Origin of the sequence: Thermomonospora echinospora (assembly GCF_900108175.1) — a bacterium.
GTDB classification, from domain to species: domain Bacteria; phylum Actinomycetota; class Actinomycetes; order Streptosporangiales; family Streptosporangiaceae; genus Thermomonospora; species Thermomonospora echinospora.
The window spans coordinates 169,284-226,954 of the sequence record NZ_FNVO01000010.1 but is presented as its reverse complement, the minus strand read 5'-3'; the positions used below and the strand labels follow the sequence as shown (position 1 = coordinate 226,954).

The following is a 57,671-nucleotide window of genomic DNA, read 5'->3' as shown; positions in this document are numbered from 1 at the left end:
CGACGCGGATCACTGAGCCCCGGGGGGCGGTGGCGATGTCACGCTCGATCCGCCGCATGATGGCGTACTGCTGGGCCGTGGTCCCCTTGGGATTGTTGAACACCGGTCCCGCGACGGGGGCGAACACCGCCGCATTCGCCGTTCCCGTGCCGAAGTGGCCGACCCCCGCGGCGATCAGTCCCAGGACGGCCGCCGGAACGACGGCACGCCACCTGCCCCCATAGGCCACGCCCGTTCCCCTCCCCATGGCCGGCACCGAGGCAGAATTTTAACAGGGAAAATGCCCAATAATGCGGAAGATCACCGGTTTGGCCGCAATCGGGCGGGAAAAAGGCGTGCCGGAAGCGGTGGGCGCGGCCGTCCCGGGAGCGCGTCCGGCCTGGTGAGCGGCCTGATCAGGGCCGCCAGGCGCGCGCCGGCGGTCGGCGGGAGGCGATGCCACGGACGGGCCGAATGCCCGGTGAGTGACAACTTACCGTTATGCCCTGATGACAGGAGGCGGATCAGGCGTACCTTGCCCTCATGAGCCGGCGTCTCATCGAGCTGGAGGCCGAGGTCGCGGACTGGCTGGAACAGCTGCTCACCGCGCAGTTCGCGGCCGTCGCCTTCGCCATGCACTTGATCGCAGCCTACGGCGCCCTGCGCGCCGACCCGCGGGTCCAGTATCTGGGCAACCGCTTCCACCCCATGAACGTGATGCGGTTCTACCTCGACACCGAGCCCATGGGGCTCAGCTACTGGTGCGCGCCCGAGCGCCGGACCGTCATCCTGACCGTCTGGCGCGTCTCCCGTATCTGCGAGGCCGCCGAGGCGGCACGCGCCCGCCAGGCCCTGCACCGCTGCGCGGGCCATCTCCCCCATCCCCACGACCAGCACCACAACTGGGCCGAGCTCAGCGCCCGGCGCATGCTGGAGCCGGGGGCCGCCGACTCCTACCGGCAGGCCGCCGCCGCCCACGTCTTCGGCCAGGCCGTCCATCTGCAGCGCGCCCGCCACCACCTCAGCGTCGAGGAACTCGCCGCCGCGGCCGACACCACGGACTCGCTCATCAACCGCTGCGAGGTGGGCGGCCTCCCGCCCACCACGCCGCTGGCCGCCCGCATCGCCGCCGCCCTGTCCTGCGAACAGCTCCTGACCCGTCCCCTGGACCCGCCCGCGGTCCCGGCGTAGCGGACGGTCCGGGCCTGGTCCAGGGTAGGTCCGGGCCGGGTCCGGGCTAGCTGTCGCGGAGCTGTGCGGGGTCGACGGGGATCGCCGGGAGCCGGCCCTCGGCGCGCTGCTGGGCGGTCAGGGCCGGGACGGAGGCGATCTGGTCGTTGAAGTTCTTCAGGTAGGCCGCGTACATGGTGGCGCCGGTGAGCTTCAGGTTCGACTCGTCGTTGTAGTACAGCCCGTTCACCGTGTAGTTCGCCGAGCCGGTCATGACGATCTTGCTGCCGTTCGTGCCGCCGTACCGGCCGTCGATCAGCAGGTACTTGTTGTGCGTGTAGTGCTCGGCGTAACCCTGGGGGGTCCTGCCGAACGTGGTGTCGCGGACCACGACCTTGGACTTGGCCAGCGTCGACTGGACGGCCGGGGAGATCGAGTCCTTGGTGTAGATCACGGTCACCCGGCAGCCCTTGGCCGCCATGCTCACCAGTTGCCGGGCCAGCGGGAGCCGGCCGTCGGTCCACTGGAACATCGCGACGCGGACCTGGCTCGGATAGGTCTTCGAGCACGTGACGAGCTGGAGCATGCCCAGGATCGTGTCGTTGGAGCCCTTGGACTTCGGCCAGAAGTACGCCTTCGGATTGGCCCCGGACGTCCAGTAGTAATTGCGGTTGTAGGAGCCCAGGGCTCCCTTGGACATGTCGTTGAAGTTCTTGACGTAGGCGTTGTAGAGGCTCTTGTTGCCGACCACCGTGTAGCTGTTGTTCCAGGCGACCTCGGCCTGCGTGGCGGTCGGGTTGGCGCTGGAGATGGTCACGGTCGGCTTGCCGCCGCCGGAGAACAGGAAGAACTTCGTGTGCAGCGAGCCCACCGCCGCCCCGTCCTTGCCGTGGTACCGGCCCATGCAGCCGCCGGAGCACAGCGCCGCATAACTGCTCGCGCTGGTCTGCACGTTCACCTTCGTGCCCAGCGCGGACGCCAGCCGCTGCCAGACGCCGTTCACCGAGTGCTGGTCCATCAGGAACCGCACGTACACCCCGCGCCGGTGCGCGGCGATGAGTTTGTCGGCGAAACTGTTCAGGGTGATGCTGTAGACGGCGACGCGAATGACCGAGCCCTTGGGCGCGGTGTCGATGTTGCGCTCGATCTGCCGCATGATGGCGTACTGCTGGGCGGTGTTCCCCGTGGGATTGTTGAAGACGGGCCCCGACCGGGGGGAGAACGCCGCGCTCGCCGTTCCCGTCCCCAGATGAACGGCCCCCGCCCCCAGCACACCGACGGCGGCCACCAGAGCGGCGATGCGCTTCCCGCCCGGAAATCCCACGCGTTACTCCCCCTCCCCCGACCGGACACCGTCCGTGATCTTAACAGGAGGAATCGGCCGAAGGCGGCGGGATTCCACGTTCCGCCACGACCCGGCGAAAGCGCACCGCACGGGAGCGTACGGCGGCGAACCGGCAGGTCACCGAGCGAGTACCGGCAAGCGCGACCGGCCCTGCCGAAGGCGCGACCGGCCCTGCCGAAGCGAGGCCGGCCACACCGCTCCCGGGAAGGGCGCCGGGCCGGCGGACGGTCGTACCGCCCGCCGGCCCGGCGTGACAGGGCGGGCGGTGTTCACCGCCCTGATCGCTCCGCCACCTGGTCGAGGCGTTCGGAGGAGGAAGCGGAGGACGGGGGGTCCGGGACGGCCGCGGGCCGGTGGCGGCCGGAGCGGGCGGCCGTCAGGTCCCGGGCGGTGCCCCACAGGCCCTTGCGGAACAGCAGGACGATGACCACGAAGATCAGGCCGGTGATGATGCCGGTCTCCTCGAAGCCCGCGGTGGCCAGGTAGTCGTTCAGCGAGACGATCAGCGCGGCGCCCAGCACGGCGCCCCACAGGGTGCCGATGCCGCCGAGGACGACCATCATCACCGCCTGCCCCGAGGTGGTCCAGTACACGTCGTGCAGGGACGCGAAGCCGTGGCTGATGGCGAAGACGCCGCCGCCCAGCCCGGCCAGCGCCGCCGACAGCACGAACGCCAGCAGCCGATACCGGTCGACCGGGTAACCCAGCGCGCGGGCCCGCGACGGGTTGTCCCGGATCGACATCAGCACCTGGCCGAACGGGCTGCGCACGATCCGCCACGCCACCAGCAGCCCGACCAGCACGAACGGCAGACCCGCGTAGTAGAAGAGGAACGGGTCCGACAGGTCCAGGCCGAACAACTCCCGGGGGATGCCCTGCAGCCCGTTCTCCCCGCCGGTCACATCGCGCCACTGATTGACGATGAAGTAGATCATCTGGGCGAAGGCCAGCGTGACCATGGCGAAGTAGATGCCGCTCAGCCGGACCGACAGGTAGCCGATCGGCACCGCTAGCACCGCCGCCGCCAGCGCCCCGCCGACGATCGCCACCGGGAAGGGCAGCCCGGTGTGCAGGGCGATCAGCCCGGTCGTGTAGGCCGAGGTCCCCCAGAAGGCGGCGTGCCCGAACGACAGCAGCCCGCCGTACCCCAGCAGCAGATCGACCGCGACGGCGAACAGCGCCCAGGCGGCGATGTCCATCGCGACCGGCGGGTAGATCAGCCACGGCAGCGCGAACGCGACCACCAGGGCCAGGGCAAGCAGCACCGGCCGCCGCGCCAGCAGACGCAGGATCATACGAGGCCCTCCTCCCGGCCGAACAGGCCCGCCGGGCGCCACAGCAGCACGGCCGCCATCAGGATGAACACCAGGGTCTGTGACAGTGCGGGCACGTACAGGTTGCCGAGGGCGGAGATCAGCCCGATCAGGAAGCCGGCGGCCACCGAGCCGAACACCGAGCCGAGCCCGCCGATCACCACCACCGCGAACACCACGATGATCAGGTCGGCGCCCATCAGCGGGTTGATGGCGCGCATCGGCGCGGCCAACACCCCGGCCAGGCCCGCCAGCGCGATGCCGAAGCCGAAGACGGGGGTGACCCAGCGCGCCACGTCGATGCCCAGCGCCCGGGTCAGCTCCGGCTTCTCGGTGGACGCCCGAACGATCATGCCGACCTTGGTGCGGGTCAGCGCCAGCCACACCAGCCCGCACACCAGCGCGGACAGGGCCAGCACGAACACCTGGTAGGCGGGGTACTCGAACAGCCCCAAGTTCAGCGAGCCGTCCAGCAGCCCCGGGCGGCCGTACTGCTGGGACTGGACGCCGTACCGGCTCCGGACCACGTCCTGCAGGATCAGCGCGAGCCCGAAGGTGAGCAGGAAGTTGTAGAGCGGGTCCAGGGCCGCCAGCCGCCGGATGAACAGCCGTTCCAGCACCACCCCGGCCAGGCCGAGCAGCACCGGGACGATCAGCAGCGCCGCCCAGAAGCCGATGCCGAACGAGTCGAGCAGCACGAACGCGCCGAACGCGCCCAGCATGTAAAAGGCGCCGTGGGCGAAGTTCACCACGCCCAGCATCCCGAAGATGACCGCCAGGCCGAGGGCGAGCAGGGCGTAGAACGCCCCGCTCACCAGGCCGTTGAAGGCTTGCTCGACCATCAGAGCCGGCAGCTTCCGTCGGCGGGCTGGAACGCCTCGTTCGCCGGGACGGTCTTGAGGATCTTCTCGTAGTCCCACGGCTCCTTGACCTCGGCGGCCGGCTTGACCTGGGCCAGCTCGACGTCGTGCAGCAGCAGGTGGTCCTGGGCGCGGATCTCGGCGTTGTCGGCGAAGACGTCGTTGAACTTGTGGCCCTCCAGCGCCTTGACCACGTCGTCGGAGTTGTCGGTCCCGGCGCGCTGGACCGCCTCCAGGTACTGCGTGGCCGCCGAGTAGTTGGCCGCGTGCGCGAACGAGGGGCGCTTACCGGTCTTGGCCATGAACTTGTCGGCCCAGGCGCGGTTCTGCGGGGTGGCGTTCCAGTACCAGGGGTCGGTGAACTTGGTGCCGGCCAGGGCGTCGGGGCCGAGCGAGTGAATGTCGGTGATGAACATCAGGCCGACCGCCAGGTCGATGCCCTTGTCCTGCAGCTTGTACTCGTTGTACTGCTTCACCAGGTTGACCAGGTCGCCGCCGGCCTGCATGGTGCCGAGCACCTGCGGCTTGGGGTTCAGCCCCGGCGCCTTGAGCAGGAACGTGGAGAAGTTGTCGTTGGGGAAGGGCGCCGGGTCGCTCTTGACCACGGTGCCGCCCGCCTTCTGGATGGCGGCGGTGAAGCTCTTGTTCATGTCCTGCCCGAACGCGTAGTCCGGGTAGACGATGTACCACTGCTTGGAGCCGTCCTTGGTCACCGTGCTACCGGTGCCGTTGGCCAGCATGTAGGTGTTGTAGCCGTAGTGGAAGGTGTACTTGTTGCACTGCTTGCCCTCCAGCTCGGTGGTCGCCGCCCCGATGTCCATGAAGATCTTCTTCTTGGCCTTGGCCTGGTTGGCGACGGCCAGCGCGGCGGCCGAGGACGGCACGTCCAGGATCACGTCGGCGCGCTGCCGGTCGTAGAGCTCCTGGGCCTTGGAGTTGGCGATGTCCGGCTTGTTCTGGTGGTCGGCGGAGATCACCTTGATGTCCTTGGTGACCGCCTTGTCGCCGTACCTGGCCGTGAAGTCCGCGACGGCCATCTTGACGGCCTCGACGCTGTTCTTGCCGGACAGGTCGGCGTAGATGGCCGTCTGGTCGTTGAGCACGGCCAGCGTGACCGAGCCGTCGCTGATCTTCCCCCCGCCCCCGCCGGGACCACCGCCGCAGCCGGCGAGCAGGGCGCCGACGGTGGCGACGGCGGCCGACAGACCCAATGCCTTCATGTCACACTCCTGGGGGATTTTTAGATTCCGAGGTGTTCGAGGAGTTCGTGTTCGCGGGCGCGGACCTGCTCGTTGTCGAGCGACTCGACGACGCGGCCCTCGGCCAGCAAGTAATGGCGGTCGGCCACGGTGGTGGCGAAGTGCACGTTCTGCTCGACCAGCAGCACGGTCACCCCGCGCCCTTTGACCTGGCGCAGGATCTCCCCGATCTGCTGGACGATGAGCGGGGACAGCCCCTCGGTCGGCTCGTCGCACAGCAGCAGCCGCGAGCCCATGCGCAGCACCCGGGCCAGCGCCAGCATCTGCTGCTCGCCGCCGGACAGCCGGGTGCCGGGGAAGCGCCGCCGCTCCCGCAGCCGGGGGAAGGTCTGGTAGATCTCCTCCAGCGACCACGGCGCCGGGCCGCTGACCGGGGGCAGCAGCAGGTTCTCCTCGACCGAGAGGGTGGCGTAGATGCCGCGGTCGTCGGGCACGTAGCCGATGCCGCGGCGGGCCCGGCGGTGCGGGGGCAGCGCGGTCAGATCGTCGCCGAGCAGCGACATCGTCCCGGACGTGCGCCCGTGCAGGCCCATCACGCACCGCAGGAGGGTGGTCTTGCCCGCGCCGTTGCGGCCGACCAGCGTGACGATCTCGCCCTCGGCGACGTCGAGCGACACCTCCCGCAGCACCTGGGCCTCGCCGTACCAGGCCGACAGCTTGTCAACGGTGAGCATCGGGGTCTCCCAGGTAGGCGCTGATCACTCGGGGGTCGTGCCGGATCTCGGCGTAGGGGCCCTCGACCAGCACCCGGCCGGCCTGCAGGACGGTCACCCGGTCGGCGAGGCTGGCGACCACGTTCATGTTGTGCTCGACCATCACCACCGTCCGGCCGGTCCGCACCCGGCGGACCAGCTCCACCGTCCGGTCCACGTCCTCGGCGCCCATCCCGGCGGTGGGCTCGTCCAGCAGCAGCACCTTGGGGTCCAGGGACAGCGCGAGGGCCAGTTCCAGCGCCCGCTTGCGGCCGTAGGCCAAGGTGCCGGCCGCCTGGTCGGCGAAGCCCAGCAGGCCCACCTGGTCCAGCAGTTCGTCGGCGCGCCCGGCGAAGCGGCGCAGCGCCTTGTCCGAACGCCAGAACCGCCAGCCGAGCCCGGTCGGCCCGGCCAGCGCCAGCTCCAGATGCCGCCGCACCGTCATCTGCGGGAACAGGCTGGTGATCTGGAACGATCGGGCCAGCCCGGCGCGGGCGACCTCCTCGGGACGCCGGCCGGTCAGATCGCGGCGGCCCAGCGTGATCGTCCCGGCGGTCGGCGGGAGAAAGCCGGTCAGCAGGTTGAACAGCGTGGTCTTGCCGGCTCCGTTCGGGCCGACCAGGGCGTGCACGCTGCCCTCGGCGACGTCGAGGTCGACGCCGTCCACGGCCCGGAAGCCGCGGAACTCCTTGGCCAGGCCGCGCGCCGCCAGAATGGCACCGGTCATGCTCCCGCGTCCTCCTCGAAGGGGGTTGGCCGGGCGAGTGACCCAGCCCACATCGGTCATGTGACGCCGCACACTATGGCAATCCCGACAACGGTCACCATGTAGAACGCCCCCACAAACCCGGCGGAGGCTGTGTGCCCCGGCGACACCACATGGCCGCGGGGACCGTCCTGGGAGCGGGGCACCTGGGCTCTCCGCCGATGCCGTCACCCGCCGCGTTCACCGGCACGTCACCGGGGTGCCGGGACGAGTCGTGGCGGGGGCGCACATGGGCGTGGTGGCGATTGTGTGGCGGCGGTACGTGGTCCGAGCCACAGATCATCCTCAGGATGGCGGGATCCACCCCCTGGAGGAACCGCCCATGCCGACCATCCGCAGACTGCTGACGGGCGCCCTGCTCGGCACCGTCGTGGCCGCTCCCCTGGTGGCCGCCCCGGCCGGTCCCGCGTCCGCCGGCTCGTGTCCCGAGGTCACCGTGCCCGGGGCGGAGCATCAGGTCACGGCCTGCCTCGACGACCTCACCACGGCCGGCACCGTCGCGTCCGGTCACACCGTGCCCGCCGACTACGCCGGTCTGCACCCGGCCGGAGCCCGCAACCCCAGCGGGGTGCCGGGCGTGCAGATCGACGGCTACTTCCCCGACGACTCCACGTTCAACACCAACCACGGCTGGAACCACGACAGCCAGTTCGTCATCCGGCTGCCCCAGCGGTGGAACGGCGGGCTGGTGGTCGCCGGCACCCCGGGCAACCGCCGCCAGTACGCCAACGACTTCACCATCTCCGACGCGGTGCTCGCCCAGGGGTACGCGTACGCGGCGACGGACAAGGGCAACAGCGGCCTGCAGTTCTACCGGGACGGCAAGCGGCCCGGCGACGCGATCGCCGAGTGGAACCACCGGGTCACCCAGCTCACCAAGGCCGCCAAGAAGGCGGTGAAGCACCGGTACGGCCGGGCGCCAGGCCGCACCTATGTGGCGGGCACCTCCAACGGCGGCTATCTGGTGCGCTGGCAACTGGAGAACCACCCCGAGCTGTACACCGGCGGCGTCGACTGGGAGGGGACTCTCTGGCGGGAGGACGGGCCGAACCTGCTGACGTTCCTGCCTCCCGTGCTGGCGGGGCGTCCGGACAAGACCTATCCCGCCGGGTCGTCGTTCCTGTGGCCGTACCACGAGCAGGTGTACTGGGACCTGACCCAGCGCATCTACCGTGAGGAACTGGACCCCGGCTACGACGGCGCCACCGAGGCGGGCACCCCCTACTGTGCTCCGGGCACCCCCGCGTGCGACGCCGACTACGACTACGCCTCCCGGCCCCGCGAGGTCCGCAAGGCGGTGCGGAAGATCTCGCTGACCGGCCGGATCGGCCGTCCGATGGTCACGCTGCACGGAACGCTGGACGCGCTGCTGCCGATCGACCAGGACTCCGACGTCTACGCCGCGATGGTCAGGCGGCAGGGCCGGGGCACGCTGCACCGCTACTACCGGATCGAGGGCGGCAACCACACCGACGGGCTCTACGACGCCTTCCCCGACCGGCTGCGTCCCCTGCTGCCCTGCTACCGCAGCGCGTTCACCGCGCTGGAGGCATGGACCACCCGGGGCGTCCGCCCACCCGCCTCGGCGACCATCCCCCGGCCCGCCACCGGCGACCTCGTCAACACCTGCGCACTGTCCGGCTGACGGCTTCGTGGAGGACCACCATGAGACTCGGACTGTCCGTCCTGGCGCTGCCGGTCGCGGCGGCGCTCGCCGGGGTGACGGCGACCGTCGCCCTGGGCGCCGTGCCCGCACCCACCCCGGGCACACTGAAGACCTACAACATCAGCTCCACGTACGTCTCCGGGGTCTCTTCCGGCGGGTACATGGCCAACCAGCTCCACGTAGCCTACTCCGGCGTGTTCAAGGGTGCGGGCATCTTCTCCGCCGGGCCGTACCGCTGCGCACAGGGCAACCTGGCGACCGCGCTGAACGCCTGCATGCAGACCTACACGCCGCGCAAGACACCCGCCCAGCTCGTCTCGGAGACCAGGTCCCTCGCCGGCGCCGGGGCAGTGGACCCGGTGGCCAATCTGTCGGGTGACCGGGTGTACCTCTCGCACGGGTCGAACGACCAGACGGTGGTACGCGCCGTCAACGACGATCTGGCCACCTACTACCGGGACCTGGGCGCGAACGTCTCCTACGCCAAGACCAACGCCGGGCACGCCTGGCTGTCCCCCATCGGGCCGGTGAGCTGCACCACCACCGCCTCCCCGTTCATCAACAACTGCGGCGGCGACCCCGAGCGGGACATGCTCGGGCACCTGTTCGGCACCACGGTCAACGCCCCGGCGGCCCAGCCGGGCGGCACCCTGATCCAGTTCGACCAGAACCGGTACGCCGTGGGCGGCAGCGCGTCCGCCATCAGCATGGGGGCCGAGGGGTTCGCCTACGTCCCGAGCGGCTGCGCGGGCGGGTCCGCGTGCCGGCTGATGGTCGCGCTGCACGGCTGTAAGCAGGGCTACCGCTACCAGTCGATGGGCGACACGTTCATGCGGTACGCGTACCTGAACGAGTACGCCGACACCAACGGCATGGTCGTGCTGTACCCGCAGGCGCTCCAGACCACCGACCTCACCAACCCGAACGGCTGCTGGAACTGGTGGGGCTACCAGGGCGACACCGCGTACGCCCAACACGGCGGCAAGCAGATCGAGACCATCCTGAACATGGTCGAGGCCCTCGGCGGCACCACGGCGAACCCCGACCCCACGCCCACCCCGACGCCCACCACATCCCCCACGCCGACGCCCACCCCGACACCGACGCCCACCCCGACACCGACGCCCACCCCGACACCGACGCCCACCCCGACACCGACGCCCACCCCGACACCGACGCCCACCCCGACCTGCGTCACCGCCAGCAACTACGCGCACACCACGGCGGGCCGGGCCCACATGTCGGGCGGCTACACCTACGCCAACGGCTCCAACCAGAACCTCGGCCTGTGGAACGTCTACACCACCAGCGGCATCAAGGAGACCGGCCCCGGCTACTGGGTGCGCTGCTGACCACCGACGACCGACGCGGCCCGGCCGGCACGACCGGGCCGCGTCACCCTGTCCGCAGCCGGTATGGCCACCGACCCGCCCGCAAGGAACGCCGCCCAGGCCGCACGGCCGGGCCGCGTGTCCGGCAACCGGTGGAAGCGTCGGTGGCCGGAGCCAAGCGGCATGGGTTCACCTGGACGAACGTTTCAGCGGCCCGGCCGGACGCCCTCCGCGTCACCAGGTCCGCAGGCGGTGCAGGCGGAGGGCGAGGTGCAGTTCGAGGGCGCGTTCCGGCTCCTGCCAGCCCGGTCCGAGCAGCCGGCCGACACGTTCCAGCCGCTGGGTGACGGTGTTGGCGTGGATGTGCAGCCGGGCGGCGGTCTTGGCCAGCGCGCCGCCGCAGCCGAAGTAGGCGTCCAGGGTCTGGACCAGCTCCGTCCCGCGCTTGGCGTCGTAGTCCAGGACCGGCCCGAGCGTGCCGGTGATGAAACCGCCGACGTCGTTGCCGTCGCCGATCAGCAGGCCGACGAAGCCGAGTTCGTCCACCCCGGCGCCGCCGCCGGCCTGGCCCAGCGCCAGCAGCGCCTCGGCGCACCGCTTCGCCTCCCGGTAGACGGCGGTCAGGTCGCCGAGCTCGTCCACCGGCCCGGCGGCCCCGGCGGTCGCCGCGTGGCCCAGTGACTGGCCGAGCTCGTGCGCGACCCGGCGGGCGACCTCCCCGGGCCGGTCGCCGGGCAGCAGCAGCACGATCTCGCCGCCCTGCACCTCGGACAGGCCGTGCGCCGCCGCCGCGTGCGAGGCCGCCCAGAAGGCCGCCCGCCGCCGGCCGGTCTCGTCGTCGGCCTCGTGCCGGACGACCACCAGGACGTGCCGGGCGCCCGCCTCCACCCCGACCCGCTTGGCGCGGTCGGCCACGGTCTGCGGGTCGTTCACCCGGCCGTCCAGCAGGTCGCGCAGCAGGTCCCCGCGCACCCGGCCCTCGGCCTCGGCGACGCTGCGCTGGATCAGCCGCAGCAGCGCGATCACCAGCGCGGCCCGTTCCAGGATCCGCTGGTCCAGGGCCGACAGCTCGTCGTCACAGCGCAGCACCAGCGTGCACAGCGTCTCCGCGCCGGCGGCGGCGGTGGCCACCCGCAGCGCCCCGCGCGCCACCGTCCGGCCACTGGCCCGGGACGCGGCGGCCAGGTCGGCCACGGCGGCCAGGTCCGCCGGATCGGGGTCGGCGCCGACCGCCGCCAGCACGGCGTCATGGTCGTCCAGGACGAAGATGGCACCGCCGAGCACGTCGACGACCACCTGGCAGATGTCGGCCACGCCGCCGCCGCGCACCACCAGGTCGGCCATCCGGTCGTGGGCCTGCGCGGCCCGTTCGACCGCGTCACCGCGCGCCCGGACCACCTCGTTGGCGGCGCTGAGCTCCTCCAGCGCCGCGCGGGTCTCGGCGAGCAGCCGGGCGTTGTCGATCGCCACGGCGGCGTAGGCGGCCAGCGAGCTGAGCAGCGCCACCTCCTCCTTGGCGAACGGATGGTCGGTGCGGTGCGCGGCGAACAGCACGCCGATCGCCTGCGAGCCCAGCCGCATCGGCACCCCGAGGATCGACACCAGGCCCTCCTCGCCGACGGCCTCGTCGATGTCGGCCCGGTGCCGGAACTGGTCGTCGGACAGGTAGGAGCCGGAGGTGTAGGGCATCCCGGTCTGGGCCACCAGGCCGCCGAGCCCGGCGCCCAGCGGCAGCCGCAGCCTGCGGAAGGCCGCCGACACCGAGCCGTCGGTCATCCGCATGTAGGTGTCGCCGCGCTCGTCGTCGTTGAGGGTCATGTAGGACACGTCGGCCTGCAGCAGCCGCCGGGCGCGCCGCACGATCGCCTCCAGCACCGCGTCCAGGTCGCGCAGCCCGGCCAGGTCACCGGCGGTGTCGAACAGCGCCGACAGCTCCGCCTCCCGCCGGGCCCGCCGCTCCAGCGTCGCCCTGATCCGCAGCGCGATGCGCTTGCCGTACTCCAGCCGCTCCAGGGTCTGCGGGCTCGCCCCCGCCGCACGGGCCTCCAGGACCGGCGCCTCGAACTCCACCGCGGGCGCCTCGCGCGCCAGGAGTTCCAGGAAGAATTCGGCACTCATGCGGCGTATTGTCAACCCGCGGTCCATCCGCCGTCGATGACCAGGTGGGTGCCGGTGATCATGGTGGCGTGCGGGCCGCACAGGTAGGCGACCAGTTCGGCGACCTCCTCCGGGTCGATCAGCCGTTTGATGGCCGCACGGTCCAGCATGACCTTCTCCACCACCTGCTCGGGCGGGATGCCGTGCGTGGCGGCCTGGTCGGCGATCTGGCCCTCGACCAGGGGAGTGCGGACATAGGCGGGGTTGACACAGTTGGAGGTGACCCCGTGGGGCGCGCCCTCCAGCGCGATCACCTTGGACAGGCCCTCCAGCGCGTGCTTGGCGGTCACGTAGGCCGCCTTGTACGCCGAGGCGCGCAGCCCGTGGATGCTGGAGACGTTGACGACCCGGCCCCATCCGCGCTCGTACATGCCGGGCAGCGCGGCGGACACGATCCGGAACGGCGCCTCCACCATGACCCGCAGAAGCCGGGAGAACATCTCCGCGGGGAACTCCGGAAGCGGGGCCACATGCTGGAGGCCGGCGTTGTTGACCACCACATCGACCGTGCCGGCGACCTCCAGCAGCGGATCCAGCCCGTCCAGGTCCGCCAGGTCGGCGACCACCGCCGAGCCGCCCAGCTCGGCCGCCAGCTTCTCGGCGGCCTCCGGATGGATGTCGACGATCACCACATGGGCGCCCGCGGCGGCCAGCCGCCGGGCACAGGCACGGCCGATGCCGCTCGCACCACCGGTGACGAGGGCCCGGCGGCCGGACAGATCGGTGATCGCGTGGGGATGGGTCATGGCTACAGAAGCTACGAACCCCACTCCCCCGCCACCATGGCCGCCACCCCCATGCTTTTCCCAGGTCTTGTGGTTGCCCCCCACATGACCGGCTCCCGGGGTGCCGCGCCCACGCCGGGAACGGGTCGTCCGGCGTGGGCACGGTCGTGGGGTTACTCCGCGTCGAGGGTGACGGCCTGGGCGATGTAGTCGCGCAGGGCGTCGCGGTTCAGCCCGTCGAGGGTCTTGAGCTTGACGTGGCGGGTCTTCTTGCCCACGCCCTCCAGCAGGCCGTGGGGGTCGTCGAACTCGGCGCCGCGCTCGAAGGCGAAGGTCAGGTGGGTCTTGCTGACGCTGACGATCGCCAGTGCCTTGTTGCCCTTCCAGGCCGGCGACCCGTACAGGGTCGTCTCCGCGGCCTGCGGGGCGCCCTCGCGCATGAGTTCGCGCAGGGCGTCCATGACGGGCCGGTACTTGTCGGGGACCTTGGTCTCCACTGCCTTGTCGAATTCTTCGCTGCTCATGAGGGTCCTCCTCGTTGGATTCGGGGGTCAGTCGACGAACGCGCCGCAGGAGATGTTGACCTGGGTGGAGGTCAGGGTGCGGGCGTGGTCGGAGACGAGCCAGGCCGCGACGCGCCCGACGTCCTCCAGGGTGGCGGCGCGCCCGAGCAGCGTGGCGTCCACCATCTGCTGCTTGATGGGCTCGGTCTGCGGCATGTCGGGGACGGTCTCCGGGATACCGCCGGTGCGCATCGAGACGACCCGTACCGAGTGCGGGCCGAGCTCGCACGCCCACTGCCGGCGCATCGCCTCGACCAGGTCGGAGCCGATCTGCACGGTCCCGATGCCGGGCATGGAGTTGCCGCTGTCGGAGCCGCCGAAGTGCAGGATCACCCCGGAGCCCTGCTTGACCATGTGGCGGGCCGCCGCCTGGCCGGTCAGCAGGAACGTCCTGGCCACCTTCTCCATCGCCCGGGCGAAGTCGGCCACCGGCATGTCGACCAGCGGCTGGAAGATCGCGTCGTGGGAGATCACGTTGACGGAGATGTCGACGCTGCCGGCGGTGGCGACGACAGAGTCCACCCAGCCGTTGACGGCGGTCTCGTCGAGGGCGTCCACCACCGCGGTCTCGGCCAGGCCCCCGGCGCGCCGGATGTCGTCGGCGACGGCGTCGAGCTTGGCGGGGGTGCGCCCGGCGAGGAACACTCTGGCGCCCTCGGCCGCGAAGGCACGCGCCATCGCACCGCCGATGGAGCCGCCGCCTCCGTAGACCACCGCGGTCTTGTTCTCAAGAAGCATGTCGTTCTCCGTTCGTCCGTCTGGGTGATCCGAAGTTAGGACCGGCCCGGCAGAGCCCGCATCGGTCAGGTGACGGGCCTCGGAAAACCCCCGATGACCAGCGGCCATGCCGCTGATCGGTGCCGTGGTGAACGGATGTGCGCGGGCGACTCGCACCGGTCTAAGTCATCCGACCGATACGACGGAGCCTCCTCCTGTCGGGGAGGGGGTCACAGCTCCAGTTGGGTGAGTTCCATGCGTCTGGTGACGCCGATCTTGGGGAACGCCTTGTAGAGGTGGTGACCGACGGTGCGGGGGCTGAGATAGAGCTGCGCGCCGATCTCGCGGTTGCTGTAGCCGGCGGCGGCCAGCCGGACGACCTGGAGTTCCTGCGGGGTCAGCCGTTTGAGGAGATCGGTGTCATGGGTCTGGGCGATCGGACGGTCGCCGAGGACCTCCAGTTCGGCTTGGGCGCGTTCGGCCCAGGGGGCGGCGCCGAGCCGCAGGAAGGCGTCCCGGGCCTGGGCCAGCTGGTCGCGGGCCTCGGAGCGGCGGCGCCTGCGGCGTAGCCACTCGCCGTAGACGAGGCGGGTCCGCGCGGCGTCGTAGGCGTGGTCGCCGTCGCGATAACCGTCCAGTGCGGCGGAGTAGTACTCGCCGGCCTCGTCTCCGGGGCTCAGCAGGGCACGGCAGCGCAGCAGCAGGGACGTCGCCGCCGGGCCGCCGGTGTGCTCGGCCCACGCCCGCAGGGCGGGGAGGTGTCGTGCGGCCAGGTCCGCCCGGCCGCTGCGCACCGCCGCCTCCACATGGTCCGGAACGGCCCGGATGAGGAGGTCGTACCGGGCCGGGCCGCCGCACACCTCGTCGAGGCGTTCGAGGGCCTGGTCGGTGCGCCCGGCGGCGAGGTCGAGCAGGCCCAGCCCCCAGGACGCGAGCGCGGCGTTGGTGGGGTGCAGGGTGGCGTGCTCCAGGACGTCGTCGGCGAGCGAACGGCACCGGGTCTCGTCCCCGGCCACCGCCTCCAGCCAGACCGAGATGCAGTCCAGGACGGTCACCTGCATGTCCATGCCGATGTCGGCGGCCAGCGACGTACCCTCGGCGACGTCGGCCCGCGCGCCCCGCAGGTCGCCGCGCAGCAGCCGGCCGATCGCCAGCGGCTCCAGTACGTACGGCAGCCAGCCGAGCGCGCCCTGTCCCCTGGCGTCGGCGGCCAGGGACTCCAGTACCGCCGTCGCGTCCTCGTCGTCGCCGCTCAGCAGGCCCGCGAATCCGGCGATCACGCGTTCGACGAAGTCCTCGATCTCGCCGGCCCGCGCGGCCCGCACCAGCGCGCGCATCGGGGCGACGGCCTGCCCGGCCGCTCCGCCGACCAGATGGCCGTAGCCGATGAGCCCGGCGGCGACCGGGGCCAGGGCCGAACCCGGCGGCAGGCGCACCGCCTGGAGCAGTTCGACGCTCCGGCGGACGAGGTCGTGGGCGCAGGCGTCCCGGGCGGACCAGACGGCCTCGGTCAGCATCGACACCGCCCGTTCCGGATCGCTGCGGGCGATGAGCGTCGCGCCCTCCAGCGCCAGGGCGGCGTCCGCGGCCGGTGAGGTCCGCTCGTACTCCACCTGGGCCCGGATATAGGTGGCCTCGGCGACGACGGCGGGCTCGTCGGTGAGGGACGCCGCCTCGGTGGCCAGCCGTGTCGCCCGGTCCGGCTGCCCGGCATCGTAGGCCGCCCGTGCCGCGCTGACGATCCGGCGGGCCTTGGCGCCCGACTCGGTGCTGAGCCGTGCCGCGCGTTCGTAGGCGGCGGCCACGGCCGCGGTGCCGCCACGGTGCGCGGCGCGGCGGGCGGCCCGCTCCAGCTCGGCCGCCACATCCTCGTCGGGGCCGGTGGCGGCCGCCGCCAGATGCCAGGCCCGGCGGTCGGCGTGCTCGTCGCCGGGCAGCGCCCTGGCGAGCGCGCCGTGCACGGCGATCCGCTGGTGGTGGGGCGCATCCTGGTAGGTGACCGCCCGGATGAGCGGATGGCGGAACCTGATCTCGTCCCCGGACAGCACGACGAGCCGGGCCTCCTCGGCCGGGCCGAGGTCGGCCGCCGACGCCCCGAGCAGCTCGGCGGCGCGCAGGACGACGCCGAGGTCGGTGGTACCGGCGGCGGCCACCAGCAGCAGCAGGCGGGTGGGCGGCGGCAGCTCGCCGAGCCTGCCGCGGTAGGTCTCCTGGATCCGGCCGGTGACCCGCAGCGGGCCGATCGGGTGGGCGGCCGGGGAGCCCTCGTCCTTGAGGGCATCGGCCAGCTCGATGAGGGCCAGGGGGTTGCCGGCGGCCTCCTCCAGCAGGCGTTCGCGCACCGGGACGGCCAGGCCGGGCAGGTGCGCGTCCAGCAGTTCCACGGCGCAGGCACGTTCCAGGCCGCCCAGCCGCAGGGCCTGGACACCGGGGACCTCGAACGGCTGCGCCGTGTCGCGCACCGCGAAGACCATGCAGATCGGGTCGGCGCGCAGCCGCCGCGCGGCGAAGAACAGCGCCTCCGAGGAGGCCCGGTCCAGCCACTGCGCGTCGTCGACCAGGCACAGCAGCGGCCGGTCGGCGGCCAGCTCCGACAACAGGGTGAGGGTGGCCGCCGCGATGAGGAACCGGTCGCCCGCGGGCTCGTCGGCGAGCCCGAACGCCGACCGCAGCGCCGCCGCCTGCCGCCCCGGCAGCACGTCGAAGCGGTCGGTGAACGGATGCAGCAGCAGGTGCAGTCCGCTGAACGGCAGCTCGGCCTCGGCCTCGATCCCCACCCCGCGCAGCAGCCGCATGTCCCCGGCCTGTGCCGCGACGTGGTCGAGCAGCGCGGTCTTGCCGATGCCCGCCTCACCGCGGATCACCAGCGCCCCACTGCGGCCGGAACGGGCGTCCACGAGCAACCGCGCGACGCGCTCCCGTTCGGGCTCTCGCCCTATGAACACGCGCCAACGGTAACAAGCCACCCATATCGGCACAGGCCGATAACGACGAATCGGGCGGAAACCGCGCAGGACTCCACCCGACGCGCAGGCAGGTCCACTGGACGGGCGGTACGAGGCCGACCGGTGGCGAGAGTCCAGGCGGAGCCGTCCGGGTCAGGAGGCCGCCGGTTCGAGGGGGAGGCGGGACAGCTCCCGGCGGGAGGAGACGCCGAGTTTGGGATAGGCCTTGTAGAGGTGGTACTCGACCGTGCGGGGGCTCAGGAAGAGCTGGGCGGCGATCTCGCGGCTGCTGATGCCCTCGGCGGCCAGCCGGACGACCTGCCGTTCCTGCGGGGTGAGGCGGTCGAGCAGGTCGGGTGCGGTGGGCTGGACGGTGGTGGCGGTGTCACCGGCGGCGCGCAGTTCGGTGCGGGTCCGTTCGGCCCAGGGCGCGGCCCGCAGCGACTCGAAGGTCTCCAGGGCCGAGCGCAGCACGGAACGGGCGTCGGAGCGGCGGCGCGCCCGGCGCAGCCACTCCCCGTACACCAGTTCGGTGCGGGCCCGCTCGAACGGCCGCCCGCCGCCGGTCCGGTGCAGGTGGACAGCCTGGGCGTACGGGTCCTCGGCGTCCTCCAGCAGGCCCTGGCAGCGCAGCGCGACCGCCCTCGGCCACGGCCGGTCGCCGGCTTCGGCCCACGCCCGCAGCCGTTCCAGCGGTTCGCGTGCCCGCTCGGGCCGTCCGGCGCGAACGGCCGCCTCCACCTGGTCGGCGGCGGCCGGCAGGACACCGGCGGTGTGCCGGCGCGGCCCCCGTGCGAGCTCCTCCAGCCGGCGCAGCGCGTCCTCGTACCGGCCCAGCCCCAGATCGAGCAGGGCGAACGCGGAGTCCACGGACCCGTCACCGGGCGCGTCGGCGGCCAGTGCGCGCAGGCGCTGCGCGTCGCCCTCGATCGCCGCGATGCGGGCCGGCACGGCGCCGAGCCGCCCGGCGCGGCGCTGCATGCCGATGTCGTGGGCGAGCGCGACCGCCTCGGCGACGGTGGCCTCGGCCTCCCGGTGCAGCCCGGCGGCGACCTGGGCCTGCGCCAGGACCTGCAGCGCGTCCGGCAGCGCGCCGACCAGGCCCTCCCGGCGGCGGCGTACGGCCTCCTGCGCGGCCAGTTCCAGGGTCTCGGTGTCGGCGCCGAGGATCAGGCCCGCGTGCAGGGCCCGGATCCGGCGCTCCACGGCGGGCGTGCAGGCCCCGGACGCGGCGTGCGGCACGATGCCCACGGCCTCGGCGACCAGCTTCTCCAGCAAGGGCACGCCTGCGGTGTAATCACCGGTGGCCAGGTGGGCCATGCCCTCCACCACGGCGTCGTGGCGGCCGATGGCGCGCAGCCTGTCGGCGGCCGTGCGCACCGGCTCGGTGTCGCCGGACGTCCAGGCGTAGACGGCGCCGGTGCGTAGCATGCCCTCGGCCTCCGCCGGCGCGGCGTGCGCGGCGTACTCCAGCAGCAGCCGGGCGGCGGTGCGGGGGTCGCCGCGTTCGAACTCCACGGCTGCCCGCACCCGGGCCAGGCGGGCCAGCGCAGCCGGGTCCCCGGTGAGCTCCTCCGCCCGTTCGGCCAGCTCCCGCGCCTCCTCGACGTGCCCGGTCTGTAGCACCGCGGCCGCCGCCTCGCTCAGCCGCCGGGCGCGCGGACCGGCTTCGGGAGTGAGCTCCGCGGCCCGGCGCAACAGCGTGCCCGCGGTGCACAGGCCGCCGCGCTCCTGGGCGGCCTCGGCCACCTGCTGCAGGTCCGCCGCGACGCTCTCGTCCGGCCCCACGGCGGCCGACGCCAGGTGCCGGACCCGGCAGGTGGGCTCGTCGGACGCCTCGGCCAGCGCCTGGTGCACGGTGAGCCGCCGCGCGGTCGCCGCGTCCTGGTAGGCGGCGGCCCTGATCAGCGGGTGCCGGAAGGTGATCGAGGAGCCCGCCACCTTCACCAGCCCGGCCCGTTCGGCCTCCGCCAGGTCGCCGAGGTCCACGCCGAGCCGTTGCGCCGCGCCCAGCAGGCTCGGCAGGTAGCCGCGGCCCTCGGCGGCCGCGATCAACAGCATCAGCCGGGTGCGCTCGGGCAGCCGGCCGATCTGGGCGCGGAACGACGCGAGCACCCGATCGGGCACCGCCAGCGGGCTGTCCCCGTCCGGCATCCGCTGCCGGGCGGCCCCGAACTCGATCAGCGCCAGGGGGTTGCCCGCCGACTCGCGGACGACCCTGTCGTGCAGGGCCGGTGGCAGCCCCCGTTCGGCCAGCAGCCGCCCGGCGTCCGCGCGCGCCAGCCGGGGCGGGCGCAGCTCCGGCAGCCCGGTCCCGGTGAACGCCTCCTCGCGGGCCGCGAAGAGCATCGCCACCCGCTCGGCGGCCAGCCGGCGCGCGGCGAACAGCAGCGCCTCGGCGGTGCCGCGGTCCATCCACTGCGCGTCGTCGACCAGGCAGAGCACCGGGCCGTCCTCCGACAGGTCGGCGAGCAGGGTGAGGACGGCCAGCCCGATGGCGAAGCGGTCGGTGGACCCGTTGCCGACGTCGCCGGAGCCCAGGGCGGCGTGCAGTGCGGCCGCCTGCGGGGCGGGGAGCGCGTCGATGCGGTCGTGCACCGGCCACAGCAACTGGTGCAGCCCGGCGAAGGGGATGTCGGTCTCCGCCTCCACCCCGGTGGCGCGCAGCACGCGCATCCCGGCGTCCATCCCGGCACGGTCGCTGTCGCCGTCACCGGACGCCGCCGACGCCCGGTCCGCGGCGTACTGCAGCAGGGCGGACTTGCCGATGCCGGCCTCACCGCGCAGCACCAGGGCGCCACTGTGCCCGGCCCGCGCGTCGGCGAGCAGCCGATCGATCTCCGCCTGTTCGGTATCCCGCCCGTACAGCACGTTCCCAAGGTACGTGGCCGAGTACCGAAACTTTACGGATTCGGCCCGTACCGGCCCGCTCCTACCTTCGTGACCAGTGGGAACGATGCTGCCGGAGGTTGAGATGAAGGAACTGTTCGAGCCGGTGACCGTTGGCAAGGCGACACTGCCGAGCCGGTTGGTGATGGCCCCGATGACCCGCAGCCGGGCCGCCGAGGGCGGGCTGGTGACCGAGCTGACCGCCGAGTACTACGCGCAGCGGGCCGAGGCGGGGCTGATCGTCACCGAGGGCACCCAGCCGAACGTGGTGGGCCAGGGCTACACCGACACGCCGGGGCTGCACTCGGCCGAGCAGGTGGCGGCCTGGCGGAAGGTGACCGACGCGGTGCACGCCCGGGACGGGCGGATCTTCGCCCAGCTCATGCACAGCGGCCGGATCGGGCACCCCGTGCTGTACCCGGACGGCGCGCTGCCGGTGGCGCCGTCGCCGATCCCCTCCGGCGGGCAGCTGTTCACCCCCGAGGGGATGCTGGACCACCCCACGCCGCGTGAGATGACCGTGGACGACATCGCCGAGACGGTCCGCGACTTCGCCGCCGCCGCGCGCAACGCGATGGACGCCGGCTTCGACGGGGTGGAGCTGCACGGCGCCAACGGCTACCTGATCCACCAGTTCCTGGCCGATGGCAGCAACCGGCGCACCGACGCCTACGGCGGCTCGATCGCCGGTCGTATCCGCTTCCCCGTGGAGGTGGTGGCCGCGGTCTCCGACGCCATCGGTCCCGAGCGGGTCGGGTTCCGCATGTCCCCCGGCAACACGTTCAACGGCATCACCGAAAGCGACACCGAGGAGCTCTACACCGAGCTGACGCGCGCCCTGGCACCGTACGGGCTCGCTTATGTGCACGTGATGGAGCTGGGCAACCGGGAGATCACCCGGCGGATCCGCGCCGAGTGGCCGGGCTCGCTCATCCTCAACCCGCACCCCGCCCAGGCGGAGTCCCCGTCCACACCGGAACACGGCGTCGAGGCGCTGCGCGAAGGAGTGGCCGACGCCGTCGCGTTCGCCCAGCTCTGGCTGGCCAACCCGGACCTGCCCGCCCGCATCAAGGCCGGCGGCCCGTACAACAGCCCCGACCCCGCCACCTTCTACGGCGGCGACCACCGCGGCTACACCGACTACCCGCTCCTGGAGGGCTGACCCCGCGACCCTCGACGCCCGGCTCCCCGAACGGCCGCCAGGGGAGCCGGGCGTCGCGGGGGCGGTCAGACGAAGGCGCTCAGGCCGGTGATGGCACGGCCGACGATCAGGGTGTTGATCTCACGGGTGCCCTCGTAGGAGTACAGGGCCTCGGCGTCGGCGACGAAGCGGCCGATGTCGTAGTCGAGCACGATGCCGTTGCCGGCCAGCAGTTCGCGCGCCCAGCCGGCGACCTCGCGCATACGGGTGGTGCAGTACGCCTTGGCCAGCGCGGAGTGCTCGTCCCGGTAGGTGCCGGCGTCCTGCAACTGCGCCAGCCGCACCACCATGCCCAGCGAGGACGTCACGTTGCCGACCATTTTGACCAGCAGGTCCTGCACGAGCTGGAACTGGCCGATCGGGCGGCCGAACTGCTCGCGCTCCTTGGCGTACTCCAGGGCGATCTCGTAGGCGGCCAGCATCACGCCGACGGCCTGCCAGGCGACCCCGCTGCGGGTGCGGCCCAGGATCGCGGCCGTGTCCCGGAACGACTCGGCCTTCGGCAGCCGGTCGCGCTCTGGGACGCGGCAGCCGTCCAGCACGATGTCGGCGTTCTGCACGGACCGCAGCGCGATCTTGTTCTCGATCTTGGTGGCGGTGAAGCCGGGCGTGCCCTGCTCCACCACGAACCCCTTGACCTGGTCGTCCTCGACGTCGCGGGCCCACACGACCACCAGGTCGGCGAAGGTGGCGTTGCCGATCCAGCGTTTGGCGCCGTCCAGCACCCAGGTGTCGCCCTCGCGCCGCGCGGTGGTCTCCAACCCGGCGGCGACGTCGGAGCCGCCGTGCGGTTCGGTCAGCGCGAACGCGCCGATCAGCTCCATCCGGCTCATCGGCGGCAGCCACCGCTCGCGCTGCTCCGCCGAGCCGCAGGCGGCGATGCTGCCCATCGCCAGGCCGGTGTGCACCCCGTAGAAAGTGGCCATGGACGGGTCGGCGCGCGCCATCTCCATGGCCAGGAATCCGCTGAGCAGGCTGCTGGGCCTGGGGCCGGGCGTCTCGTCGTAGGCCAGCCCGGCGATGCCCAGGTCGGCGTAGCCCTTGACCAGTTCCAGCGGGAACTCGGCCCGTGCCCAGTACTCGTTGGCGATCGGGACGACCTCCTCGCGCAGGAACTCACGGACCCGCAGCAGCGTTTCCCGCTCCTGCTCGGAGAGCAGTTCCTCGAAACGGTAGAAATCCCCCGTCAGCACATCCGCCATATCCGCTCAGCCTCCTCAGGCGCGGCGCCGCCATTCGGCGTCCGCATCCGCCCTGCGCTCTTTCCCGGAAAAAGGGGGCCAAGTCACCGAACGCCCCCGATCGCGTGGCCCGGACCTGTCGTCTTCGGCACATCGGAGCCGTGCGGCCGTTCACGGCAAGGCGGATGCGCCCTGATGCCGGCGGCTCGCAGGGTGCCGTCCGTTCCCGCGCCGGACCGCCGCCGGCGTGTCGTCCGGCCCGGCGCACGCCTGCCATGCCGGCGGGGTATCGCCAGGTCATGACGCACACCAGCATCGGTCCGGACGGTGGCGAGCCCGACGACGCCACGGTCACGGCGGTCGGCAGGCTCAGCGAGGCGCTGGAGATGGTCGAGCGCGCCCGGGGGCACCTGTACTCGTTCCACCAGCTCATCGGCCGCGCGGACTTCGCCGTCGAGGACGCGGCGGAACTGCTCACCGAGGCCGGCCACCCCGGTATCGCCGACGAACTGCTGGCCGACATCATGGGCCGCAACGTGCTGCCGGGCCGCTGGACCTACCAGGTCGTGGAGGGTTTCGACGACACCTACTACGAACCGTTCCGCCGTTTCGAACGGCGCGTCCGGAACGAGTTGGTGGGCGGTCGGCGCCACCCGCATGAAGCCCGCCTGAAAGAACGCCGCCGCACCCACGGCCGCCCTGGTCACGAGGCCACTCCCGACGAGTGAGCACGGCCGGTTGTGAGCCGGTTGCCAAACGAGCACGGCAATGTATGACACGGCTTCATACCGCCGTGCGCCGTGCCGAGTCACAGTCTTCATCGTTCGCTTTCGCCGCTGAGGCCGTCATTCCCTTCCGGCATCCCGCCGGACGGCCGATCAGCGCCCACCCCCCGTGGAGTGACGATGGGACTGAGAAGACTGCTGACCTGCGTGGTCGCCGGGACGACCATGGCGGCGGCGGGGTTGGTCGCGGCACCGTCCGCGACCGCGGCGCCACTGCTGTGCCTGAGCACCGACGAGGGCATCTACACCTCGCCGGGCACCATCACCGGGAAACCGGGAGACCTGATCAGCTGCCGGCCGACCGCGCTGCCGCAGATCCCGGGCGGCGTCCGGATGAAGGCGTGGAAGATCAAGTACGTCTCCACCGACGTCAAAGGCGCCAAAATAGCGGTGTCCGGGTTCGTGGCCATCCCGGACGCGGCCTGGACCGGGGGCGGCTCCCGGCCGACCGTGGCCTTCACCCCCGGGACGCTCGGCTCGGGCTCACAGTGCGCGCTGTCCAAGCAGATGGCCGGGGAGCAGGTCGACTCCTACGAGGCCCGCAACCTGCAGAAGTTCCTGGAGGCCGGGTACGCGGTGGCGGCCTCCGACGGGGTCGGCTACATGAACGGCCAGGTCCACACCTACACGGTGGGCCTGAACGCCGGGCACGCCGTCCTGGACGCGGTGCGGGCGTCACGGCAGATCCCCGGCGGCTCGCTGCGGTCCGACAGCAAGGTCGGCATCACCGGGTACTCCGAGGGCGGGTTCAACTCGCTGTGGGCCGCCCAGTTGGCGTCCTCGTACGCGCCCGAGCTGAACGTGGTGGGCGCGGCGGCCGGCGGCGTGCCCGGTGACCTGAAGCTGGTCGCCGAGCGGCTGAACGGCAGCGCCTTCGCCGGATTCCTGGCCGACGCGGTGGTCGGGCTGAGCGCCGCCCACCCCGAGATGCCCTTCAACGAGCTGCTCAACGACCGGGGGCGGCAGGCGGTCGAGGACGTCAGGAGCAATTGCCTGTTCGGAACGCTCGGCGCGTTCGCCTTCCAGAAGCTGGAGAACTTCTCCACCGACCGGCTGACCCTGGCGCAGATCTACGCCCTGAGGGGCTCGAACGGGGTCAGCTGGGGCGAGGTCATCGACGCCCAGAAGGTCGGCGTGGGCATCGGCACCGGCTCGTCCGGCGCCAGGTACCGGATCGGCTTCCCGGTCTACCAGTACCGCGGCGCGCTGGAGGAGATCATCCCGCACGAGGCCGAGGACGGCACCCGTGAGCGCTACTGCCAGGCCGGCATCACCACACAGTGGCGCACCTACGCGGGCGAGCACCTGACCACCGACTGGCTGGCCGCCGGCGACGTGACCGACTGGCTCGGCGACCGCTTCACCGGCAAGCCCGCCACCGGCAACTGCTGACCCGCCCCTCCGATGGTTCGGCCCGGACGACCTCCCGCCGTCCGGGCCGAGCCGTGCGGCCCATGGGGCAAGGCTCGTTTGGGGGTCGGGGTCAGGTTTCCTGGGAACGGCCGCGGCGCCAGTAGCCGGAGAAGTAGATGTCGTCGCGGGCGATGCCACGGTCGTTGACGAGGTGGCGACGGATCTGTTTGACGGTCTGGGATTCGGCCGCGACCCAGGCGTAGGGGCGGCCCGCGGGGAACCGGGCCTCGCGTACGGCGGTGAGGAGCGAATGACCGGCGTCCCGACACAGCCAGGTCAGCCGGGCGTTGTCGGGAAGGTCGAACGGCTGGCGTTCGTCGGCGGAGGCGACCTCCACGAACACGCGCGCCACCGTGTCCGGCGGGAACGCCTCGATCAGGGCGCCGATGGCGGGCAGCGCGGTCTCGTCCCCGGCCAGCAGCACCCAGTCGGCCTCGGGCGGCGGGGCGTACTCGGCGCGCGGACCCCACAGCCCGACCTGGTCGCCGGGGCGGGCGCCCAGCGCCCACCGGGAGCCGGGGCCGCCGTCGCCGTGTAGGACGAAGTCGATGTCGACCTCGCCGAGGTCGGGCCGGTGCCGCCGGATGGTGTACGTGCGGAAGACCGCCCGCACGGGTTCGACCTGCCAGCGCTCCCACCAGTCGTCGCCGGTCGGGTAGACGGGCCGTTCCTCTCCCGGCAGCGGGAAGAACACCTTGACGCGGTGGTCCAGGCCCGCGCCGGGAAAGTCGGCCAGACCGCCCAGCGTGATGCGCGCCATGTGCGGGGTCAGCCGGTCGACCCGGGTCACCTCGGCGGAGAAGTGGCGGTAGCTCATCCGGACGCCTCGGCGAGGCTGCGCGGGCGCAGGTCGGTCCAGTGCGTCCGGACGTGCTCCAGGCAGGCGTCACGACCGGCGGGCCCGAACGCGGTGGACCATCCGGCGGGCACGGGCGCGAACACCGGCCACAGCGAGTGCTGCCCCTCGGAGTTGACGAGCACGAGGTAGTCAGCGTTGGGATCCTCGAACGGATTGGTCATGACCTGTGCCTCCTGCATCAGCGCGTACGCCACGGGCGGTTCCGGAACGGCGGGCCGGGCGCGTGGACCAGGCGCGAGCCGGGTGCGGGCCGGCCCGCCGTTTCGGGGACGGTCGGTCAGCCGGCCTTTTCGGCGGCTTGGGCGATCTTGGGGACGACCTGGTCGACCACGTAGGGGACGGCCAGCGGGGTGGGGGTGCGCAGCGGCCAGAAGGACTTGAGGTCCAGCGGCACGTAGGAGCCCCGCTTGACCACGTCCATGCCGGAGAACAGCTTGTTGTCCTCGAACTTCCGCTGCGTGGCGGGGTCGTCGTTGTAGTGGCTGAGCAGCACGTCCACGTCCAGGACGCCGACCTTCTCCATGCTCAGCTCGGCGGCGAAGCCCTCGCCCGGCAGGCTCTGCAGCTTCTCGGGCAGCACCATCCCGAACTGGCTCAGCATCTTGACGCTGACGTCGTCGGCGGACTTCATCACGCCGATGTTGCCGGAGGGGAAGACGCTGGTGAACGCGAACTCCTTGCCCGTCAGCGCGGGGTGGGCGGTCTTCACCGAGTTGATCTTGGCTTCGACGTCGGCGACCAGCCGCTCGCCCTCGGCCTCCTTGCCGACGGCCTTGGCGACCTGCCGGGCGACCGTCTGCCAGGAGTCCTCGGCCGGGCCGGTCTGGTAGGCGGTGGTCGGCGCGAGCTTGGCGAGCTTGTCGTACTCCTTGTCGATGTAGAAGTCGCCGCCGGCCAGGATCAGGTCCGGCCGGAGCGCGGCGATCTCCTCCAGGTTGAAGCCGGACTCGCCGGCCTTCAGCAGCTTGGGCTTCTCGCCCGACAGCTTGGGGGCGCTCCAGGGCGCCAGCCCGTCGTCCTGGACGCCGGTGAGCTCGGCCATCCCGACCGGCTGCACGCCCAGTGCCAGCAGGGTGTCCTGGTCGATCTCGCCGAGCGCGACGATGCGCTTGGGCTCGGCCTTGATCGTGGTGGTCCCGAGCTTGTGGGTGATGGTGACCGGGAACGCCCCCGACCCGGCCGGGCCCGCCGGCTCCTCACCGTCACCACCGCACGCCGCCACCAGGCTAAGGCCCAGCACCAGCGCGCCCGTCGCGGCCAGTCGCCGCATCAACGTACGCATGGGGGATGCGCGTCCTTCCTATGTCACCGCCACACCATCATTAGGTAAGGCTTGCCTAACTTAGCAAGACCCGCCCCGCCAGGGAAGCACTCGTTCGCATCGGTTCGGGACACCGACGATGGCGCGGCCCTCCAAGGCTGTATCACACCAAATGAGTAGGAATAGTTGACTTCCTGCCCCGATACGTGCTCTGATACCGGCATGCGCGTTCGGCTCGTCCTCACCCGCCAGCGGCACGTGGACCACGGTCACGTCACCGCCGCGGGCTGTCCCGCCTGACAGCCCGCCGTCCGGCCCCGCCTCGCCCCGGTCCGCTCGGTCGCTCGATCCGGTCCGTCCGATCCGTTTCCGTGCGGTCCGCTCGGTCGGTCCATCCGGTCCGTTTCCGTCCGGTCCCTCCGGTCCGGTCCCCGGTCCCCGGTCCGCTCGATCGACTCGATCGCTCCGCGCCCGTTCGGTCCGTCCCGGCGTCGCCCCGAGCAGGCGCCCGGACCCCTCACCCCAGGACGACGCCGTCCCCTTTGCAAGGAGCACTTCCGTCATGCCCAAGAAAACCCTCGCCGCCGGGATCGCCCTGGCCCTCACCGCCGCAGGCTGCGCGAACTCCGGCGGCGGCGCGGCCGACAGCCTCAAGATCGGCTACTTCCAGGGCGCGGTCGCCGGACCCGAGGCCGTCGTCGCCGCCAACGACGACCTGGCCTCGGCGATCCCCGGCCGGATCGAGCTGCGGCCGATCGACAGCGGTGTCGCCGGGATGGCCCAGCTCCGCGCCGGCGCGTTCCCGGTGGTGTCGGGCGTGGGCAACCCGCCGTTCGTGGGCGCCTTCACCAGCGGCACGGACGTACGGGTGGTCTTCGCCGAGAGCCTGGACCAGTCCGGGCTGGCCGTGCACGACAACATCAAGTCACCGGCCGACCTGACCAAGGTCGGCGTGCTGGTCGGCTCGACCCTGGACTTCCAGCTGCGCGGCTGGCTCAAGGAGCAGAACCTCACCGGCAAGGTCGAGATCGCCAGCTTCGCCAGCGAGGCCGCCGAGGCGGCGGCCTGGAAGGCCGGGAAGATCGACGCGGTCTTCATCAGCCAGGCGTTCCTGCTGGAGCTCAAGCGGCACGGCGCCAGGGTCCTGGTGAGCTCCACGGAGATCGCCGAGAAGGGGTACGCGGCCGTCAACCTGCTGGCCGTCACCTCCTCCTACATCCGCCAGAAACCCGAGGTCGTCCAGCAGCTCGTCTGCCAGATCTCCAAGGCGCAGACCCTGGTCAAGGGCCCCGACGGCGAGAAGTACATCAGGCCCGCCGCCCGCTTCCTCGGCGTCAAGCCGGAGGACTCGGTGGAGGCCACCAAGGGCTACCCGTACATCCCGGCCGCCGAGGAGACCTCCTGGCTCAAGGGGCCGGACGGCACGGCGGCCTCGGGCAGGCTCGTCAAGAACTTCCGGCTCACCGCCGAGTTCCTGGTGGCCCAGGGCCGCGCCGAGTCCGTTCCCAGCACCGAGCAGATCGCCGAGCACGTGGACCCCACGTTCTGGGACAAGGCCCAGGCGGGAGGCTGCAAGTGAGCCTCTTGCGGCAGCGCCGCCCGGTGGTGGGCACCGGGTCCGGCCGCCTCCTCGACCAGGAGCCGGCGGACGCCGCCGGGGTGCGGCTGCGCGAGGTCAGCAAGACCTTCAGCCGCCGGCGGCGTCCCGGCCGCACCGCGCTGGACGGGGTGAGCCTCGACGTCGAGCCGGGCGAGTTCCTGTGCCTGCTGGGGCCGTCGGGCTGCGGCAAGTCCACCCTGCTCAACATCCTGGCCGGGTTCGTACCGGCCGACTCCGGCGAAGTCCTGGTCGGCGGCCGACCGGTCACCGGGCCCGGCCCCGACCGAGGCGTGCTGTTCCAGACCCCGATGCTGTTCTCCTGGCTGACCACCTGGCAGAACGTGCTGTACGGCCCCAAGGCGCGCGGGACGCTCACCCCGCAGGTCCACGAGGAGGCCGAGCGGCTGCTGGAGACGGTCGGCCTCGCCGACGCGCGGGACGCCTACCCGCACGAGCTGTCCGGCGGGATGCGGCATCGCGCCGCGTTCGCCCGGGTGCTCATCAACCGGCCCGGCGTGCTGCTCATGGACGAGCCGTTCGGGGCGCTGGACGCCATCACCCGGGCCGCCATGCAGCGCTTCCTGCTGGAGCTGTGGCAGCAGCAGCGCATGACCATCGTCTTCGTCACCCACGACGTCGAGGAGGCGACCCTGCTGGGCGACCGGGTGTGCGTGCTGTCCGGGCCGCCCGGCGGCACCAAGGCCGTCATCGACATCGACCTGCGGCGGCCGCGCAGCTATGACGACACCGAGACGCTGGAGTTCGTCAACGCCAAGCGCCGCATCCGGGAGGTGCTGGAACGATGACGGCCACCGAGGTGCCGCAGGCCGTCTCCGCGGTCACCGGCGTACGGCCGCCCCGGCGGCGGCGTTCCTGGCGCAGGGTCTGGATGGGCGTGCTGGCCCTGGCGCTGACCGGGGTGGTCTGGCAGATCGCCGCGGTGCTCATCGGTGACTCGGTGACCCTGCCCACCGTGCCGGAGACCGCGCGCACCTTCGTCAAGTACCTGTCCACGCCATACCCGGAGGTCCAGGGCAAGACGCTGGTGGAGGACGCGCTGATCAGCACCGGCCGCATCCTGGCCGGGTTCGTCCTCGGCACCGTCGCGGGGCTGCTGCTCGGCGCGTCGATGGCCGGAGTGCGGCTGGTCCGCGAGCTGGCCGACCCGCTCATCGGCGTCATGCGGCCGCTGCCGCCGATCGCCTTCATCCCGCTGCTGGTGGTGTGGTTCGGCATCGGCGAGGTCTCCAAGGTCGCGCTCATCTTCTTCGGCGTCCTGCCGGTCGTGACGATCGCGACGCTGGGCGCGCTGGACGCGGTGCCCGCCGAGCTGCTGCACGCCAGCCGCAGTCTGGGCGCCTCCCCGGTGTACACGATGCTGCACGTACGGCTGCGGGCCGCCGTGCCGGGCGTCATCACCGGTATGCGCATCGCCATGGGCGGCGCCTGGACCAGCATCATCGCCGCCGAGATGATCGCCGCCACCGGCGGCGTCGGCTTCCTGATCCTGCAGGCCGGCAACTACCTGCAGACCCCCCTGATCTTCAGCGGCATCGCCGAGATCGCCGTACTCGGCTTCGCCTTCGACGGCCTGCTGCGCCTGCTGCTGCGGCTGGCCGACCCGACGGTCCGCCGCTGAACCCCTACCAGTCACCCTGCGAGTCACCCTGCAAGGAGGACGTCCATGTCCGAGTTCCGTCGCATCGGCGGCCGGATCGGCGCCGAGATCACCGGCGTCGACCCCAACGCGCTGCCCCTCGACGAGGTCAACGACGCACTGCTGGAGCACAAGGCGCTGGTCTTCCGCGGCGCCGGCCTCGACGACGAGGGCCAGCTCCGCTTCGCCGAACGCTTCGGCGAGCTGACCCGAGCCCATCCGACCGTGCCCTCGGTGGAGGGCCGGCCCGACATCCTGCCGGTGAACGGGGAGGAGGGCATCCGCTCCAACGTCTGGCACACCGACGTCACGTTCGTGCGCACCCCGCCGAAGCTGAGCACGCTGCGCGCCCTGGTGGTCCCGCCCTACGGCGGCAACACCCTGATCGCCAACTCCGCCGCCGCGTACCGCGACCTGCCCGACCCGCTGCGGGAGTTCGCCGACCGACTGTGGGCGGTGCACACCAACGACTACGACTACGTGCTGCCCCGCACCAACACCGACAAGGCGGTCGAATACCGGCAGACGTTCACCTCCCGCCGGTACCAGACGGCGCACCCGGTGGTCCGGGTGCATCCGGAGTCGGGCGAGCGGGGCCTGTTCATCGGCGGCTTCGCCCAGAAGATCGTCGGCCTGTCGAACTCCGAGTCCCGCGACATCCTGCGCATCCTGCAGTCCTACGTCACCCGCCCGGAGAACATCCTGCGCGTGCAGTGGACCCCGGGCGACCTCGTCCTGTTCGACAACCGCATCACCCAGCACTACGCCCCCGACGACTACGGCGACCAGCCCCGCACCCTGCACCGCGTCACCGTCGCCGGCGACGCCCCGGCCGGCGTGACGGGCGAGACCAGCTACATCATCGAAGGCGACGACGCCACCCACTACACCCCCGCCCAAGCCGCCTAGTCCTCCCGGCCGTACGAACCGACCAGTGGGCCGCCCACCCCCGCCCTGACGCCCGGCTCAACCGGGCCACAGGGACGGCAAGTGGGCGGCCCACTGCTCGGCCCACCGAGAGTCGCACACGACGGCTCCTCCCGGTCACCTGCTTGGACTTCCCCTCGGCGCCTTGCCGTCCTCCGCCCCGGCGGTTTCCTCCCGGTGTCTGCCGAGTTCGACCAGGCCGGTGATTTTCCTGATGTCGGGGGCGCGGTATGCGGTGACGCTTGCGGGCATGGACGCAATCACCGGGCGGGGCGCGGCGCCCCGCGGGCTTCGGCCGAGCAATGTGGTGGCACTGCTGGTCGCGCTGGCGGCGTTCGTCGGCGGATGGCTCGCCGGCGGTCCCGTAGCGCGGGCCGCCGTCGGTTTCCAAGAGGTGACCGGCTTCGGCAGCAACCCCGGCAACCTGCGGATGTTCACCTACGTCCCGTCCAACGGGCAGTCGGGGGCACCGGTTGTGGTGCTGTTCCACGGCTGCGGCGGCTCGGCGAACGGGCTGGACACCGCGACCGGATGGCGCAAGTACGCCGACGCCTACGGCTTCACCCTCGTGATGCCCGAGCAGAAGCCGGAGAACGTCGGCTCCGGCGGCATCGTCCCGCACAAGTGCTTCAGCGCCTGGAACGCGGAGGACCGTACCCGCGCGGGGAACGGTGAGGCCAGGTCGGTGATCCAGATGGTCGACCACATGAAGCGCGAGTACGGGGCCGACGCCTCACGGGTCTTCGTCACCGGCTACTCCGGCGGCGGCGCGGCGACCAACGTGATGCTCGCCGCCTACCCGGACGTGTTCAAGGCGGGCGCGGTGTTCTTCGGCATGGCGTACGGATGCGCCGACACCGAGGACGCCTACTTCACCACCGGACTGTTCGGCCAATGCTCGGGGCCGCTCAACCGGTCCACGCCACAGCAGTGGGGCGACCGGGTCCGCAGCGCCTACCCGGGCTACTCCGGGCCGCGTCCCCGCGTGCAGATCTGGCACGGCGGCAGTGACCGGCTGATCAGCCCGCGGTCCCTGGACTACCAGCGCGACCAGTGGACCAACGTGTTCGGGTTCGGCCGCACCCCCACGTCCACCACGACACCGGCCCCCGGAGTCACCAAGAGCGTCTACGGCAACGGCAGCGTCGAGACCTACCTGATCGACGGCATGGGCCACGAGCCCCCCATCGACCCCGGCACCGGCATCCAGAACTGCGGCTCCCGAGGTTCAGGCCACGACTCCCTCTGCGGCCCCTACTACGCCTCCCACTTCTTCGGCCTCGGCTCCTGACCTAGCGCAGAGGAACATCACCTCAACGACGACCCGAGCCCTTGGCCTCTCTCCATGGAAACCTGCCGTACTCAGGGACCTCACTGAGGTCCCTGAGCACCGGCGCCTTTCGACAACGCCACGGACGGACCCACCTCCGGACGGCACAACGGCTCCACGACGACGTGGAGGCGACTGTACGGGGCACCGGCGGGCCATCCACCTGACCTCCCTCACGCCGTCTCACTGCCGCTCTTCCTTCGCCGTGCCACCGCGGCCGTTCGCCGCACCTTGGAAACCCCGGCCCGCCCGCGCGCCTCAAGGCGGGCCGGGGAACTTGCGCCTCCGGACGTACGGGGTCACCCCTCCCTGCGCGGCCCGCTTTCGGGGGGACGATTCGGGCCGCACTCACCGCACGCCCGGAGGGGTCTCATCTACGTCCGAGCAGACAAAGAACTCTGCGAGCGACCGATGGACCGAATACGGCTCCGAAAGTCGCGCACACCGCGCCGCACGAGGCGACAAAAGCAGCGATTTCCCCCAATTCTCCCGGCCCCAATATCACCGCGTCCACCCGTTCGCTTTCAGAGCGCGAACGAGCGCGTTCCGCGCACCTTCCGCGTCGCCGACCGGCCCGATCCTGTCACCGGACACGGCCCAGGTGTACCACCAGTCGCCATCGGCGAAGTCGGCACCGACCTCGGTGCCGTAGCGCGGCATCTCGGCGTTGATCACGTGCAGCACGGGAACGCCCTGCCGGGTCACGATCCCGCACGCGAGCCCTGGCCGCGACCGGACGACCTCATCCAGCACCGCCAGGAAGGTGCGCCTGTCGCCGGTCGGTACCGATTGGTCGGATTTGCCTGCTGCGTGCCTTCCTTCGTAGCTCATTCCACACTCCGTCCTTTCGGCTTTCTCAGGACGAGCATGACTGTTGCGGGTTAGCCTGACTAGGAGACTTCATCAAATTCAACAACACCGGGGCGGCGATGCGCACCAGAATCGGATTCGATCCAGACGGCAACCTCTGGGACTTCATAGCGCTAGAACTGCGCAGACAGCGCACCGAGCGCGGCCTGTCCTTGGCCGCAGTCGGTGCGATCATCGACCGAGACCGGTCGCTGGTCGCACGTGTTGAATCCGGGGATACGAAACTGCAGGCGACGCACGCCAAAAAGATCGACAAGGCGTGGGACACCGAAGGGTTCTTCGCCCGCCTGGTCAACTTCGCCAAGGCGGGGCACGATCCGGAGTGGTACGCGGTCCATCTCGAACTGGAGGCCAACGCCTCTGAACTCCGGATCTGGGAGCTCGGGTGGATGCCCGGCCTGTTCCAGACGGAGGAATACGCCAGGGCCATCTTCGAGGCGGCGGGAGTGGAGGACGTCGAGGAAGGCGTCAAGGCGCGTCTGAATCGCCAGGAGTGCCTACAGCGCAGGCCCAGGCCTAGGGTGTGGGTGATCCTGGATCAGGGCGTCATTGACCAACACGTCGGCTCCGTCGAGATCATGCGTGAGCAACTCGCTCGCCTGATCGAGATAGCACGCCTTCCCAACGTCACGGTCAGGATCGTCCCCAAAGGCGTGGGAGCCCATGTCGGCCGAGACGGCTCGTTCAAGATCATGACTCGGAACGGTTCGGATGCGGTCTTCGTCGCTGCGCACGGTGGAGGGCGCCTCGTCCAGGATGCGACCGAGATAGCCTCATATCGGGTGTGGTTCGATCTCATCGGAGATGTCGCACTACCCAAGGACGCATCGCTGCGCCTGCTAACCGAAGTGATGGAGCGGTTCTCATGATCACATGGCGGAAGTCCAGCTACAGCGGCAGCACATCGACGCAGTCTGATTGCGTTGAACTCACCCGGCTCACCGGAGGCATCGGCGTGCGGGACAGCAAGACGCCCAAGGCCAGGCACCTCTCCCTGTCCCTCCAGAGCTTCGCCACGCTCGTGGCCCGCGTGAAGCGAGACGAACTGAGCGTCTCTGCCCGACCGCTGGTCACCGCGCTGGAGGAGTACCGGCAGCGCCGTGAACCCGCCCATGTGCTCGACCTGGCCGACGAGACCGGCCGCGACCACCGCAACCTGCTGGACCGACTGGGTCACGCGTGAGCGTGCGCTACCTGACGGCCGAGCAGATCCCGCCATTCTCAGCCACGTAGCGGGGCATGGACGAAGCTACGCCTGCCGCCGTCCTGGCCGGGCGTGAACGCTACGCACCATCGCGCTCCGGCGTCTCGAAGACCATCCAGTCCCCTCACAGCTCGCCGCCGATCAGTAGGGCTATGCCGAACGTCACGAGGGCGAGTTCGACGATGAGGACGAAGACGGTCGCCGAGATGCGGTCGACGATCTGTTTGCCGGCCCAGGATCCGGCGATGCTGGACGGGGCCAGCACCAGGCCGACCAGCAGGTTGGTGGCGTTCAGCACGGCGGTGACGGCGTAGACGACGAGCTTGGTGACGTGCATGATCAGCGTGGCGGCGGCGTCGGTGCCGATGTAGGCGCCGCGTACCAGGCCGCGTGCCAGGAAGAGTTGCGCGACCAGGGGGCCGAGGGAGCCCAGCAGGCCCGAGCCGACGCCCGCGACCGCGCCCACCCCCACGAACACCGGAACCGGCACGCGGGCGGTGGCCGGGCTCAGGTGCCGCCAGAGCACCATGGCCAGCAGGAAGCCGCCGATGATCCGGGCGAGGATGTCCACCGGCGTGGATATCAGCAGCAGCGCCCCGCCCACCGCACCCGGTACGGCCCCGATGCAGAAGACACCGGCCAGCCGGTAGTCGATCTCGGCGCGGTTGAACCACGCCCGGCCGCCGTTGCTGGCCAGCTGGGCGATGGTGACCACCACGACGGCGTTGCGGGGGCCGAGTACGGCGATGCAGACCGCCAGCAGCAGCACCCCGCCGCCGAAGCCGGTCACCGCCGACAGCACCGCGGCGCCGAAGGCCGCCATGACCAGCAGCACCGTCTGCATGACGGACGGCAGGTCCACCGCCGCCGTGGCCGTCACAACCACGGCCCACCCCGCGCTCGGCGGTCCACCAAGGCGCTTCCCTCCCCGCCACATGAGTGAACCCATCACACACTGTCATGCGATCAGCGCGGCTCGTAGCGGACGCGCCTACCGGGGAGGAAGCCAGTCCCTCCATGCCTCGACGCCGCACTCCCGCCGAGGCATGGAGGGAGGGGGAAGATCACCCCAGGCGGTTCAGCAATCCGGTCACCGAGGGAGCCGTCATGAGGGTGGCGACCTTGACGTTCTCGCAGCCGGGTTCCTGGCGGATCCGCCGTACGAGCTTCATCGCCAGCAGGGAGTGGCCGCCCAGGTCGAAGAAGTCGTCGTCAGGGCCTACCGCGTCCACCCCCAGGACCTCGGCGAAGACGCGGCACAGCACCGCCTGCCGGTCGTCGTCGCGGCGGGCCGCCGCGGCCGACTCGGGGCCGGTGACCGTTCGGGCGATGAGAGCCGAGGGCAGGGCGCCGACCGGGGCGGCCGGGTCGGAGGCCACCGCCGCCATGAGGTCGAGCAGGCCGGCCGTCATGGTCTCGGCCGTCCGGTCGTCGAACAGGTCGGCCGAGTAGTCCAGGATCAGGCGCAGCCCGCCGCCGGGAGTCTCCCGGAAGATGAAGTCCAGGTCGAACTTGGCGGCACCCGGCCCGAACAGCGCCTCCCGCTGCTCCAGACCGGGGAAGCGGACGTCGCCGGCGCCCTGGTTCTCGTAGCCGACCATCACCTGGAACAGCGGGTTGCGGCCGGGCACCCGGCGGGGGCGCAGCGCCTCCACCAGGGCCTCGAACGGCAGGTCCTGGTTGGCCAGCCCCGCCAGATCGGCCTCACGGACGCGGCCCACCAGGTCGGCGAACGAGGGGTCGCCGGACACGTCGGCGCGCAGCACCAGCGTGTTGACGAAGAAGCCGACCAGCGAGCCCGCGGCCTCGTCGGTGCGCCCGGCGACGGGGCTGCCCAGCGGGATGTCCTCGCCCGCGCCCATCCGGTGCAGCAGCGCGGCGACGGCGGCCTGGCAGACCATGAACATGCTGGCCCCGCCGCTGCGCGCGATCCGCCGCAGCCCCTCCACCAGGGACGGGGACAGGTCGCGGGTGACGGTCGCGCCGCGCTGGCCGACCGTGGCGGGCCGGGGCCGGTCGACCGGCAGCGGGATCTCCTCGGGGATGCCCGACAGGGCCTGCGCCCAGTAGGCGAGCTGGCGGGCGTGCAGGCTGCCCGGGTCGAGCGGGTCGCCGAGCAGCTCGCGCTGCCACAGCGTGTAGTCGGCGTACTGGACGGGCGGCGGCTCCCAGCCCGGCGCCCGGCCGTCGAGCCGTGCGGCATAGGCGTGGGCGACGTCCTGGGCGAACGGGCCGAACGACCATTCGTCGAAGGCGATGTGGTGGAACACGGCCATCAGCAGGTGCTCGCGTTCACCGGTCCGGAAGACCGCGACCCGCAGCGGGATGTCGCGGGCCAGGTCGAACGGCCGCGCGATGAACTCCTCGGGCGTGCAGGTGGCGACCTCCAGCGCCGGACGGGCTCGCTCCGGCGGCAGGATGCGCTGGTACGGGGCGCCGTCGTGCTCGGCGAAGACCGTTCGCAGGCTCTCGTGCCGGGCGGTCACGTCCCAGATCGCCGCCTCCAGCGCGGCCAGATCCAGGTCGCCGCGCAGGTGCACCGCCAGCGGCAGGTGGTACGCCTGGCGCGGCCCGTCGTCCTCGCGCAGCAACTGGTCGAGCAGCCACAGGCGGCGCTGCGCGAACGACAGCGGAACGCGCTCGGGCCGCGGCCGGGGCGCCAGGGCGGGCCGCTGCTCGGCGGCGGCCCGGCCGTGTACCCGGGCGGCCAGCTCGGCCACGGTCGGCGCCTCGAACAGGTCCCGGATGGCCAGCTCGCCGCGCAGCACCGTCCGGGCCCGGCCGACCAGCCGGGTCGCCAGCAGCGAGTGCCCGCCCAGCTCGAAGAAGTCGTCGTCGATGCCGACCTCGGACGCCTCCAGCACCTCGGCGAACAGCGTGCACAGCAGCCGTTCGACCGGGGTCCGGGGGGCGCGGCCGGTGCCTCGCGGGCCGCCGCCGCCCTGGTCCGGCGAGGGCAGGGCGCGCCGGTCGAGCTTGCCGTTGACGGTCAGCGGCAGCGCGTCCAACGTCATGATCACGCTCGGCACCATGTAGCCGGGCAGCTTCGCCTTCAGCCCCTCGCGCACCCGGGCGGCCAGCACCCCGTGGTCGCGGGCCGCCGCCGGGTTGTTGGCGTACGCACGGCCCGCAACGGCCGGCAGGTACGCCGTTCCCCCGCCGAACACCGCGTCATAGCAGCCCACCACGTCCGAGGGCGTGGTGACCACCTCGGGGTCCAGCTCGTACAGGACCTCGGGCTCGACCCCTTGCGGCGGCGCCTGCAACAGCTCGCGCGCCTCCTCGGAGGACGCCCCGTTCTCCAACGCCCGCAGCGCCGCGACCTCACCCGACACCCGGGGGTCGGGAATCCCCCGCACCCGCAGCCGCCCGGGCAGCCGCGCCGTCAGGTCGTCCAGCCCGGCCCACTCCACGACAGGCGTGTCATCGGCGAACCGGCCAGGTGATCCCTGGTCGTGGGCGGGTTTGTGGAGGGTGACGTCGTAGCGGTGGCGGGTCAGCTCGTTGTGGTGGACGCCGCGCTTGGTCCGTACCTCGACACGGGCCGGGCCGGGCAGGGCCGTGAAGAAGGCGGGGTCGAGGAGGAGTTCCTTCTCCATGCGGACGGCGCGGTCGATGGACGCCAGGTCGCCGCCGCCGCGGCCGAGCTGGATGGCGGCGTGGAAGCAGCGGGCCGAGCGCAGGTCGCGGACGTCCCCGAGGAACAGCGTGCCGCCGGGGACCAGCAGGTCCATGGCCTTGGCGATCACGTCGGCCAGGTAGTCGGCGCTGGGGAAGTACTGCACCACCGAGTTGATGACGATGGTGTCGAAGAAGCCGGCGGGCAGCCCGTCGAAGTCGTGGGCGGGCCGGCAGTGCAGCGTCACCGGCCAGGACGGGTCGATGTCGGCCTTCAGCTTGGCGATGACGGGGGCGGCGAAGTCGGTGCCCCAGTAGCTCTCGCACTGTGGGGCCAGCCTGGACAGCAGCAGGCCGGTGCCGACTCCGATCTCCAGCAGGTTCCGGGGCTTGAGGGCCTCGATGCGGGCGACGGTGGTCCGCCGCCACTCGCGCATGTGCTCCGGCGGGATCGGGTCGCCGTCGTAGCTGCTGGCCCAGCCGGCGAACTCCTCCACCTGGACGGCCGTGCCGACCTCGGTGTACTCGTCGTCGTAGATCTGCCGCCACTCGTCGAGCTGCTCGTCCTCGGCGCCGGGCCGGGCCACGCCGTCCGGCACCACGTAGCCGACCAGCCGCTTCACCCCGGGCACGTCGGTGTCGGCCGCCACCACGGCGGCCTGCCCGACACCGGGCTCGGCCGCCAGCGCCGCCTCGACCTCCTCCAGCTCCACCCGGTAGCCGCGGATCTTCACCTGGTCGTCGGTACGGCCGAGGAAGTCGATGTTGCCGTCCTCGCGGACCCGGACCAGGTCGCCGGTGCGGTACATGCGTCCGCCGGAGGAGGAGAACGGGTCGGCCACGAACCGTTCGGCGGTCAGGTCGGGCCGGCCGAGGTAGCCGCGGGCCAGACCGGCCCCGGTGATGTAGAGCTCGCCCGGGGTGCCCGGGGGGACGGGACGCAGCCAGGTGTCGAGCACATAGCCGCGGGTGTTCCAGATGGGCTTGCCGACCGTGGGGGTGGCGCTGTCCTCGGTGCCGCCGCCGAGGGTGTTGATGGTGTACTCGGTCGGCCCGTACAGGTTGTAGCCGAGGACCCCGTCGGCCTGCGCCAGCCGGTCCCACACCGACACTGGGACGGCCTCGCCGCCCAGCAGCACCAGCGGCGGCCGGTGCTCCCCGTCCAGCAGTCCTTCCTCCAGGAGTTGCTGCGCGTAGGTGGGCGTCACGTTGATGACGTCGATCCGGTGGCGTTGCAGGTAGGCGGTCAGCGCCTCGGCGTCGCGCCGCAACTCCTCGTCACAGACGTGCACCTCGTGGCCCTCGATCAGCCACAGCAGTTCCTCCCACGACATGTCGAAGGAGAACGAGACGGTGTGCGCGATCCGCAGCCGCCGTTTCTCCCCCGGCCGACCCGCCCCGGCCGGCCTCCCGGCGGCCGACGCCACCACCGGGTCGAAGATGTTGGCGCGGTGGTTGAACTGCATGTTGGTCAGGCCCCGGTAGGGGGTGACCACGCCCTTGGGCCGGCCGGTGGAGCCGGAGGTGTAGATGACGTAGGCGGGGTGGTCCAGCCGTCCGGGCACGTCCCGCCCGAAGCCGGGCAGCTCGTCGTCGGTCAGGTCGGCGCCCGGCAGCCCCGCCAGCCGCTCCGCCGTCCCAGGGTCGTCCAGCAGTACGGACGGGCCGCCGTAGGTCAGCCCGGCGGCGATGTCGCGGTGCGAGACCAGGCAGGACGGGGCGGCGTCGGCCAGCATGTAGTCCAGCCGGTCAGCCGGGTAGTCCAGCTCCAGCGGCAGGTAGGCGGCGCCGGTCCGCAGCACCGCGAACAGCGCGACCACCATCCGCGCCGAGCGGGGCAGCGCGAGCGCCACCACCTTCTCCGGCCCGGCCCCGTGCGCCTTCAGCAGCCGGGCCAGCCGGTTGACTTCGGCGTTCAGCTCGGCGTATGTGAGCCGTATGTCGGGCTGGGAGACCAGGGCGAGCTCGTCGGGGATCTGCCGCGCCCGTTCGGCCAGCAGTTCGGCGATGGTCAGGCCGGGGACGTGGTGCTCGGCCTCGGCCCAGTCCCGACGGAGCCGTTCGTGCTCGTCCGGCAGCAGCGGGTCGAGGCGGTGGCAGGGCGTACCGGGGCTTTCGGCGATGGCCTGGAGGATCCGCACGTACCGGTCGGTGAGCCGCTCGGCCTCGGCCTCGGTGAACGCGTCGCCCCGGTACATGACCCGCAGACCCGCGCCGGGCTCGGCGACCATGGTGATCGGGTAGTGGGTGGCGTCGCGGACCTGCCGGCCCAGCACCCGTACGTCGCCGTCCGGCCCGAAGCCCCGGCCGGTGGGCATGCCGGGGAAGTTCTGGAAGACGAACAGGGTGTCGAACATCGTGCCCAGCCCGGTCGCCCGCTGCACGTCGGTGAGCGTGACGTGGGAGTGGTCGAACAGCTCCGACCGGGCGTCCTGCACCCGTTCCAGCACCGCCGCCGGCGAGTCGGCCGGACCGGCCTGCACCCGGACGGGAACGGTGTTGAACAGCAGGCCGACGATGGACTCCACCCCGTCCACGTCGGGGTGCCGGCCCGACACCGAGACGCCGAAGACCACGTCGTCGCGGCCGGTGAGCGCCATCAGCAGCAGCCCCCACGCGGCCTGGTAGACGGTGCCGAGCGTGATGCCGGTGTCGCGGGAGAGCGCGGCCAGCCGGTCGGCCAGGCCGTCCGGCAACTCGCGGTGGATCTCCGCGGCGGTGACCAGGTCGGCGGGCCGGTCCAGCAGTTCGGGCTTGAGCAGCGCCGGGGTGTCGAACCCGTCGAGGGCGCGGCGCCACGCCTCCAGCGCCGCCTGCCGGTCGCGCCCGCCCACCCAGTCGAGGTAGGCGCGGAACGGGGTCACCGGGCGGGCCCGTTCGGCCTCGGGGTCGGTGTAGAACTCCAGCAGTGAGGTGACCAGCAGCCCGCCCGACCAGCCGTCCAGCAGGATCAGCTCCGAGGTGAGCACCAGCCGGAAGTCGCGCTCGCCCAGCCGGGCCAGCCCGAACCGGATCAGCGGCGGCTCGTCGGGCACGAACGGCCGCGCCCGCTGCCCCTCCACGAACGCCTCCAACTGCTGCGGCCCGTCCACCTCGGCATACGTCCAGGGCACCTCGAACCGCTCCGGGACGAACTGGACGGTGCGCGCCCCGTCGCTGCGGAACCCCGCCCGCAGGTTGGGGAACTTCTCCAGCACCTGCCGCGCCGCCGCGGCCATCCGCACCGGATCCACCGCCCCGGTCAGCGTCACCACGGCCTGCTGCACATAGATGTCACGGCCCTCACCGGCCATCATCAGGTGGAACAGCAGCCCTTCCTGAAGCGGCGACAGCGGCAGCTCGGCCCCGCCGTCCTCCGCGTCCACGGATCCGGCGGGCGCACCGGCCGACACGGCACCGCCGGATCCGGTGCCGGCCGCAGCCGTACGGGCGGCATCGGGCTCGTCGGCGTCCACGACGGCGGAGGCGGTGGCGGTCTGGACGAGGGCGGCGGGGGTGCGCAGGCGGAAGACGTCGCGGACGGTGAAGGTCAGGCCGGTGCGGCGGGCGCGGGCGACCAGGAGTGCGGCGCTGATGCTGTCGCCGCCGATGCGGAAGAAGTCGTCGTCGGCGCCGATGTCCCCGCGGCCGAGGGTCTCGGCGAAGAGGGCGGCGATGGCACGTTCGGCCTCGGTCTGCGGTGCCCTGCCCCGGCTCGGGCGACCGGGCTCGGGGAGGGCGCGCCGGTCGACCTTGCCGTTGGGGTTGAGCGGCAGCGCGTCCAGGGCGACCAGGTCGGACGGGACCAGATAGTCGGGCAGCAGTTCGCGGAGACGGGCGTGCAGCGTGCCGGGGTCGGTGTCGCCCACCACGTAGCCGACCAGGCGGGGGCCGGGGTGGACGGCCACCGCGGCCTGGCGGACGCCGGGCTGGGCGGCCAGCACCGCCTCGATCTCGCCCGGCTCGATGCGGAAGCCCCGGATCTTGATCTGGTCGTCGGCCCGGCCCAGGAACTCCAGCCCGCCGTCACGGCGGCGGCGCACCCGGTCGCCGGTCCGGTAGAGCCGCGACCCGGGCGGGCCGAACGGGTCGGCGACGAACCGTTCGGCGGTACGGGCGGGGTCGCCGAGGTAGCCGCGCGCCAGGCCGTCCCCGGCCAGGTACAGCTCGCCGACCGCCACCTCGCGCAGCGCGTCGTCCAGCACGTACGCGGTGGTGTTGGCGACCGGGAACAGCGGCCCGGCGCCCTCGGCGACCAGGCTGTCCCCGGCCGCCTCCGAGCAGCCGTAAAGGTTGACCAGCCGGGCCGGGACCCGCTCGGCCAGCCCGGCGGGCAGCGCCTCGCCACTGCTGATCCAGGTGGTCACCGAGCCGAGGTCCCCGGCCTCCAGCAGGGCCGCCAGCAGGCTCGGCACGACCGTGACGGTGCGTACGCGGTGCCGGTCGATCAGCTCGGCCAGCGCGACCGCGTCCGTCGCCGTCGCGTCGTCGGCGACCACCACCGCGTCCCCGGCGACGAGCCCGCCGAGCAGTTCGGTGGTGCCGTCGATGAACGCCGGGGAGCTCTTGGCCACCCGGACGCCGGGCGCGGCCAGGTCGGCGCCCCAGGCCAGCCGGTTGGCCAGCGCCCGCTGGGTGCCGGCGACCGCCTTGGGCGTCCCGGTGGACCCGGAGGTGAAGACGACGTACGCCGGGTGCTCCGGCCTGACCTCGGTCCGCCCGCGCGGCGGCGCGTCCACCGGCGGCTCGTCCCGGCCCAGCACCAGCAGCGGCCGGGCCACCTTGAGCATGTGGTCGATCCGCGCCTGCGGGTACGTCACGTCGATCGGCAGATAGGCCGCCCCCGTCTTCAGCACGGCCAGCAACGCCACCACGAACTCCGCCGACCGCGGCAACGCGATGGCCACCACCTGCTCCGGCCCGGCCCCCGCCGCCGCCAGCCGATCGGCCAGCGCCTCGGCCCACGCGTCCAGTTCGGCGTAACTGATCATCGTCTCCCCGGCCGAAGCGGTCCCGCCCGCAGCGGCCGGCGCACGCATCACCGGCTCAGCCCCGGTGCTCGCCGCCGGACGAGCGGAGCCGGTCCGGGTGCGCTCGTCCGGGTCGGACGGCGCGGGGATGATGAGGGCGGGCGCGTCCGGGGTGCGGGTGGCCTGCTCGGCGAACAGGTCGGCGGCGGTGCGGGAGCCGAAGTCGCGGGTGGTGTCGGGGTGGGCGGGGGGCGGCAGGAGGGCCGACAGTCTGCGGGTGGGGTCCTCGGCCGCCCGGGTGAGGAGTTCGGCGAGGTCGTCGAGGAGGGCGGTGACGGTCTCGGGGTCGAACAGGTCGGTGGCGTAGGCGGCGAAGCCCTCGACCTCGGTGTCGCCCTCGGCGAAGTAGACGTCCAGGTCGAACTTGACGCCGCCGGTCTCGGGCAGGAACGGCGCGGCCCGTACGCCGGGCAGGGCGAGCCGGACGTCCGCCAGGCGCTGGTGGACGATCATCACCTGGAACAGCGGGCTGCGGGCCAGCGAGCGTTCCGGCGCCAGCCGTTCCACGACCTGCTCGAACGGCACGTCGGCATGGGCGAAGGCGGCCAGGTCGGTGCGGCGGACACGGTCCAGCAACTCGGTGAAGGCCGGGTCGCCGGACAGGTCGGCGCGCAGCACCAGCAGGTTGACGAACACGCCGACCAGGTCGGCCAGGTCCTCGTCGGTGCGGCCCGCGATGGGCGAGCCGAGCACCACGTCGTCGCCCGCGCCGGCTCGCCGCAGCACCGCCGCCGTCGCCGCGTGCAGCACCATGAACACGCTGGTGCCGGTCCGCCGGGCCAGCTCGCGCACCCCGTCCAGCGGCAGCCGGAACGGCACCAGCCCGCCCCGGTGGCTCGCCTCGGCCGGGCGCGGCCGGTCCAGCGGCAGGACGGTCTCCTCGGGCAGCCCGGCGAGCGCCTGCTCCCAGTGGTCGAGCTGGTGGGAGTGGTCCTGCGCGGCATGCCAGACCGCGTACTCGGCGTACTGGACGGGCAGCGGCTCCCAGTCCGGCGCGGCACCGGCCAGCCTGGCGGTGTAGGCGCGGGACAGGTCGGCCAGCAGCGGGGTGAACGACCACTCGTCGGCGGCGGCATGGTGCTGGAGCAGCAGCAGCGTCCACTCCTCGTCGGCCGTCCGCAGCAGCGTCGCCCGGATCGGCAGGTCCGCGCCGAGGTCGAAGCGGTACCGCGCCGCCTCCGCCTCGGCCTCGGCGGCCCGGTCCGTCGGCAGTCCTCGGACGTCCTGCACCTCGAAGACGACGGCATCGGGCTCGGTGATGTGCTGGATCGGCAGGCCGTCGGGGCCTTCGACCAGCAGGGTGCGCAGGGCCTCGTGACGGGTGACCACGTCGTTGAACGCGGCGCGCAGGGCTTCGGGGTCGATGGGGCCGTGCAGGCGCAGACCCAGCGGCAGGGCGTAGGACGCGGAGGGGCCGCGCAGGCGTTCCTCCAGCCAGAGACCGCGTTGGGCCGCCGAGGCGGGGACGGTCTCGGGGCGGGTCACGTCACGTACGCGCGTGCGGGTGACCTCGACCAGGCGGGGGGCCAGGGTGGCGACCGTGGGGGCCTCGAAGACGTCGGCGATGGTGAGGTCGGCGTCGAGTTCGGCGCGGATCCGTCCGGCGAGCCTGGTGGCCAGCAGGGAGTGGCCGCCGAGGGCGAAGAAGTCGTCGTCGATGCCGATGCCCTCGACGCCGAGGACTTCGGCGAACAGGTCGCACAGCGCCGCCTCGCGGGCGTCGCGGGGGCGGCGGCCGGACACCTCGACCTCGGGGGCGGGCAGCGCGGCCCGATCGAGCTTGCCGTTGACGGTGCGCGGCAGCGCCTCCAGCGTGACCAGCGCGCTCGGCACCATGTACTCGGGCAGCACCCGGGCCAGCGCCTCCCGCAGCGCCGTCTCGTCCAGCTCGCCCGGCGCGTCCAGCCCGTTCGGTGCGTCCGGCGCGTCCAGCTCGTTCGGTGCGTCCCCGCGGGGTACGAGGTAGCCGACCAGCCGCCTGTCGCCGGGCCGGTCCTCGCGGACCACGACGGCGGCCTGCGCCACTCCGGGCTGGGCGGCGAGCACGGCCTGTACCTCGGCGGGCTCGATGCGGAAGCCGCGGATCTTCACCTGGTCGTCGGTGCGGCCCAGGTACTCCAGCGTTCCGTCGCGGCCCCAGCGGGCCAGGTCGCCGGTGCGGTACATGCGGGTTCCCGGCGGGCCGAACGGGTCGGCGACGAACCGTTCGGCGGTCAGGTCGGGACGGCCGACGTAGCCGCGGGCGAGCTGGGCGCCCGCCAGGTACAGCTCACCGGGCACGCCGGGCGGCACGGGACGCAGCGACGCGTCCAGCACGTAGGCGCGGGTGTTCCAGAACGGGCGGCCGATGCCCGCGGACGGCAGTTCGGCGGAGGTCGCCCAGATCGTCGCCTCGGTCGGCCCGTACACGTTGGTGGCCCGTGCCGCGACCGACGTCAGGGTCTCGGCGAGCGCGGCGGGCAGCGCCTCGCCGCCGACCAGCACCCGCAGCCCCGCCAGCGCCGCCGGGTCCAGCGAGCCCAGCAGCGACGGAGTGGCCTGCACGATGGTGGCGCCGGCGAGCAGGCCCGCCAGCGCGGCCGGGTCGCGCACCGCCGCGCGGGAGGCGAGCACGACGGTGGCCCCGCTGATCAGCGGTACGTACAGCTCCAGCGCGGCGATGTCGAACGCGATGGTCGTCACCGCCACCAGCCGATCGCCGGTGCCGAGGGCCAGCTCGTCCCGCTGCATCAGCAGGAAGTTGGCCAGCGCGGAGTGCGGGATGGCCACGCCCTTGGGGCGTCCGGTCGAGCCCGAGGTGTAGATGACGTACGCCAGGTCGTCTCCGGTGACCGGCTGCGACAGCACCGGCGCGGGCATCTCGTCGCCGAGCACCAGCACGTCGGCGTCGGCGGGCAGGACCGCGCGGGTCTCCGGCGTGACGATCGTGCACAGGGGTCCGGCGTCGTCCAGCATGTAGGCCAGCCGGTCGGCCGGATGGTCCAGGTCGAGCGGAAGGTAGGCGGCACCGGACTTCAGTACGGCCAGCAGCGCGACCACCAGGTTGCCGGTGCGCGGCAGGGCGAGCGCGACGACCCGGCCCGGCCCGGCGCCGCGTGCGCGCAGCAGGGCGGCCAGGCCCGAGGCCCGCCGGTCGAGCTCCTCGTAGGTGAGGGTGCCCGACTCGCTCTCCACGGCGATGGCGTGCGGAGTACGGGCGACCTGCTCCTCGAACAGCTCGACGACGGTCGTGGCAGGGACCGCCCGCTCGGTGGCGTTCCACGTCTCCAGCCGCTGGAGTTCGGCCGCATCCAGCAGGTCGAGGTCGGTGATGTGGCGGTCGGGGTCGGTGACGGCGTGGCCCAGCAGCGTCTCCAGGTGGGCCAGCAGCGCGTCGATGCGCTCGTCCTCGAACAGCTCGCGCCGGAAGGTGGCCTCGACGGTCATGCCCTGCGACCGGACGAACGCCTCCAGCGACAGGTCGAAGTGGGTGGTGCCGTTGTGGATGTGGGTCCAGCCCGTGGTGACGCCGGGCAGGTCCAGCTCGCCGATCTCCTGGGCCAGGAACAGCAGCATGGTGTCGAAGAACGGCGACCGGCCGCGCTGCCGGGCGGGCCGCAGCTCCTGGACGAGCCTGTCGTAGGGCAGCGCCTGGTGCGCGAAGCCCTCGGTGCAGGTCTGCCGCACCCGGTGCAGGGCCTGGCGGAACGTGGGCGCGCCGGACAGGTCGGTGCGCAGCACCAGCGTGTTGCCGAAGTTGCCGACCAGCCGCTGGATCTCGGCATGCTCCCGGTTCATGACGGCCGAGCCGATCGGGATGTCGGTGGCCCCGGTGTAGCGGTGCAGCAGCACGGCATAGGCGGCGAGCATCACCATGTACGGGGTGGCGTTCTCCCGGGCGGCCAGGTCGCGCATGCCCTCGGTGACCGCGTCGTCGAAGAGGCGGGCCCGGCGTCCGCCCCGTTCGGACACGGTGGCGCCGCGGGGGTGGTCGGCGGGCAGGTCGAGCGGCGCGGGGGGCGGGTCGAGCCGCTTGCGCCAGTACGCCAGGTCCTCGGAGTCCAGCGGACGCCCCTGCTCCCAGGCCGCGTAGTCGGCGTACTGGATGGGCGGCGAGGGCAGCCCGTCCGGCTCACCGCTCAGCGCGGCCCGGTAGAGCGCCGACAGGTCCCGCGACAGCGACCCCCAGGTCATGCCGTCCCACGCGATGTGGTGAACGACCAGCACCAGCCCGTGCTCACCGGGCCCGAGCCGCAGCAGTTCCAACCGGATCGGCCGGTCCACTCGCAGGTCGAACGGCATCGCCGCAAGCTCCGCCGCCCGCGCCCGCGCCCACTCCTCGGCGGCTTCGGGCACCGGACCGGCGGAGTTCGCCCCGGCCGCGCTTACGGCGCCGTTCGCTCCGGCGAAGCCGTCAACGCGATCGGTTCCGGCTCCGGTCGTTTTGGTGACGCCGTTAACGCGATCGGTTCCGGCGCCGGCCGCTCCTCCTGTGTCCGGGTAGTCGACTAGGGGCAGGTTGAGGGAGGCGTCGTCGTGGACGTGCTGGACCGGGCCGTCGGCGTAGGTGGTGCGGAGGATCGCGTGGCGGTGGATGAGGCCGCGCAGGGCCTCGCGCAGGGCGTCCGCGTCCAGCGCGCCGGACATGCGTACCAGCAGGCACACGTTGTAGGCGGGGCTGTCGGGGAACGTCCGGTGGTGCAGCCACATGCTCTGCTGCGCGTAGGAAAGGGGGGCGGGGCCGTCAGAGCCCCGGGGCGCGATCCGTGAGGTGTCCTGGCCGAGGCCCGCCTCGGCCATCATCCGCCGCATCAGTTCTCGCCGTCGTGCCGCCGTCTGCTCCTGCACCCTCAACTCTTTCGTTGTGGCCCGCTCGGGCACCCCGTCGACAACGCTGGTTAGGTTAGCCTTGCCTACGAAAATGACACAAGGTTAGCCTTACCTAAGTTGATCGGGAGTCATCCGATCCGGCAGAGGATGGGTGCTGTGTCATTCGGTGTGCGCACGGATGAGATCCGCCGGAAAGCGGGCGAGCCGGTGGTCGAGCTGGAGGTGGAGGTCGCGTCCGACCCCCTGCATCTGATGACCAGGCTGGCGGGATCGGGGCTCTTCGAGGACCTGGTGGTCTACGAACGGCCCGGGAGCTGGACGTTTGCGGGAGGCGCGCTCGGCGAGGTGGTCCTTGAGCCCGCGACGGTCCGCACCCGCTGGGCGGACCGTCCCGAGGACGCGCGCCCCTGGTCGGGACGTCCGGCCGCCGCGCTCCAAGCCGCCTTCGCAGGCGCCCCCTGGCCTGCCTGGAACGCCTACGGCTGGGTCGCCTTCGAGTTCGCCCGCCACGAGACCGCGGCCGCGGCACCAGGACGGCTGGCCCACTTCATCGTTCCCCGTACCGAGGTGCGGATCGAGTCCGGACGCGCCGTGGTGACCAGCGTGGACGCCACCGAGGCCGAGCAGGTCGGCAAGCTGCTGGCCGACCCGGCACCGCTGCCGGCGCCCGTCCCCTCCCCGGTGGACGTACGGGTCGAGGACGACTACCGGGCCCGCGTCGCCAAGGCCCTCGACGAGATCGGCGCCGGGCTCTACCAGAAGGTCATCGTCTCCCGGCGGCTGCCCATCGGCTTCCCGGTGGACGTGACCGGGACGTACCTGGCCGGCCGCGCCGCCAACACCCCGGCCCGCTCGTTCCTGCTCGACCTGGGCGGCTTCCAGGCCACCGGCTTCAGCCCCGAGGTGGTGGCCCGGGTGGACGCCGACGGCATGGTGATGACCCAGCCGCTGGCCGGCACCCGCGCGTTCGGCCTCGGCGTCGGCGCCGACGAGGCCAGGCGGCGCGAGTTGGAGAACGACCCGAAGGAGATCTTCGAGCACGCGGTGTCCGTCCGCACCTCCCAGGAGGAGCTGTACGGGGTCTGCGCGCCCGACACGGTGCAGGTCACCGGCTTCATGACGGTCAAGGAACGCGGCAGCGTGCAGCACCTGGGCTCCAGCGTCCACGGCCGTCTCGCCCCGGGCCGTACCTGCTGGGACGCCTTCGAGGCACTCTTCCCCGCGGTCACCGCCTCCGGCATCCCCAAGGCCGAGGCCGTCGACGCCATCACCCGCCTGGACGAGCCCCGCGGCCTGTACTCGGGCGCCGTCCTAACCCTCACCCACGACGGCGCCCTGGACGCCGCCCTCGTCCTGCGCGCCCTCTACAGCGAGGGCGGCCGGGCCTGGCTGCGCGCCGGCGCCGGCATCGTCACCGGCTCGACCCCCGACCGCGAGTACGAGGAGACCTGCGAGAAGCTCTCCAGCGTCGCCCCCCACATCGTCCCCCTGCCCTGACAGGCACCGTACGCCGAGCCGGGCGTCACCGGTCCTGCGGATCGAGGGACTGCCGGGTGGTACGCCAAAACTGGCGTTTCTTCCCGTCCTCGCGGACGACGACGCCGAGGCGGCCCAGTTCACCGCGCAACTGTGCGGACTCTTCCTTGTCGCCGCTGCTCAGCGCCCGATCCCGGGCTCTGAGCAGCGCGTCGGCACCGAGCGGCAGGCCCGGCATGTCCGGCACCCAGCGCCGGTACCGGTCCTGATACGGATCGCCGCCGGGCAGCCACGGGTAGCCGTGGGCCGTGAAGGCGTCGGCGAGTCGTCCGGTGGGCGGCAGGTCGGCGCCCTCCCGGGCGCTGTGGACGGCGAGTTCCTGCGCCTCGTGCCCGAGCAGCACCAGTCGTCCGTCGTCCACGAACACACCGCTGACCTCGGCCCGGGGCACGGTCTGCGAGTCGCCGCCCCGGGTGCAGACGACCTCGTCGTCCGACACGGCCACCGTCACGTACTCGCTCTCGGCCACGGCGGCGAACACCGCGCCCAGCACCACGCCGACCGCCAGACAGCCGAGCAGGGCCGCCGGTTCGGGCAGCGCGTCGATCGCCTTGAACGGCCCGCGCATCGGCAGCCCCCGCAGCGACGCCACCCACCCGGCCAGCGCCCACACCAGCCAGCCCAGCACCGCCCCGGCGAGCGGAAGCCCGACCCACACCAGGGCGCGTTCCCACCGCTCGCGCCGTACCACGGTCACCCCGTCAACGGGCTTGGCGGCCATGACCCATCCTGAAGTCCATACGCCCAGCCTGGCGGGGCCGTCGCCGCCGGGGCATCCGCCGATCGGCCATCGCACACCGACCAAAGTCCACCGCGGCCGGATCCTCGGACGCGTGAACGAATCCGAACGATCCGTGGGACAGCCCATTGACGCCAAGGCGAACACGTCTCACTGTCGAGACATGACCGTAGAGATGTTTCAGAGATACGTGCCCATGTCCGGCGAGTCGTGGCGGGATCCGTTCGGCGTGTACGCGGGCCTGCGCGACCACGACCCCCTGCACCACGTCGAGCGGGGCGACTACTGGGTGCTGTCCCGGTTCGCCGATGTGTGGGAGGCCGCCCGGGACACCGCGACGTTCTCCTCCGCCGAGGGCCTGACCTTCACCTATGGCGAGCGGGAGAAGATCGGCCTCGGCGAGGCCGCCCCGATGGTGATGTTGGACCCGCCCGAGCACACCGAGTTCCGCAGGCTGATCAGCCGGGGCTTCACGCCCCGCCGGGTGGCCTCGATCGAGCCGGCGGTGCGGGCGTTCGTGACCGAGCGGCTGGACCGGCTGGCCGGCCGGGCCGAGGTGGACATCGTCGCCGAGCTGTTCAAGCCGCTGCCGAGCTTCGTCGTCGCCCACTATCTCGGCGTGCCGGAGGCCGACCGGGCCAGGTTCGACGGGTGGACCGAGGCGATCGTGGCCGCCAACGCGCACGGCGACCCGCTGGCCGGCGGGCAGGCCGTGGCGGAGCTGTTCGACTACTTCGGCCACCTCATCGAACGGCGGCGGGCCGAACCCGGCGACGACACCATCTCCGCGCTGATCGCCGTCTTCGGCGACACCGACCCGCTGGGCCTGCTACGCATCCTCGGCTTCGCGTTCACCATGGTCACCGGGGGCAACGACACCACGACCGGGCTGCTGGGCGGCGGATCCGGGCTGCTGTCGGCCCACCCGGAGCAGCGCGACGCACTGGTGAACGACCCGTCGCTGATCCCCGACGCGATCGACGAACTGCTGCGGCTGACCACCCCGGTCCAAGGCCTGGCCCGCACCGCCACCCGTGACGTGGAGCTGCACGGCAAGGTGATCCCGGCCGGACGCAAGGTGATGCTGCTGTACGGGTCGGCCAACCGCGACCCCCGCGAGTTCGGCCCCGACGCCGAAGCGCTCGACATCACCCGCCAGCCGCGCCGCATGCTGGCCTTCAGCCACGGCGCGCATCACTGCCTCGGCGCGGCGGCGGCCCGGCTCCAGGCCCGGATCGCCCTGGAGGAACTGCTGGCCCGCTACCCGCGCTTCGAGGTCGACACCGGCCGCGGCGTCTTCGCGCCCGGTCCTTTCGTCCGCCGCTTCCAGTCGCTGCCGTTCCGGCCAGGGCCCGCGGCATGAGCCGCCCCTGGCTGCGCGACGAGCGCACCGAACTGGCCGCCGAACGCATCCTCGACGCCGCCGAGAGGGTCTTCACCGAACGCGGCGTCGGCGCCACCGAGATGAGCCACATCGCACAAGCCGCCGGATGCTCACGGGCCACGCTGTACCGCTACTTCGACAGCCGCCACGCCCTACAGGTGGCGTACATGCACCGCCAGACCCACCGCGTCGTACAAGACATCGCCCGCCACCTCCAGCACCTCACCGACCCCCGCGAACGCCTGATCGAAGCAATCCTGGCGGCCCTGGCGGCGGTACGGGACGACCCGGCCCTGGCCGCCTGGTTCACCAGCGCGGACAGCACGCACAGCGCCGAACTGGCCACGGCCTCCCCGATCCTGGAAACCCTGTGCGCCGCGTTCCTCGGCGACCCGTCCGACCCGGACACCCGGCTGCGCGCCCGCTGGCTGCTGCGGATCATCGTGTCCCTGCTGTCCACCCCCGGCCACGACCCCACCGACGAACGCACCATGATCGAACTCTTCGCCGCCCCGGTCCTGTCCCCACCCTGACCGAACGCCCTCACCCGACCGGCGAACACGGCACCCCTCGGACACCCGCAATGCCCCTACCAACCCGCCACTCACCACCCGGCGGCGCAGAGCCGGTCCGATCTACCCGGCCAGTCCTGGACCCCGCGGCCGGATGAGCCGGACGAACCCGTGGCGTCCGGCCCACGCCGGGATGGCCACACTGCTCATTTCGGTCCAACGCCTCTGAGCAACTCGGTTCCGACCGTCCCGTCCACCGCGCTGCACAGCTTCGCATCGGCGGTCAGCAAGGGGAGCTTCCGCTCGATCGCCAGTTGGACGAACAATGCGTCGTACATCCGCAGCATCGACCGAGCCGCCAGATCCGCTGCCAGCTCCAGCCGGTCGGCGGTGATCTCGTGCACCACAACGCCAAGATCATCGATGATCCGGACCGCGGCCATGAACTCCTCACGGGTCAACCGTCCGGTCAACAGTCCCTTCTTGCGGAGGACACGGCCACTTCGACCCTGGCGAAATCGACCGTCTCCAGCAGGACCGTGCCGTCAAGGAACGCCTGCTGGATCTCGCGGGCGTGCTCGAACCCCTCCTGATCGACGAACCACCGCAGGAACACGCCCGTATCGACCAGATAGGCGTCAGCCACGCGAGCCGTCCCGGAGCCGGTCGAGCTCCTCGTCAACCCCTGGCACGTCGCGCATCCGCTCCCGGACTCGCTCCAATGCCGCAACGGCCGCTGCCCGCCGACCCGGCCTGGCCCCTTCCCGTACCAGCGCGAGCACCGGCGCCAGCCGCTCATCAGGAAGCTGATCGACCAGATGATGGAGCTCTTCACGCAGTGCGCTCATGCGCACCATTCTACGGTTCGGTTCTTCCGCTGACCGGTGCTCACAGCGGCTGTCGGCATACGGCGACAGTCGCCGCATGCCGACTCCTCGCCGGCGAATCGGCTGTGCTCGGCCGCGGTGTTCCGCGCCCCGGCCAGAGGTGGGCGGGCGGGGCTGGAAGTCGCCGCGCAGCCGGCCGCTCTCACCCCGTGGTGCCGTCGATGCGCTCGCGGAGCAGGTCCACGTGGCCGTTGTGACGCACGTACTCCTCGGCGGCCGGCCCAGCGCACTTCATCGCCAGTGTGGTGGGGCGGTCTTGACCTCAAGTGCGGTGGAGGCTCCAGGGTCGGGGGTGTCCGATCACTGCCGTAGGTGAGGAGTCCGAATGAGCGCGGACACGGGTTTCTACTCGATCATCGACTACACCGTGGACGGTCCGCGGACGCAGCGGGAACTGGTGGAGGCGTTCGCGGAGATCCAGGAACGCTGGGTGCGGTTCTATCCGGGTTACCGGTCCGCGCGGTTCCACGTGAGCGTTGACGGCACCCGGGTCTACAACATCGTGCACTGGGCCAGTGAGGCCGACTACCGCCACTTCGAGGCCACCTCCGACACCGAGGGCCGAATGGCTGCCATCCGGAGGGCGCTGGAGGGACTGTCCGGCAGGGCCGAACCGCGGATGAGCGGCGATCCTCGCTATGTGGTGGTGCGAGAGGTGGGTCCCGGCCCACAGCGGACCGGCTCCTGACCCGTTCCCGCCTGGCAGAGGGACCCGCAGTCACAGGGATTGCGGGCCGCCGTTGACGTCACGATGGCGGAGATAGGTGTCGTACCAACTCGATATCAGCTCCTTGCCCGGATATCTCCGCAGGCTCTGGTAGGTGGTCCAGGCCACGATGTCGGCGGCCTGGAGCAGGGGCATTCGCTCGGTCGACTCCAGCACCGGCGGCCCGGTGAAGTTGCGCGGCCGGGCGGTCCGGTAGCCCTGCTCCAGACGGTCCCTGTCCCACTCCCGGCCGTCGACGGTCATCATCGCCCGCTCCCGGGTGCCGGCCAGGCGCAGGTCGATATGGGAGATCATCCTGCCGTAGAGAGCCATCTTCTCGGTGTAGTACTCACGGCCGTTCTTGCCGGTGTGCCGGTAGACGGTGCCCACCCGCAGTTCCTCGCACGCACTGATCATGGACAGTACGAACTCCATGGCCTCGCGCCGCATCGACCGTGACTGGTTGAACTCCTCGTTCCGCGACGGCCGCCCGTCTCCGCGCACCATGTGCGTGGAGTGCCACTCGACCTCCCCGGGCACCTGGTAGCGGAGGTCGAGTTCACGGCGCAGGTCATGCCACCAGCCGGTGACCGATGGCTCGTCTCGCGCGGAGAACTGGATCCACGAGTAGCTGATGATCCCGATATCGGACGCACCGGAATCGTCGACATAAAACAGCCGGATTGGATCTTCCGTTGTTGGGGGGTGCATTCGGATCAGTGCCTTCGGGCATACCGGATGGGACTGCAGTGGCGCGGGGTATCACCAGGGCTTTCTCATTCTGTTCGCGCGGTGTTACAAACTATAGGAGTACGCGACGCGAATGTGAGCCTTCTTCTGTTATCGGGCATGGATATGGGGATGGCCGCAAGGGGCCGTTCGTTCACGGACGTTCCAGGCCGGCATCATGACCCGCGTCGTGAGCGGCGGCCAGGGCCAGGGCGGCGGTGCCGACGATGCCGGCCTCGTTGCCGAGCGCGGCGGTCGTGATCGGCGGCAGCGGCCGCAGGTCCCGGGCGAAGGCGTACCGCCCGTAGGCCGTCCGGGCGGGCCCCAGCAGCAGGTCCCCCGTCTGCACCAGGCCGCCGCCGATGATCACCAGTTCCGGTTCGAACACGTTCACCAGGGAGGCGATGCCCACCCCGAGCCAGGTGCCCAGCCGGTCGAACAGGTCCACGGCGGTGGGGTCGCCCTGCCGGGCGGCCTGGTGGACGATCTCTCCGGTCAGTTCGGTGCCGGCGGCCAGGGTCGCGATCGGCCCGTCGGGCTCACGCTCGGCGGCCTGGCGTCCCATCCGGCGCAGCGCGGTGCCCGACGCCTCGGCCTCCAGGCAGCCGACGGCGCCGCAGCCGCATTCGTGACCGTCGACGGGGTTGACGATGATGTGGCCGACCTCCCCGCCCAGGCCGGTCTGCCCCCGATACAGGGCGCCGCCCAGGACGAGCCCGCCGCCGATGCCCGTGCCGACGGTGAGCACGATGACGTTGTCGCGGCCCTTCCCCTTGCCGAAGCACGTCTCAGCCCAGGCCGCCGCGTTGGCGTCGTTGTCGACCACCGTGGGAAGCCCGGTCGCCTCCGCGAGGCGCCGTCTGAGGGCCAGGCCGCGATAGGCGTTGTTGGGGGCGTACTCGATGTGTCCCTCGGGCCATCTGACCATGCCGGGGGCACCGGCGCCGACGGCCGCCACCTCCGGGTGCCTGTCGCGCAGCCGGTCGACCAGGTCCCGCAGGACCTCCACGGTCGTGTCGGCATCGGCCCCGGGGGGCGTGGAGACCCGCAGCCGGTGGACGATCTCGCCGTTCTCGGTGACGACGCCGCCGGCGATCTTCGTACCGCCGACGTCGAGGCCGATACCGAGGCGGGCGGACGGGGACGCGGACGTGGCTGGGGCCGGGGCCGGAGTCGGAAGGGTCATGGCTCGCTCCTGAAAAGTGTCGTGGGACGGAGAAAGGGGTCGTGGGTTCATGTGGCCGCTCAGACCTGCACCAGTCCGGCGATCACGTCGCGGATCACCAGCGTCGCGGCCCCGCGCGGGCCGTTCCAGTGCTCCTGGTCCGGTACGAACCGGAAGCGGTCGGCCGCGTCGGAGCACATCGTGTGCTCCTGGACGACCTCCAGCATCGCCTCGTGGTAGACGTCGTTGAGCAGAACGGGCGCGCGACCGTCCAGCCGGGAGGCGTGGATCTGGTCACCGGTGAAGATGATCGGGCCCGGGTCGTTGCTGACGCACACGTTCACCACGGCCTGGCCCATGTACCGGCCCGCCTGGACGAAGGCCTCCTCGGCCTTGCGATCGCCCTCGGCGGCCCGTCGCAGCGCCTCGTCGGGGTCGGTCCTGAGATCGTCGGCGACGGCCCGCACGGTGGCCACGGCCTCGGTGCAGCCGCGGCTGCCGCACCGGCAGCGCGGCCCGTTGACCGTCAGGGTCTGGTGGCCGAACTCGCCGGCGGCGCCCATCGCGCCGCGGTTCAGCTCTCCTCGGGCGAACAGGGCTCCTCCGATGCCGTTCTCGGACATGTACACGACCCCGAAGTCCTCCAGGTCGCGGCCGACGCCGAACCACCGCTGGGCGACCCCCAGCGCGTTGACGTCGTTGTCGACCACCGTGTGCAGCCGGGTCGCGTCGCGCAGGCGCTGGCGCAGCAGGATCCTTCCGGTCCTCATCTCGTCCCAGCGCAGGTTCGGGGAGTGCACGACGGTCCCCGACTCGCCGTCCACCCGGCCGCCGACCTCCACGCCCAGCCCGAGCAGCGGCCGGTCCGCGGGCGCGTCGTCCCGGCCGGCCAGCAACTCGGCGATCAGCCGGTCGACCAGTTCGCGCACGCTGTCGACGACCAGGTCGGGGTCCACCGGGTCGTCCGGGTCGGTGGGCGGAAGATCGATCTCCTGGGGCCGCACGACCGGGGTGCCGTGCAGATTGGTGATCACCCCGAGCACCCGGTGCGACTCGATCTCCACCCCGGCGATGTAGAACCTCCCGTCGTTGACCCTGATGGGCTGGGGCCGGCGGCCCCGCACCGCCCGCTCCGCCGGCGCGTCCACCCTGACCAGCCCTTTGCCGCTCAGCTGTTTGACCACGCCGGCCACCGTGCTGTGGCCCAGGCCGGTGACCTCGGCGATGTCCTTGGCCGAGGGGCCGTCCATGATGACCACCTCCTCGAAGACCCGCTGGTGGTTGCGCCGGGTGATCTCCGCGAGGCTGGAGATCCGGCCGCCCTGGCGGCGGCGAACGGCCCGGCGGCGGGCCGCGGGGGAGATCCCGCGGCCCGCGGGGGTCGGTCCGGTCATGACAGCACGCTCCTCACCGCGTCGATCAGGGCGAGGAAGCCCGCGAGCACCCCGATGAACGCCGTCGCCCGTTCGAAGAAGCCGTTCTCCCCGTCCCACAGCCACCGGCCCAGGCGGCCGGCGCGATCGGCGGCCTCCGGGGCGCCGAGGGCCGTGGAGCGCACGGGCAGCGCCCGTCGCCGGTCGTGCGCGGTGAACCGGTCGTCACCCGACCGCGGCGTCCAGCCGTCCACGAGCGGCCGGACCGACTCGCTCTCGTCCTCCGGCACGACCGTCACGGCGATCAGCCCGCCCGTGTCCACATCACGGGTGACCGTGCACCTGACCATGGTGTCGGCGAGCAGGCCCCGGCCCTCGGCGGACGGCAGCCGGACCTCGTCGCCGGTCGACACGATGGTGACGCGGCCGTCGCGGTCGCCCCGGACCGGCCTGTCGACGGTGCCGGACAGCCGCTCCTCGGGCACGCCGCCGGCCGGTCGCCAGTCCAGCGCCAGCCGGTCCCGGTGGCGGGTCAGGGC

46 protein-coding genes (2 of these 46 cut by a window edge) are annotated in these 57,671 nt (G+C 72.1%); 17 read left to right on the top strand and 29 right to left on the bottom strand.

The annotated features are described in order from the left end of the window. A protein-coding gene (locus C4U03_RS22910; RefSeq protein WP_103939907.1) for a phospholipase D-like domain-containing protein crosses the window boundary here: on the bottom strand, positions 1–247 show its 5' portion. Its footprint begins 1,028 nt before the window's first position; the window shows 247 of its 1,275 coding nt (coding positions 1–247); its start codon is at positions 245–247; its stop codon lies off the left edge, out of view. Between the two features lie 275 nt (positions 248–522). On the opposite strand from C4U03_RS22910, the gene C4U03_RS41200 reads away from it, so the two are divergent. Beyond that, complete coding sequence (locus C4U03_RS41200) at positions 523–1,170, top strand: helix-turn-helix domain-containing protein (protein ID WP_200827402.1); 648 nt, start codon at positions 523–525, stop codon at positions 1,168–1,170. 46 nt (positions 1,171–1,216) lie between these two features. Here C4U03_RS41200 and C4U03_RS22900 read toward each other — a convergent pair whose 3' ends face one another. The 6 genes from C4U03_RS22900 to C4U03_RS22875 all read right to left on the bottom strand — a co-directional run bounded on the left by C4U03_RS22900 (position 1,217) and on the right by C4U03_RS22875 (position 7,345). After that, entirely contained in the window at positions 1,217–2,473 is a 1,257-nt protein-coding gene (locus C4U03_RS22900; protein ID WP_103939906.1) for a phospholipase D-like domain-containing protein, read from the bottom strand. A 290-nt stretch (positions 2,474–2,763) separates the two neighbouring features. Then, positions 2,764–3,789, bottom strand: coding sequence for a branched-chain amino acid ABC transporter permease (locus C4U03_RS22895; protein WP_103939905.1), 1,026 nt, complete (start codon positions 3,787–3,789; stop codon positions 2,764–2,766). After that, entirely contained in the window at positions 3,786–4,649 is an 864-nt protein-coding gene (locus C4U03_RS22890; protein ID WP_103939904.1) for a branched-chain amino acid ABC transporter permease, read from the bottom strand. The genes C4U03_RS22895 and C4U03_RS22890 overlap by 4 nt, the downstream gene beginning before the upstream one ends. Beyond that, entirely contained in the window at positions 4,649–5,887 is a 1,239-nt protein-coding gene (locus C4U03_RS22885) for an ABC transporter substrate-binding protein (protein ID WP_103939903.1), read from the bottom strand. Before C4U03_RS22885 ends, C4U03_RS22890 begins: the two co-directional genes overlap by 1 nt. A 20-nt stretch (positions 5,888–5,907) precedes the next feature. Further along, on the bottom strand, positions 5,908–6,600 hold the full coding sequence (locus C4U03_RS22880; protein ID WP_103939902.1) for an ABC transporter ATP-binding protein: 693 nt from the start codon (positions 6,598–6,600) through the stop codon (positions 5,908–5,910). After that, positions 6,587–7,345 (bottom strand): ABC transporter ATP-binding protein, encoded by a 759-nt coding sequence (locus tag C4U03_RS22875; protein WP_103939901.1) that lies wholly within the window; start codon positions 7,343–7,345, stop codon positions 6,587–6,589. The genes C4U03_RS22880 and C4U03_RS22875 overlap by 14 nt, the downstream gene beginning before the upstream one ends. 361 nt (positions 7,346–7,706) lie before the next feature. Between C4U03_RS22875 and C4U03_RS22870 the strand changes: the two genes are divergently transcribed. Together C4U03_RS22870 and C4U03_RS22865 are read left to right on the top strand one after the other, a co-directional pair. Beyond that, positions 7,707–9,029, top strand: a complete 1,323-nt coding sequence (locus C4U03_RS22870) for a tannase/feruloyl esterase family alpha/beta hydrolase (RefSeq protein WP_103939900.1) — start codon at positions 7,707–7,709, stop codon at positions 9,027–9,029. A gap of 20 nt (positions 9,030–9,049) precedes the next feature. Continuing rightward, positions 9,050–10,402 carry an extracellular catalytic domain type 2 short-chain-length polyhydroxyalkanoate depolymerase gene (locus tag C4U03_RS22865; RefSeq protein WP_103939899.1) on the top strand — a complete coding sequence of 451 codons (1,353 nt, stop codon included), beginning with the start codon at positions 9,050–9,052 and terminating at the stop codon, positions 10,400–10,402. Positions 10,403–10,615: 213 nt separating this feature from the next. Here C4U03_RS22865 and C4U03_RS22860 read toward each other — a convergent pair whose 3' ends face one another. The 6 genes from C4U03_RS22860 to C4U03_RS22835 form a co-directional block, all read right to left on the bottom strand. Further along, the gene (locus C4U03_RS22860) at positions 10,616–12,499 is read right to left on the bottom strand and encodes a helix-turn-helix domain-containing protein (protein WP_235018054.1); all 1,884 of its coding nucleotides are present in this window, start codon (positions 12,497–12,499) and stop codon (positions 10,616–10,618) included. A gap of 11 nt (positions 12,500–12,510) precedes the next feature. Continuing rightward, the gene (locus C4U03_RS22855) at positions 12,511–13,284 is read right to left on the bottom strand and encodes a 3-hydroxybutyrate dehydrogenase (RefSeq protein ID WP_103939897.1); all 774 of its coding nucleotides are present in this window, start codon (positions 13,282–13,284) and stop codon (positions 12,511–12,513) included. A gap of 152 nt (positions 13,285–13,436) precedes the next feature. Then, positions 13,437–13,787, bottom strand: coding sequence for a DUF1801 domain-containing protein (locus C4U03_RS22850; protein ID WP_103939896.1), 351 nt, complete (start codon positions 13,785–13,787; stop codon positions 13,437–13,439). A gap of 27 nt (positions 13,788–13,814) precedes the next feature. Beyond that, positions 13,815–14,564 (bottom strand): SDR family NAD(P)-dependent oxidoreductase, encoded by a 750-nt coding sequence (locus C4U03_RS22845; protein ID WP_103939895.1) that lies wholly within the window; start codon positions 14,562–14,564, stop codon positions 13,815–13,817. Between the two features lie 209 nt (positions 14,565–14,773). Further along, positions 14,774–17,488 (bottom strand): ATP-binding protein, encoded by a 2,715-nt coding sequence (locus tag C4U03_RS22840; RefSeq protein ID WP_200827401.1) that lies wholly within the window; start codon positions 17,486–17,488, stop codon positions 14,774–14,776. A gap of 153 nt (positions 17,489–17,641) precedes the next feature. Continuing rightward, positions 17,642–20,359 carry an ATP-binding protein gene (locus C4U03_RS22835; protein WP_103939893.1) on the bottom strand — a complete coding sequence of 906 codons (2,718 nt, stop codon included), beginning with the start codon at positions 20,357–20,359 and terminating at the stop codon, positions 17,642–17,644. A 103-nt stretch (positions 20,360–20,462) separates the two neighbouring features. Here C4U03_RS22835 and C4U03_RS22830 point away from each other — a divergent pair, with 103 nt between their 5' ends. Further along, complete coding sequence (locus C4U03_RS22830) at positions 20,463–21,539, top strand: alkene reductase (protein WP_103939972.1); 1,077 nt, start codon at positions 20,463–20,465, stop codon at positions 21,537–21,539. A 65-nt stretch (positions 21,540–21,604) separates the two neighbouring features. On the opposite strand, the gene C4U03_RS22825 is transcribed toward C4U03_RS22830, so the two are convergent. Further along, entirely contained in the window at positions 21,605–22,780 is a 1,176-nt protein-coding gene (locus C4U03_RS22825; RefSeq protein ID WP_103939892.1) for an acyl-CoA dehydrogenase family protein, read from the bottom strand. Between the two features lie 278 nt (positions 22,781–23,058). Between C4U03_RS22825 and C4U03_RS22820 the strand changes: the two genes are divergently transcribed. After that, on the top strand, positions 23,059–23,487 hold the full coding sequence (locus C4U03_RS22820) for a hypothetical protein (RefSeq protein ID WP_103939891.1): 429 nt from the start codon (positions 23,059–23,061) through the stop codon (positions 23,485–23,487). A gap of 177 nt (positions 23,488–23,664) precedes the next feature. Next, positions 23,665–24,936, top strand: a complete 1,272-nt coding sequence (locus tag C4U03_RS22815) for a lipase family protein (protein WP_103939890.1) — start codon at positions 23,665–23,667, stop codon at positions 24,934–24,936. Positions 24,937–25,027: 91 nt separating this feature from the next. Here the strand turns inward: C4U03_RS22815 and C4U03_RS22810 are convergent, their stop codons facing one another. The 3 genes from C4U03_RS22810 to C4U03_RS22800 form a co-directional block, all read right to left on the bottom strand. Next, entirely contained in the window at positions 25,028–25,774 is a 747-nt protein-coding gene (locus C4U03_RS22810; protein WP_103939889.1) for a siderophore-interacting protein, read from the bottom strand. After that, positions 25,771–25,977: an MbtH family protein gene (locus C4U03_RS22805; protein ID WP_103939970.1), complete on the bottom strand. Its 207-nt coding sequence runs from the start codon at positions 25,975–25,977 to the stop codon at positions 25,771–25,773. Before C4U03_RS22805 ends, C4U03_RS22810 begins: the two co-directional genes overlap by 4 nt. Before the next feature lie 116 nt (positions 25,978–26,093). After that, positions 26,094–27,098 (bottom strand): iron-siderophore ABC transporter substrate-binding protein, encoded by a 1,005-nt coding sequence (locus C4U03_RS22800; protein ID WP_200827400.1) that lies wholly within the window; start codon positions 27,096–27,098, stop codon positions 26,094–26,096. Between the two features lie 541 nt (positions 27,099–27,639). On the opposite strand from C4U03_RS22800, the gene C4U03_RS22795 reads away from it, so the two are divergent. The 5 genes from C4U03_RS22795 to C4U03_RS22775 all read left to right on the top strand — a co-directional run bounded on the left by C4U03_RS22795 (position 27,640) and on the right by C4U03_RS22775 (position 32,552). After that, positions 27,640–28,656 carry a taurine ABC transporter substrate-binding protein gene (locus C4U03_RS22795; protein WP_103939887.1) on the top strand — a complete coding sequence of 339 codons (1,017 nt, stop codon included), beginning with the start codon at positions 27,640–27,642 and terminating at the stop codon, positions 28,654–28,656. Further along, a complete protein-coding gene (locus tag C4U03_RS22790; protein ID WP_235018053.1) occupies positions 28,653–29,483 on the top strand; it encodes an ABC transporter ATP-binding protein in 831 nt (276 codons plus the stop codon). Before C4U03_RS22795 ends, C4U03_RS22790 begins: the two co-directional genes overlap by 4 nt. Next, positions 29,480–30,316 carry an ABC transporter permease gene (locus C4U03_RS22785; protein WP_103939886.1) on the top strand — a complete coding sequence of 279 codons (837 nt, stop codon included), beginning with the start codon at positions 29,480–29,482 and terminating at the stop codon, positions 30,314–30,316. Before C4U03_RS22790 ends, C4U03_RS22785 begins: the two co-directional genes overlap by 4 nt. A 45-nt stretch (positions 30,317–30,361) precedes the next feature. Then, the gene (locus C4U03_RS22780) at positions 30,362–31,243 is read left to right on the top strand and encodes a TauD/TfdA dioxygenase family protein (RefSeq protein WP_103939885.1); all 882 of its coding nucleotides are present in this window, start codon (positions 30,362–30,364) and stop codon (positions 31,241–31,243) included. A 268-nt stretch (positions 31,244–31,511) separates the two neighbouring features. Next, positions 31,512–32,552 carry an extracellular catalytic domain type 1 short-chain-length polyhydroxyalkanoate depolymerase gene (locus C4U03_RS22775; RefSeq protein WP_160147065.1) on the top strand — a complete coding sequence of 347 codons (1,041 nt, stop codon included), beginning with the start codon at positions 31,512–31,514 and terminating at the stop codon, positions 32,550–32,552. 540 nt (positions 32,553–33,092) lie between these two features. Here C4U03_RS22775 and C4U03_RS22770 read toward each other — a convergent pair. Beyond that, on the bottom strand, positions 33,093–33,422 hold the full coding sequence (locus C4U03_RS22770) for a hypothetical protein (RefSeq protein ID WP_103939883.1): 330 nt from the start codon (positions 33,420–33,422) through the stop codon (positions 33,093–33,095). A 98-nt stretch (positions 33,423–33,520) separates the two neighbouring features. On the opposite strand from C4U03_RS22770, the gene C4U03_RS22765 reads away from it, so the two are divergent. After that, positions 33,521–34,330, top strand: coding sequence for a helix-turn-helix domain-containing protein (locus C4U03_RS22765; protein ID WP_103939882.1), 810 nt, complete (start codon positions 33,521–33,523; stop codon positions 34,328–34,330). Next, positions 34,327–34,644 carry a DUF397 domain-containing protein gene (locus C4U03_RS42860; protein ID WP_103939881.1) on the top strand — a complete coding sequence of 106 codons (318 nt, stop codon included), beginning with the start codon at positions 34,327–34,329 and terminating at the stop codon, positions 34,642–34,644. The genes C4U03_RS22765 and C4U03_RS42860 overlap by 4 nt, the downstream gene beginning before the upstream one ends. 145 nt (positions 34,645–34,789) lie before the next feature. Here C4U03_RS42860 and C4U03_RS22755 read toward each other — a convergent pair whose 3' ends face one another. Both C4U03_RS22755 and C4U03_RS22750 read right to left on the bottom strand, forming a co-directional pair. Then, positions 34,790–35,551, bottom strand: coding sequence for a sulfite exporter TauE/SafE family protein (locus C4U03_RS22755; protein ID WP_200827399.1), 762 nt, complete (start codon positions 35,549–35,551; stop codon positions 34,790–34,792). 178 nt (positions 35,552–35,729) lie between these two features. Beyond that, the gene (locus tag C4U03_RS22750) at positions 35,730–48,119 is read right to left on the bottom strand and encodes a non-ribosomal peptide synthetase (RefSeq protein WP_146087475.1); all 12,390 of its coding nucleotides are present in this window, start codon (positions 48,117–48,119) and stop codon (positions 35,730–35,732) included. 138 nt (positions 48,120–48,257) lie between these two features. Here C4U03_RS22750 and C4U03_RS22745 point away from each other — a divergent pair, with 138 nt between their 5' ends. Next, complete coding sequence (locus C4U03_RS22745) at positions 48,258–49,598, top strand: salicylate synthase (RefSeq protein WP_103939878.1); 1,341 nt, start codon at positions 48,258–48,260, stop codon at positions 49,596–49,598. A 25-nt stretch (positions 49,599–49,623) separates the two neighbouring features. Here C4U03_RS22745 and C4U03_RS22740 read toward each other — a convergent pair whose 3' ends face one another. Continuing rightward, positions 49,624–50,358, bottom strand: a complete 735-nt coding sequence (locus tag C4U03_RS22740; RefSeq protein WP_103939877.1) for a YqeB family protein — start codon at positions 50,356–50,358, stop codon at positions 49,624–49,626. A 181-nt stretch (positions 50,359–50,539) separates the two neighbouring features. Here C4U03_RS22740 and C4U03_RS22735 point away from each other — a divergent pair, with 181 nt between their 5' ends. Both C4U03_RS22735 and C4U03_RS22730 read left to right on the top strand, forming a co-directional pair. After that, positions 50,540–51,739, top strand: coding sequence for a cytochrome P450 (locus tag C4U03_RS22735; protein ID WP_103939876.1), 1,200 nt, complete (start codon positions 50,540–50,542; stop codon positions 51,737–51,739). Then, the gene (locus tag C4U03_RS22730) at positions 51,736–52,293 is read left to right on the top strand and encodes a TetR/AcrR family transcriptional regulator (protein WP_103939875.1); all 558 of its coding nucleotides are present in this window, start codon (positions 51,736–51,738) and stop codon (positions 52,291–52,293) included. Before C4U03_RS22735 ends, C4U03_RS22730 begins: the two co-directional genes overlap by 4 nt. Before the next feature lie 185 nt (positions 52,294–52,478). Here the strand turns inward: C4U03_RS22730 and C4U03_RS22725 are convergent, their stop codons facing one another. The 4 genes from C4U03_RS22725 to C4U03_RS22715 all read right to left on the bottom strand — a co-directional run bounded on the left by C4U03_RS22725 (position 52,479) and on the right by C4U03_RS22715 (position 53,394). After that, positions 52,479–52,745, bottom strand: a complete 267-nt coding sequence (locus C4U03_RS22725) for a type II toxin-antitoxin system VapC family toxin (RefSeq protein WP_146087474.1) — start codon at positions 52,743–52,745, stop codon at positions 52,479–52,481. Then, complete coding sequence (locus C4U03_RS40530) at positions 52,742–52,918, bottom strand: hypothetical protein (RefSeq protein WP_160147064.1); 177 nt, start codon at positions 52,916–52,918, stop codon at positions 52,742–52,744. Before C4U03_RS40530 ends, C4U03_RS22725 begins: the two co-directional genes overlap by 4 nt. Beyond that, positions 52,911–53,120 carry a hypothetical protein gene (locus C4U03_RS40000; protein ID WP_146087473.1) on the bottom strand — a complete coding sequence of 70 codons (210 nt, stop codon included), beginning with the start codon at positions 53,118–53,120 and terminating at the stop codon, positions 52,911–52,913. Before C4U03_RS40000 ends, C4U03_RS40530 begins: the two co-directional genes overlap by 8 nt. A 181-nt stretch (positions 53,121–53,301) precedes the next feature. Further along, positions 53,302–53,394: a mycothiol transferase gene (locus C4U03_RS22715; protein ID WP_235018052.1), complete on the bottom strand. Its 93-nt coding sequence runs from the start codon at positions 53,392–53,394 to the stop codon at positions 53,302–53,304. A 90-nt stretch (positions 53,395–53,484) separates the two neighbouring features. On the opposite strand from C4U03_RS22715, the gene C4U03_RS22710 reads away from it, so the two are divergent. Continuing rightward, positions 53,485–53,847: an antibiotic biosynthesis monooxygenase gene (locus C4U03_RS22710; protein WP_103939872.1), complete on the top strand. Its 363-nt coding sequence runs from the start codon at positions 53,485–53,487 to the stop codon at positions 53,845–53,847. A 30-nt stretch (positions 53,848–53,877) separates the two neighbouring features. Here the strand turns inward: C4U03_RS22710 and C4U03_RS22705 are convergent, their stop codons facing one another. The 4 genes from C4U03_RS22705 to C4U03_RS22690 form a co-directional block, all read right to left on the bottom strand. Further along, a complete protein-coding gene (locus tag C4U03_RS22705; protein ID WP_103939871.1) occupies positions 53,878–54,576 on the bottom strand; it encodes a DUF3800 domain-containing protein in 699 nt (232 codons plus the stop codon). Positions 54,577–54,748: 172 nt separating this feature from the next. Then, positions 54,749–55,780 carry an ROK family glucokinase gene (locus C4U03_RS22700; protein ID WP_103939870.1) on the bottom strand — a complete coding sequence of 344 codons (1,032 nt, stop codon included), beginning with the start codon at positions 55,778–55,780 and terminating at the stop codon, positions 54,749–54,751. A 59-nt stretch (positions 55,781–55,839) separates the two neighbouring features. Continuing rightward, positions 55,840–57,153 (bottom strand): ROK family transcriptional regulator, encoded by a 1,314-nt coding sequence (locus C4U03_RS22695; protein ID WP_103939869.1) that lies wholly within the window; start codon positions 57,151–57,153, stop codon positions 55,840–55,842. Further along, positions 57,150–57,671: the 3' portion of a hypothetical protein gene (locus tag C4U03_RS22690; RefSeq protein WP_103939868.1), read on the bottom strand. 348 nt of this gene lie beyond the right edge of the window; 522 of the gene's 870 nt are visible here — the last part of the coding sequence; its start codon lies off the right edge, out of view — the gene reads right to left on this strand; it ends in the stop codon at positions 57,150–57,152. The genes C4U03_RS22695 and C4U03_RS22690 overlap by 4 nt, the downstream gene beginning before the upstream one ends.

Coding starts and splice junctions, on each gene's coding strand:
- C4U03_RS22820 (WP_103939891.1), top strand. CDS start 23,059: ATGACGCACACCAGCATCGGTCCGGACGGTGGCGAGCCCGACGACGCC.
- C4U03_RS22705 (WP_103939871.1), bottom strand. CDS start 54,576: ATGCACCCCCCAACAACGGAAGATCCAATCCGGCTGTTTTATGTCGAC.
- C4U03_RS22855 (WP_103939897.1), bottom strand. CDS start 13,284: ATGACCCATCCCCACGCGATCACCGATCTGTCCGGCCGCCGGGCCCTC.
- C4U03_RS22830 (WP_103939972.1), top strand. CDS start 20,463: ATGAAGGAACTGTTCGAGCCGGTGACCGTTGGCAAGGCGACACTGCCG.
- C4U03_RS22775 (WP_160147065.1), top strand. CDS start 31,512: ATGGACGCAATCACCGGGCGGGGCGCGGCGCCCCGCGGGCTTCGGCCG.
- C4U03_RS22860 (WP_235018054.1), bottom strand. CDS start 12,499: ATGAGTGCCGAATTCTTCCTGGAACTCCTGGCGCGCGAGGCGCCCGCG.
- C4U03_RS22890 (WP_103939904.1), bottom strand. CDS start 4,649: ATGGTCGAGCAAGCCTTCAACGGCCTGGTGAGCGGGGCGTTCTACGCC.
- C4U03_RS22730 (WP_103939875.1), top strand. CDS start 51,736: ATGAGCCGCCCCTGGCTGCGCGACGAGCGCACCGAACTGGCCGCCGAA.
- C4U03_RS22700 (WP_103939870.1), bottom strand. CDS start 55,780: ATGACCCTTCCGACTCCGGCCCCGGCCCCAGCCACGTCCGCGTCCCCG.
- C4U03_RS22795 (WP_103939887.1), top strand. CDS start 27,640: ATGCCCAAGAAAACCCTCGCCGCCGGGATCGCCCTGGCCCTCACCGCC.
- C4U03_RS22805 (WP_103939970.1), bottom strand. CDS start 25,977: ATGACCAATCCGTTCGAGGATCCCAACGCTGACTACCTCGTGCTCGTC.
- C4U03_RS22715 (WP_235018052.1), bottom strand. CDS start 53,394: ATGAAGTGCGCTGGGCCGGCCGCCGAGGAGTACGTGCGTCACAACGGC.
- C4U03_RS22780 (WP_103939885.1), top strand. CDS start 30,362: ATGTCCGAGTTCCGTCGCATCGGCGGCCGGATCGGCGCCGAGATCACC.
- C4U03_RS41200 (WP_200827402.1), top strand. CDS start 523: ATGAGCCGGCGTCTCATCGAGCTGGAGGCCGAGGTCGCGGACTGGCTG.
- C4U03_RS22710 (WP_103939872.1), top strand. CDS start 53,485: ATGAGCGCGGACACGGGTTTCTACTCGATCATCGACTACACCGTGGAC.
- C4U03_RS22785 (WP_103939886.1), top strand. CDS start 29,480: ATGACGGCCACCGAGGTGCCGCAGGCCGTCTCCGCGGTCACCGGCGTA.
- C4U03_RS22845 (WP_103939895.1), bottom strand. CDS start 14,564: ATGCTTCTTGAGAACAAGACCGCGGTGGTCTACGGAGGCGGCGGCTCC.
- C4U03_RS22870 (WP_103939900.1), top strand. CDS start 7,707: ATGCCGACCATCCGCAGACTGCTGACGGGCGCCCTGCTCGGCACCGTC.
- C4U03_RS22875 (WP_103939901.1), bottom strand. CDS start 7,345: ATGACCGGTGCCATTCTGGCGGCGCGCGGCCTGGCCAAGGAGTTCCGC.
- C4U03_RS22810 (WP_103939889.1), bottom strand. CDS start 25,774: ATGAGCTACCGCCACTTCTCCGCCGAGGTGACCCGGGTCGACCGGCTG.
- C4U03_RS22735 (WP_103939876.1), top strand. CDS start 50,540: ATGACCGTAGAGATGTTTCAGAGATACGTGCCCATGTCCGGCGAGTCG.
- C4U03_RS22770 (WP_103939883.1), bottom strand. CDS start 33,422: ATGAGCTACGAAGGAAGGCACGCAGCAGGCAAATCCGACCAATCGGTA.
- C4U03_RS22800 (WP_200827400.1), bottom strand. CDS start 27,098: ATGCGTACGTTGATGCGGCGACTGGCCGCGACGGGCGCGCTGGTGCTG.
- C4U03_RS22885 (WP_103939903.1), bottom strand. CDS start 5,887: ATGAAGGCATTGGGTCTGTCGGCCGCCGTCGCCACCGTCGGCGCCCTG.
- C4U03_RS42860 (WP_103939881.1), top strand. CDS start 34,327: ATGATCACATGGCGGAAGTCCAGCTACAGCGGCAGCACATCGACGCAG.
- C4U03_RS22825 (WP_103939892.1), bottom strand. CDS start 22,780: ATGGCGGATGTGCTGACGGGGGATTTCTACCGTTTCGAGGAACTGCTC.
- C4U03_RS22695 (WP_103939869.1), bottom strand. CDS start 57,153: ATGACCGGACCGACCCCCGCGGGCCGCGGGATCTCCCCCGCGGCCCGC.
- C4U03_RS22880 (WP_103939902.1), bottom strand. CDS start 6,600: ATGCTCACCGTTGACAAGCTGTCGGCCTGGTACGGCGAGGCCCAGGTG.
- C4U03_RS22850 (WP_103939896.1), bottom strand. CDS start 13,787: ATGAGCAGCGAAGAATTCGACAAGGCAGTGGAGACCAAGGTCCCCGAC.
- C4U03_RS22740 (WP_103939877.1), bottom strand. CDS start 50,358: ATGGCCGCCAAGCCCGTTGACGGGGTGACCGTGGTACGGCGCGAGCGG.
- C4U03_RS22765 (WP_103939882.1), top strand. CDS start 33,521: ATGCGCACCAGAATCGGATTCGATCCAGACGGCAACCTCTGGGACTTC.
- C4U03_RS22895 (WP_103939905.1), bottom strand. CDS start 3,789: ATGATCCTGCGTCTGCTGGCGCGGCGGCCGGTGCTGCTTGCCCTGGCC.
- C4U03_RS40000 (WP_146087473.1), bottom strand. CDS start 53,120: ATGAGCGCACTGCGTGAAGAGCTCCATCATCTGGTCGATCAGCTTCCT.
- C4U03_RS22865 (WP_103939899.1), top strand. CDS start 9,050: ATGAGACTCGGACTGTCCGTCCTGGCGCTGCCGGTCGCGGCGGCGCTC.
- C4U03_RS22815 (WP_103939890.1), top strand. CDS start 23,665: ATGGGACTGAGAAGACTGCTGACCTGCGTGGTCGCCGGGACGACCATG.